At 70.0% G+C, this 57,671-nt stretch carries 47 protein-coding genes and 3 pseudogenes; 42 read left to right on the forward strand and 8 right to left on the reverse strand.

Annotated elements, in window-relative coordinates; genetic code table 11:
- The first annotated feature begins 160 nt into the window (after positions 1-160).
- Entirely contained in the window at positions 161-1,528 is a 1,368-nt protein-coding gene (locus tag ABZ562_RS06835) for a replication-associated recombination protein A (RefSeq protein ID WP_361474989.1), read from the forward strand.
- Between the two features lie 11 nt (positions 1,529-1,539).
- Here the strand turns inward: ABZ562_RS06835 and ABZ562_RS06840 are convergent, their stop codons facing one another.
- Entirely contained in the window at positions 1,540-2,286 is a 747-nt protein-coding gene (locus ABZ562_RS06840; RefSeq protein ID WP_361474991.1) for a DUF2470 domain-containing protein, read from the reverse strand.
- A 193-nt stretch (positions 2,287-2,479) separates the two neighbouring features.
- Between ABZ562_RS06840 and rpsD the strand changes: the two genes are divergently transcribed.
- From rpsD to nusB, 14 genes are all read left to right on the forward strand, one after another.
- A complete protein-coding gene (gene rpsD / locus ABZ562_RS06845; RefSeq protein ID WP_361474993.1) occupies positions 2,480-3,091 on the forward strand; it encodes a 30S ribosomal protein S4 in 612 nt (203 codons plus the stop codon).
- 245 nt (positions 3,092-3,336) lie between these two features.
- Positions 3,337-3,777, forward strand: a complete 441-nt coding sequence (locus tag ABZ562_RS06850) for a DUF948 domain-containing protein (protein ID WP_361474995.1) — start codon at positions 3,337-3,339, stop codon at positions 3,775-3,777.
- An 8-nt stretch (positions 3,778-3,785) separates the two neighbouring features.
- Positions 3,786-4,115 (forward strand): DUF6167 family protein, encoded by a 330-nt coding sequence (locus tag ABZ562_RS06855; protein WP_361474997.1) that lies wholly within the window; start codon positions 3,786-3,788, stop codon positions 4,113-4,115.
- Complete coding sequence (gene alaS / locus ABZ562_RS06860; protein ID WP_361474999.1) at positions 4,115-6,802, forward strand: alanine--tRNA ligase; 2,688 nt, start codon at positions 4,115-4,117, stop codon at positions 6,800-6,802. Before ABZ562_RS06855 ends, alaS begins: the two co-directional genes overlap by 1 nt.
- 2 nt (positions 6,803-6,804) lie before the next feature.
- Positions 6,805-7,269, forward strand: a complete 465-nt coding sequence (gene ruvX, locus ABZ562_RS06865; protein ID WP_055557549.1) for a Holliday junction resolvase RuvX — start codon at positions 6,805-6,807, stop codon at positions 7,267-7,269.
- A gap of 91 nt (positions 7,270-7,360) precedes the next feature.
- Entirely contained in the window at positions 7,361-9,172 is a 1,812-nt protein-coding gene (gene mltG, locus ABZ562_RS06870; RefSeq protein ID WP_361475001.1) for an endolytic transglycosylase MltG, read from the forward strand.
- A 6-nt stretch (positions 9,173-9,178) separates the two neighbouring features.
- Entirely contained in the window at positions 9,179-10,024 is an 846-nt protein-coding gene (locus tag ABZ562_RS06875; RefSeq protein ID WP_361475003.1) for a shikimate dehydrogenase, read from the forward strand.
- A gap of 180 nt (positions 10,025-10,204) precedes the next feature.
- On the forward strand, positions 10,205-11,389 hold the full coding sequence (gene aroC, locus ABZ562_RS06880) for a chorismate synthase (RefSeq protein ID WP_361475005.1): 1,185 nt from the start codon (positions 10,205-10,207) through the stop codon (positions 11,387-11,389).
- Positions 11,390-11,436: 47 nt separating this feature from the next.
- Positions 11,437-11,919, forward strand: a complete 483-nt coding sequence (locus tag ABZ562_RS06885; protein WP_055557595.1) for a shikimate kinase — start codon at positions 11,437-11,439, stop codon at positions 11,917-11,919.
- Positions 11,916-13,022 (forward strand): 3-dehydroquinate synthase, encoded by a 1,107-nt coding sequence (aroB, locus tag ABZ562_RS06890; RefSeq protein WP_361475007.1) that lies wholly within the window; start codon positions 11,916-11,918, stop codon positions 13,020-13,022. Before ABZ562_RS06885 ends, aroB begins: the two co-directional genes overlap by 4 nt.
- 268 nt (positions 13,023-13,290) lie before the next feature.
- A complete protein-coding gene (locus ABZ562_RS06895; protein ID WP_361475009.1) occupies positions 13,291-14,241 on the forward strand; it encodes an AAA family ATPase in 951 nt (316 codons plus the stop codon).
- A gap of 92 nt (positions 14,242-14,333) precedes the next feature.
- Positions 14,334-15,446: an aminopeptidase P family protein gene (locus ABZ562_RS06900; RefSeq protein ID WP_361475011.1), complete on the forward strand. Its 1,113-nt coding sequence runs from the start codon at positions 14,334-14,336 to the stop codon at positions 15,444-15,446.
- Positions 15,447-15,542: 96 nt separating this feature from the next.
- Positions 15,543-16,109 (forward strand): elongation factor P, encoded by a 567-nt coding sequence (gene efp / locus ABZ562_RS06905; RefSeq protein ID WP_179937780.1) that lies wholly within the window; start codon positions 15,543-15,545, stop codon positions 16,107-16,109.
- Between the two features lie 2 nt (positions 16,110-16,111).
- Positions 16,112-16,573, forward strand: coding sequence for a transcription antitermination factor NusB (gene nusB, locus ABZ562_RS06910; RefSeq protein WP_361475014.1), 462 nt, complete (start codon positions 16,112-16,114; stop codon positions 16,571-16,573).
- Between the two features lie 114 nt (positions 16,574-16,687).
- Here the strand turns inward: nusB and bldD are convergent, their stop codons facing one another.
- Positions 16,688-17,188 carry a transcriptional regulator BldD gene (bldD, locus tag ABZ562_RS06915; RefSeq protein ID WP_014056259.1) on the reverse strand — a complete coding sequence of 167 codons (501 nt, stop codon included), beginning with the start codon at positions 17,186-17,188 and terminating at the stop codon, positions 16,688-16,690.
- A gap of 222 nt (positions 17,189-17,410) precedes the next feature.
- On the opposite strand from bldD, the gene pyrR reads away from it, so the two are divergent.
- The 14 genes from pyrR (at position 17,411) to ABZ562_RS06985 (ending at position 34,131) form a co-directional block, all read left to right on the forward strand.
- Positions 17,411-17,995 (forward strand): bifunctional pyr operon transcriptional regulator/uracil phosphoribosyltransferase PyrR, encoded by a 585-nt coding sequence (gene pyrR, locus ABZ562_RS06920; RefSeq protein WP_361475015.1) that lies wholly within the window; start codon positions 17,411-17,413, stop codon positions 17,993-17,995.
- Positions 17,996-18,141: 146 nt separating this feature from the next.
- Positions 18,142-19,122, forward strand: coding sequence for an aspartate carbamoyltransferase catalytic subunit (locus ABZ562_RS06925; RefSeq protein WP_361475017.1), 981 nt, complete (start codon positions 18,142-18,144; stop codon positions 19,120-19,122).
- Between the two features lie 2 nt (positions 19,123-19,124).
- Positions 19,125-20,420, forward strand: coding sequence for a dihydroorotase (locus ABZ562_RS06930; RefSeq protein ID WP_361475019.1), 1,296 nt, complete (start codon positions 19,125-19,127; stop codon positions 20,418-20,420).
- Positions 20,417-21,004, forward strand: coding sequence for a hypothetical protein (locus ABZ562_RS06935; RefSeq protein WP_361475021.1), 588 nt, complete (start codon positions 20,417-20,419; stop codon positions 21,002-21,004). The genes ABZ562_RS06930 and ABZ562_RS06935 overlap by 4 nt, the downstream gene beginning before the upstream one ends.
- On the forward strand, positions 21,001-22,140 hold the full coding sequence (carA, locus tag ABZ562_RS06940; protein WP_361475023.1) for a glutamine-hydrolyzing carbamoyl-phosphate synthase small subunit: 1,140 nt from the start codon (positions 21,001-21,003) through the stop codon (positions 22,138-22,140). The genes ABZ562_RS06935 and carA overlap by 4 nt, the downstream gene beginning before the upstream one ends.
- Positions 22,133-25,444: a carbamoyl-phosphate synthase large subunit gene (gene carB, locus ABZ562_RS06945; protein WP_361475025.1), complete on the forward strand. Its 3,312-nt coding sequence runs from the start codon at positions 22,133-22,135 to the stop codon at positions 25,442-25,444. The genes carA and carB overlap by 8 nt, the downstream gene beginning before the upstream one ends.
- Before the next feature lie 80 nt (positions 25,445-25,524).
- Positions 25,525-26,625 carry a quinone-dependent dihydroorotate dehydrogenase gene (locus ABZ562_RS06950; RefSeq protein WP_361475027.1) on the forward strand — a complete coding sequence of 367 codons (1,101 nt, stop codon included), beginning with the start codon at positions 25,525-25,527 and terminating at the stop codon, positions 26,623-26,625.
- A gap of 103 nt (positions 26,626-26,728) precedes the next feature.
- The gene (pyrF, locus tag ABZ562_RS06955; RefSeq protein WP_361475029.1) at positions 26,729-27,586 is read left to right on the forward strand and encodes an orotidine-5'-phosphate decarboxylase; all 858 of its coding nucleotides are present in this window, start codon (positions 26,729-26,731) and stop codon (positions 27,584-27,586) included.
- 204 nt (positions 27,587-27,790) lie between these two features.
- On the forward strand, positions 27,791-28,114 hold the full coding sequence (locus ABZ562_RS06960; RefSeq protein WP_009713618.1) for an integration host factor: 324 nt from the start codon (positions 27,791-27,793) through the stop codon (positions 28,112-28,114).
- 39 nt (positions 28,115-28,153) lie between these two features.
- Positions 28,154-28,720: a guanylate kinase gene (gmk, locus tag ABZ562_RS06965; RefSeq protein WP_055557532.1), complete on the forward strand. Its 567-nt coding sequence runs from the start codon at positions 28,154-28,156 to the stop codon at positions 28,718-28,720.
- 46 nt (positions 28,721-28,766) lie between these two features.
- Complete coding sequence (gene rpoZ, locus ABZ562_RS06970; RefSeq protein ID WP_009713616.1) at positions 28,767-29,039, forward strand: DNA-directed RNA polymerase subunit omega; 273 nt, start codon at positions 28,767-28,769, stop codon at positions 29,037-29,039.
- A 101-nt stretch (positions 29,040-29,140) separates the two neighbouring features.
- Entirely contained in the window at positions 29,141-30,358 is a 1,218-nt protein-coding gene (gene coaBC, locus ABZ562_RS06975) for a bifunctional phosphopantothenoylcysteine decarboxylase/phosphopantothenate--cysteine ligase CoaBC (protein WP_361475031.1), read from the forward strand.
- Positions 30,359-30,678: 320 nt separating this feature from the next.
- Positions 30,679-31,887, forward strand: a complete 1,209-nt coding sequence (gene metK / locus ABZ562_RS06980; protein ID WP_361475033.1) for a methionine adenosyltransferase — start codon at positions 30,679-30,681, stop codon at positions 31,885-31,887.
- 93 nt (positions 31,888-31,980) lie between these two features.
- A complete protein-coding gene (locus ABZ562_RS06985) occupies positions 31,981-34,131 on the forward strand; it encodes a primosomal protein N' (RefSeq protein ID WP_361475035.1) in 2,151 nt (716 codons plus the stop codon).
- A gap of 172 nt (positions 34,132-34,303) precedes the next feature.
- On the opposite strand, the gene ABZ562_RS06990 is transcribed toward ABZ562_RS06985, so the two are convergent.
- Positions 34,304-34,825 carry a hypothetical protein gene (locus ABZ562_RS06990; protein WP_361475037.1) on the reverse strand — a complete coding sequence of 174 codons (522 nt, stop codon included), beginning with the start codon at positions 34,823-34,825 and terminating at the stop codon, positions 34,304-34,306.
- A gap of 238 nt (positions 34,826-35,063) precedes the next feature.
- On the opposite strand from ABZ562_RS06990, the gene fmt reads away from it, so the two are divergent.
- From fmt to ABZ562_RS07025, 7 genes and pseudogenes are all read left to right on the forward strand, one after another.
- Positions 35,064-35,996, forward strand: coding sequence for a methionyl-tRNA formyltransferase (gene fmt / locus ABZ562_RS06995; RefSeq protein ID WP_361475039.1), 933 nt, complete (start codon positions 35,064-35,066; stop codon positions 35,994-35,996).
- Between the two features lie 137 nt (positions 35,997-36,133).
- Positions 36,134-38,062: an ABC transporter ATP-binding protein gene (locus ABZ562_RS07000; RefSeq protein ID WP_361475041.1), complete on the forward strand. Its 1,929-nt coding sequence runs from the start codon at positions 36,134-36,136 to the stop codon at positions 38,060-38,062.
- A 52-nt stretch (positions 38,063-38,114) separates the two neighbouring features.
- Positions 38,115-39,563 carry a transcription antitermination factor NusB gene (locus ABZ562_RS07005; protein ID WP_361475043.1) on the forward strand — a complete coding sequence of 483 codons (1,449 nt, stop codon included), beginning with the start codon at positions 38,115-38,117 and terminating at the stop codon, positions 39,561-39,563.
- A gap of 221 nt (positions 39,564-39,784) precedes the next feature.
- Positions 39,785-42,838 carry a TnsA-like heteromeric transposase endonuclease subunit gene (locus tag ABZ562_RS07010; protein WP_361475045.1) on the forward strand — a complete coding sequence of 1,018 codons (3,054 nt, stop codon included), beginning with the start codon at positions 39,785-39,787 and terminating at the stop codon, positions 42,836-42,838.
- Positions 42,835-43,983, forward strand: a complete 1,149-nt coding sequence (locus ABZ562_RS07015; RefSeq protein WP_361475047.1) for a TniB family NTP-binding protein — start codon at positions 42,835-42,837, stop codon at positions 43,981-43,983. The genes ABZ562_RS07010 and ABZ562_RS07015 overlap by 4 nt, the downstream gene beginning before the upstream one ends.
- 2 nt (positions 43,984-43,985) lie before the next feature.
- Positions 43,986-44,408: pseudogene (locus ABZ562_RS07020) on the forward strand (TniQ family protein); the annotation flags it as partial.
- 147 nt (positions 44,409-44,555) lie between these two features.
- The gene (locus ABZ562_RS07025; protein WP_361475551.1) at positions 44,556-46,295 is read left to right on the forward strand and encodes a hypothetical protein; all 1,740 of its coding nucleotides are present in this window, start codon (positions 44,556-44,558) and stop codon (positions 46,293-46,295) included.
- A gap of 7 nt (positions 46,296-46,302) precedes the next feature.
- Here the strand turns inward: ABZ562_RS07025 and ABZ562_RS07030 are convergent, their stop codons facing one another.
- Complete coding sequence (locus ABZ562_RS07030) at positions 46,303-46,941, reverse strand: hypothetical protein (RefSeq protein WP_361475049.1); 639 nt, start codon at positions 46,939-46,941, stop codon at positions 46,303-46,305.
- 562 nt (positions 46,942-47,503) lie between these two features.
- Between ABZ562_RS07030 and ABZ562_RS07035 the strand changes: the two genes are divergently transcribed.
- Together ABZ562_RS07035 and ABZ562_RS07040 are read left to right on the forward strand one after the other, a co-directional pair.
- A complete protein-coding gene (locus tag ABZ562_RS07035; protein WP_361475051.1) occupies positions 47,504-47,767 on the forward strand; it encodes a helix-turn-helix transcriptional regulator in 264 nt (87 codons plus the stop codon).
- Between the two features lie 160 nt (positions 47,768-47,927).
- Complete coding sequence (locus ABZ562_RS07040; RefSeq protein WP_361475053.1) at positions 47,928-48,809, forward strand: DUF6083 domain-containing protein; 882 nt, start codon at positions 47,928-47,930, stop codon at positions 48,807-48,809.
- Between the two features lie 150 nt (positions 48,810-48,959).
- On the opposite strand, the gene ABZ562_RS07045 is transcribed toward ABZ562_RS07040, so the two are convergent.
- Positions 48,960-49,262, reverse strand: coding sequence for a hypothetical protein (locus ABZ562_RS07045; protein WP_361475055.1), 303 nt, complete (start codon positions 49,260-49,262; stop codon positions 48,960-48,962).
- A gap of 96 nt (positions 49,263-49,358) precedes the next feature.
- On the opposite strand from ABZ562_RS07045, the gene ABZ562_RS07050 reads away from it, so the two are divergent.
- A complete protein-coding gene (locus tag ABZ562_RS07050) occupies positions 49,359-50,828 on the forward strand; it encodes a UvrD-helicase domain-containing protein (protein ID WP_361475057.1) in 1,470 nt (489 codons plus the stop codon).
- A 93-nt stretch (positions 50,829-50,921) separates the two neighbouring features.
- Here ABZ562_RS07050 and ABZ562_RS07055 read toward each other — a convergent pair.
- Positions 50,922-51,014, reverse strand: a pseudogene (locus tag ABZ562_RS07055) (DNA-binding response regulator); the annotation flags it as partial.
- 243 nt (positions 51,015-51,257) lie between these two features.
- On the opposite strand from ABZ562_RS07055, the gene ABZ562_RS07060 reads away from it, so the two are divergent.
- The 3 genes and pseudogenes from ABZ562_RS07060 to ABZ562_RS07070 all read left to right on the forward strand — a co-directional run.
- The gene (locus ABZ562_RS07060) at positions 51,258-52,019 is read left to right on the forward strand and encodes a hypothetical protein (protein ID WP_361475059.1); all 762 of its coding nucleotides are present in this window, start codon (positions 51,258-51,260) and stop codon (positions 52,017-52,019) included.
- 347 nt (positions 52,020-52,366) lie between these two features.
- The gene (locus ABZ562_RS07065) at positions 52,367-54,988 is read left to right on the forward strand and encodes a DEAD/DEAH box helicase (protein ID WP_361475061.1); all 2,622 of its coding nucleotides are present in this window, start codon (positions 52,367-52,369) and stop codon (positions 54,986-54,988) included.
- A 379-nt stretch (positions 54,989-55,367) separates the two neighbouring features.
- Positions 55,368-55,481 (forward strand): annotated as a pseudogene (locus ABZ562_RS07070) (hypothetical protein); the annotation flags it as partial.
- A 161-nt stretch (positions 55,482-55,642) separates the two neighbouring features.
- Here ABZ562_RS07070 and ABZ562_RS07075 read toward each other — a convergent pair.
- The gene (locus tag ABZ562_RS07075) at positions 55,643-56,950 is read right to left on the reverse strand and encodes a hypothetical protein (RefSeq protein ID WP_361475063.1); all 1,308 of its coding nucleotides are present in this window, start codon (positions 56,948-56,950) and stop codon (positions 55,643-55,645) included.
- A 322-nt stretch (positions 56,951-57,272) separates the two neighbouring features.
- The gene (locus ABZ562_RS07080) at positions 57,273-57,611 is read right to left on the reverse strand and encodes a hypothetical protein (RefSeq protein WP_361475065.1); all 339 of its coding nucleotides are present in this window, start codon (positions 57,609-57,611) and stop codon (positions 57,273-57,275) included.
- Positions 57,612-57,671 lie beyond the last annotated feature (60 nt).

Raw genomic sequence — 57,671 nt, forward strand, 5'->3', positions numbered from 1 at the left:
GCGGCGCTGCGTGCGACGAGCGCGGGGCCGCGAGGTGCCGCCCGCCGCGGCAGCGGCTGATGTCACAGCGGCGTCGGGAGCCCGGCATGATCGGCAAGACACCCCCTGGCCCGAACCCCTGGAAGCCGGTGCTGTCGGTGCGGTGCCATAGGCTTTCGGGGTGGAGCCAGACCTGTTCACCGCCGCCGCCGAGGACCGCCAGGAGAAGGACCCTTCCAGCAGCCCGCTGGCCGTGCGCATGCGCCCGCGCACGCTGGACGAGGTCGTGGGCCAGCAGCATCTGCTGCGCCCCGGATCGCCGTTGCGGAGACTGGTCGGCGAGGGCAGCGGGGGCCCGGCCGGGCCGTCCTCGGTCCTGCTGTGGGGCCCGCCCGGGATCGGGAAGACCACCCTCGCGTACGTGGTCAGCCAGGCCACCCAGAAGCGGTTCGTGGAGCTGTCGGCGATCACCGCGGGGGTCAAGGAGGTGCGGGCCGTCATCGACGGGGCGCGCCGCTCCTCGGGGGCGTACGGCCGGGAGACCGTGCTCTTCCTGGACGAGATCCACCGCTTCAGCAAGGCGCAGCAGGACTCGCTGCTGCCCGCCGTGGAGAACCGCTGGGTCACCCTGATCGCGGCCACCACGGAGAACCCGTACTTCTCGGTGATCTCCCCGCTGCTGTCCCGCTCGCTGCTGCTCACCCTGGAGCCGCTCACCGACGACGATCTGCGCGGGCTGGTGCGCCGCGCGCTGACCGACGAGCGGGGGCTCGGCGGCGCGGTCACCCTCCCCGAGGAGGCCGAGGGGCATCTGCTGCGGATCGCGGGCGGCGACGCCCGGCGGGCGCTCACCGCCCTGGAGGCGGGCGCCGGGTCGGCGCTGGCCAAGGGCGAGGCGGAGATCACGCTGACCACGCTGGAGGAGGCGGTCGACCGGGCCGCGGTCACCTATGACCGGGCCGGTGATCAGCACTATGACGTGGCAAGCGCTCTCATCAAGTCGATCCGCGGCTCGGATGTGGATGCCGCGCTGCACTATCTGGCGCGGATGATCGAGGCGGGGGAGGACCCGCGGTTCATCGCGCGGCGGCTGATGATCTCGGCGAGCGAGGACATCGGGCTGGCGGACCCGACCGCCCTGCCCACCGCCGTGGCGGCGGCGCAGGCGGTCGCGCTGATCGGCTTTCCCGAGGCCGCCCTGACGCTGAGCCACGCCACGATCGCGCTGGCGCTGGCGCCCAAGTCCAACGCGGCCACGACGGCGATCGGGGCGGCGCTGGCGGACGTCCGGGCGGGGCTCGCGGGCCCGGTGCCGCCGCATCTGCGGGACGGGCACTACAAGGGCGCCGAAAAGCTCGGCCACGCCCAGGGGTATCTGTATCCGCACGATCTGCCGGGCGGCATCGCGGCGCAGCAGTACGCGCCGGACAAGATCCACGGAAAGCGCTACTACGAGCCGACGCGGTACGGGGCGGAGGCCCGCTACGCCGATGTGGTCGAGCGGGTCCGGGCGCGGCTGCGCGGCGACCCGCCGCCGGAGTCCTCGTAAGCGGAGACCGCCTAACCGGCGGCCGCCTCGAACAGGATGTGCATCGCGCGGCGCAGTTCGGAGACGCTCCGCACCGGCTCCGGGAAGTCGAAGCGCGCGTCGAACGGCCGGTCGGCGTCGTCCGTGAAGCGGACGCGCAGGCCGAAGCGGTCCAGGGCCACGGGGATCGAGGGGCCGCGGGTGCACACCATGGACGAGCGCTCGCCCAGCAGGGCGCACAGCCCGCGCACCTGGTCGCTGTGGGCGGCGTGCAGGTGCTGCAGCAGCTCGGCCTCGAGCGGGGCCAGCGGGTCGGGGGCGGCCTGCGCGAAGTCGTCCGGCTCGACGCCGTCCGCGCCCCACAGGTCGTCCACGCCCGCCTCGGCGACCTCCAGCCGCAGCGGCGTCCAGGCGGCGGCCCGGCCGCGCGGCCAGGTGGACGGGTCGGGCTGAAGGGCCTCCCCGAGGCCCAGCAGCTCTCCGACCGGATGGTGCTCTGCCAGCAGGGCAGCGCTCGCGGCGCGGTCGCCGCCGCGTACGGGAGTGAGCCAGCCGGCCACCCAGGCGCGGCCGCGGATCCGCTGGGGCACCGCGACCGGGGCGACGTCCGTGATCTCCATCACGCAGGTCAGATCGTCGTCCTGCGCGTGGGCCGCCGCGCGGGCCGCGGGTGAGCCGCCGGGGAGCAGCAACAGCACATCCCCGTCCGGGGTGACGGCGCGAGCGGCCGGTCCGTCCATGCCGAGATCGTCGGGGACCTCGATTCCGGGAATCGTCAACGACGCCGTAGCCTTGTTTTCCACGAGAGTCCGTACACGCTCTGCCGCCGTCGGCCGCAGGGCGTCTTCCTTGGGACGCGGCTGACCCTCCTCAAGACTCTGAGCAGTGCTGGGCAGGGGGATCCCAGGTCGAAACATGCGTTCTCCTCGGCTAAGGTAAGGCTCACCTAACTTACATGGAGGTTCGTTCCACGTGAACCAGTCGCGTCCCAAGGTCAAGAAGTCGAGGGCGCTCGGCATCGCGCTGACGCCGAAGGCCGTCAAGTACTTCGAGGCCCGTCCCTACCCGCCCGGCGAGCACGGCCGTGGCCGCAAGCAGACCAGTGACTACAAGGTCCGGCTGCTGGAGAAGCAGCGTCTGCGCGCTCAGTACGACATCAGCGAGCGTCAGATGGCCCGTGCCTACGACCGCGCTCGGAAGGTCGAAGGCAAGACAGGCGAAGCCCTGATCATCGAGCTTGAGCGCCGTCTGGACGCGCTCGTCCTGCGGTCGGGAATCGCCCGCACGATCTACCAGGCCCGCCAGATGGTGGTCCACGGTCACATCGAGGTCAACGGCCGCAAGGTCGACAAGCCCTCCTTCCGGGTCAGCCCGGACGACGTGGTGATGGTCCGCGAGCGCAGCCGCGAGAAGCACCCCTTCCAGGTGGCCCGCGAGGGTGGCTACGCCCCCGACGGCGAGACCCCGCGTTACCTGCAGGTCAACCTGAAGGCGCTCGCCTTCCGCCTCGACCGGGACCCGAACCGCAAGGAGGTCCCGGTGATCTGCGACGAGCAGCTCGTCGTCGAGTACTACGCCCGCTGACCCAGCGGACCGTACGCGCTCATCAGCCCGCGGGTTCCCCATCGACCGGTGTGTGTCGGGGGGAACCCGCGGGCTGTTTGGCCGAGCGGAATGCGTTTCAGCCGGGCCTGTCCGGCGCGATAGGGTCGTTACCTGCCGCCCGCGCCCGGACGACCCGCTCGAGACCGGCGGGCGACGGACGACTGGGACAACGGACGACCTGAACGACGACGACCGACGTGATCGGCAGCAGGGAGCGGTGCAACGTGTCCGGTGGAGAGGTGGCCGGGATCCTCGTGGCCGTCTTCTGGGCCATCCTGGTGTCCTTCCTCGCCCTCGCCCTGGTGAGACTCGCCCAGACGCTCAAGGCGGCCACCCGGCTGGTGGCGGAGGTCACCGAGCAGGCGGTGCCGCTGCTCAGCGAGGCGTCGGCGACCGTGCGCGAGGCGAACACCCAGCTCGCGCGCGTGGACTCGATCGCCTCCGACGTCCAGGAGGTCACCTCGAACGCCTCCGCGCTGTCCTCGACCGTCTCCTCCGCCTTCGGCGGACCGCTGGTCAAGGTGGCGGCGTTCGGCTACGGCGTCCGGCGCGCGATCGGCCGCAAGGGCCGGCCCGAGAGCGAGCCCGCGCCCACCGTCGTCATCGGCAAGACCTTGCCGTCCGCCCGCCGGGGCGGCCGCCGCAACCGTGGATCGAAGGGCTGAGAGACCGGATGTTCCGCCGCACTTTCTGGTTCACCACCGGCGTCGCAGCCGGTGTGTGGGCCACCACCAAGGTCCAGCGCAAGCTCAACCAGCTCACCCCCGAGAGCCTGGCGGCGCAGGCCGCCGACCGGGCGGTGCTCGCCGGACGGCGGATCAAGGTCTTCGCGCTCGATGTGCGCGACGGCATGGCCGACCGCGAGGCGGCCCTCAAGGACGCACTGGGCCTGACCTCGGCGCCCGCCAACGACCTCACCCAGCTGCCGGCCCAGCGCGGCCGGGCCCAGCTCACGCACACGTCCCCCTACCCCAACCCGAACGCCCGAAATGAGGACCACTGATGGAGTCGGCTGAAATCCGCCGCCGCTGGCTGCGCTTCTTCGAGGAGCGCGGGCACACCGTCGTGCCGTCGGCGTCGCTCATCGCGGACGACCCGACCCTGCTGCTCGTCAACGCGGGCATGGTCCCCTTCAAGCCGTTCTTCCTGGGTGAGGTCCAGCCGCCCTACAAGCGCGCCGTGAGCGTGCAGAAGTGCGTGCGCACGCCGGACATCGAAGAGGTCGGCAAGACCACCCGGCACGGCACGTTCTTCCAGATGTGCGGCAACTTCTCGTTCGGCGACTACTTCAAGGAAGGCGCCATCACCTACGCCTGGGAGCTGCTCACCGGCTCCGTGGCGGACGGTGGCTACGGTCTCGACCCCCAGCGCCTTTGGATCACCGTCTACGAGCAGGACGACGAGGCCGAGCGCATCTGGCGCGACGTCGTCGGCGTCCCCGCGGAGCGCATCCAGCGCCTGGGCATGGGCCCCAACTACTGGTCCATGGGCGTCCCCGGCCCCTGCGGCCCCTGCTCCGAGATCAACTACGACCGTGGTCCGGAGTTCGGCGTGGAGGGCGGCCCGGCCGTCAACGACGAGCGCTACGTGGAGATCTGGAACCTGGTCTTCATGCAGTACGAGCGCGGCCCGGGCGAGGGCAAGGAGAACTTCCCCATCCTCGGCGAGCTGCCCAGCAAGAACATCGACACCGGTCTCGGCCTCGAACGCCTCGCGATGATCCTGCAGGGCGTGCAGAACATGTACGAGACCGACACCCTGCGCGTCGTGATCGACAAGGCCACCGAGCTGACCGGGGTCGCCTACGGCGCCGCCCATGACTCCGACGTATCGCTGCGCGTGGTCGCCGACCACATGCGCACCTCCGTCATGCTCATCGGCGACGGCGTCACCCCCGGCAACGAGGGCCGCGGCTATGTGCTGCGCCGCATCATGCGCCGCGCCATCCGCAACATGCGCATCCTCGGCGCCGCCGAGCCGGTCGTCGCCGAGCTGGTGGACACCGTCCTCACGACCATGGGCGAGCAGTACCCGGAGCTGCTGACCGACCGCAAGCGCATCGAGACCGTCGCGCTCGCCGAGGAGTCGGCCTTCCTGAAGACCCTCAAGGCCGGCACCAACATCCTCGATACCGCCGTCACCGACACCAAGGCCGCGGGCTCCACCGTCCTCCCCGGCGACAAGGCGTTCCTGCTCCACGACACCTGGGGTTTCCCGATCGACCTCACCCTGGAGATGGCCGCCGAACAGGGCCTCTCGGTGGACGAGGACGGCTTCCGCCGCCTGATGCGGGAGCAGCGGGAGCGCGCCAAGGCCGACGCCAAGGCCAAGAAGACCGGCCACGCCGACCTGTCCGCCTACCGCGAGGTCGCCGACACCTCCGGCTCGACCGTCTTCACCGGATACAGCGACACCTCCGGTGAGTCCACCGTCGTCGGCCTGCTGGTCGACGGGGTCTCCTCGCCCGCCGCCTCCGAGGGCGACGACGTCGAGGTCGTCCTGGACCGCACCCCGTTCTACGCCGAGGGCGGCGGCCAGCTCGCCGACACCGGCAAGATCAAGCTGGCCTCCGGCGCCGTCGTCGAGGTGCGGGACGTCCAGCAGCCGGTGCCCGGCGTCAGCGTGCACAAGGGCGTCGTCCAGGTCGGCGAGGTGACGGTCGGCTCCGCCGCGTACGCCGAGATCGACGTCAGGCGCCGCCGGGCCATCGCCCGCGCCCACAGCGCCACCCACCTCACCCACCAGGCGCTGCGCGACGCGCTCGGCCCGACCGCCGCCCAGGCCGGTTCGGAGAACTCGCCCGGCCGCTTCCGCTTCGACTTCGGCTCGCCGACCGCCGTCCCCGGCACGGTGCTCACCGACGTCGAGCAGAAGATCAACGAGGTGCTCTCCCGCGAACTCGACGTCACCGCCGAGGTGATGAGCATGGACGACGCCAAGAAGCAGGGCGCCATCGCCGAGTTCGGCGAGAAGTACGGCGACCGGGTGCGCGTGGTGACCATCGGCGACTTCTCCAAGGAGCTGTGCGGCGGTACGCACGTCCACAACACCGCCCAGCTGGGTCTGGTGAAGCTGCTCGGCGAGTCCTCCATCGGCTCCGGCGTGCGCCGCGTGGAGGCCCTGGTGGGCGTGGACGCCTACAACTTCCTCGCCCGTGAGCACACGGTCGTCTCCCAGCTCACCGACCTGGTCAAGGGGCGCCCCGAGGAGCTTCCGGAGAAGATCTCCGGAATGATCACCAAGCTCCGGGACGCGGAGAAGGAGATCGAGCGGTTCCGCGCCGAGAAGGTGCTGCAGGCCGCCGCCGGGCTCGCCGAGGGCGCCAAGGACGTCCGGGGCGTCACCCTGGCCACCGGCCGGGTGCCGGACGGCACGACCGCCGACGACCTGCGCAAGCTGGTGCTGGACGTGCGCGGACGGCTGGACCAGAAGGCGGGGGCCCTCGACCGGCCCGCCGTCGTCGCCCTGTTCACCGTGGCGAACGGCCGCCCGCTGACCGTCATCGCCACCAACGAGACGGCGCGCGAGCGCGGACTCAAGGCCGGTGACCTGGTCCGTACCGCCGCCAAGACGCTCGGCGGCGGAGGCGGCGGCAAGCCGGACGTCGCCCAGGGCGGCGGCCAGAACCCGGACGCCGTCGGCGACGCCATCGAGGCCGTCGAGCGGCTCGTCGCGGAAGCGGGCCAGTAGCCGTGCGACGTGGCCGGCGCATCGCCATCGACGTCGGGGACGCCCGGATCGGGGTCGCCTCGTGCGACCCCGACGGGATCCTCGCCACCCCCGTGGAGACCGTGCCGGGACGTGACATCCCGGCCGCCCACAAGCGGCTGGCGGCCCTCGTCGAGGAGTACGAGCCCATCGAGGTGGTGATCGGCCTCCCGCGCTCGCTCAACGGGCGCGAGGGGCCGGCCGCGGCCAAGGTGCGCACCTTCGCGCGGGAGCTGGCGCGGCGGGTCCAGCCGGTGTCCGTACGGCTGGTCGACGAGCGTATGACGACCGTCACAGCGGCGCACGGCCTCCGGGCTTCCGGGGTGTCGTCCAAGAAGGGCCGTTCGGTCGTTGACCAGGCAGCCGCGGTGGTCATCCTGCAGAGCGCGCTGGAGACAGAGCGGGCCTCCGGCCGGGCGCCGGGCGAGGCCGTCGAAGTGGTCATCTGATCGCGATACGGTAACGTTCCGCGCGACATGGCAGCCGTCTCTTGTGCCGCGAGCGCACTCGGTGGCTGCCACCGCCATCGCTAGGGGTTCGATGACTGAGTACGGCCGGGGACCCGGCTCCCAACCGTGGCATCCCGAGGACCCGTTGTACGGGGACCAGGGATGGGGCGGGCATCAGGCGGTGACCGGGCAGGAGCCGTACCCGCAGGACCCGAACGACCCCTACGGACAGGGCCCCTACGCGCAGGACGGTTACCCGCACGACGCCTACGCGCAGGACGTCTACGCCCAGGGCGCCCACGGCCAGGACGTCTACGCGCAGGACCCCTACGGACACCAGCAGTACCCGCATGGATACCCGCAGGACGCCCAGCCGTTCCCGCAGCAGCAACAGCAGCCGCCGTGGGAGCAGTACGGGCAGCAGGGGCACGACACCAGCGGCAACGGCGGCTGGGACGGTTCCTACGGCGGCGGGATGGACCCGAACGACCCCTACGCCTACGCGGCCCAGGGCGGCGCCCAGGAGGGCTTCCCGCAGCAGGCGGCGCACGAGCCGCAGCAACACCACCAGCCGCAGGAACACCACGAGCCGCAGCAACAGCACGAGCCGCGGCAGCAGGACGCGCAGGCGCCGGGGGAGACCCAGCAGATGCCCCAGGTGCCGCAGGAGGCACAGGAGCCCGAGCCCCAGGCGTCCCGGCAGGACGCTCCGAAGGATGACCACCCGTTCTTCGCCTCGGACGACGACGCCGGGGACGACGCCGACGACTCCGAGGGCCGCTCCCGGAAGGGCAAGAAGTCCAAGAAGGCGCAAGGGAAGGCCGGGGCCAAGCGCCGCAGCGGGGTCGCCTGCCTCTTCGTCACCGTCGTCCTGGTGGGTGCCGTCGGCGGAGGCGGCTACTTCGCCTACGACTTCTGGCAGACCCGCTTCGGCCCGGCGCCGGACTACGAGGGCCAGGGCTCCGGGCAGGTCGAGGTGGAGGTGCCCGACGGCTCGGGCAACGCCGAGATCGGCAGCATCCTCGCCGAGAAGGGCGTGATCAAGAGCAGCGGCGCCTTCGTGGAAGCCGTCGAGGACAGCGGCAAGTTCGTCCAGCCGGGCACCTACACCCTCCGTAAGGAAATGTCCGGCGCGGCCGCGGTGAAGCTGATGCTCAGCCCCGCCAGCAGCAACGCCCTGATCGTCACCGAGGGCATGCGCGACGCGGCGGTCTACGCGGCGATCGACAAGAAGACCGGCGTCAAGGCGGGCACCACCGCGGGCATCGCCAAGAAGGAGGCCAAGAACCTCGGCCTGCCGTCCTGGGCGAACGACAATGCCAAGATCAAGGACCCGCTGGAAGGATTCCTCTACCCCTCCCGCTACAGCGTGGGCAAGAACGCCAAACCGACGGACGTCCTGCGCAAGATGGTCGCCGAGGCCAAGCGGAACTACGCGCGGCAGGATCTGGAGGGCCAGGCCAAGGAGCTGGGCCTCAAGAGCCCGCTGCAACTCATCACCGTGGCGAGCCTGGTCCAGGCGGAGGGCGTGACCCACGATGACTTCCGCAAGATGGCCGAAGTGGTCTACAACCGGCTCAAGCCCGGCAACAGCCAGACCAACGGCAAGCTGGAATTCGACTCGACGTACAACTACATCAAGAACCAGAGCAAGCTCGACATCTCGGTCAGCGAGATCAAGGGCTACGACAACCCGTACAACACCTACTTCTACCAAGGCCTGCCGCCGGGCCCGATCGGGAACCCCGGCGCGGACGCGCTCAAGGCGTCGATGAACCCGACCAGCGACGGCTGGTACTACTTCGTGGCGATCGGCAACAAGAGCCAGTTCTCCAAGACCTACGCGGAACACCAGAAGTGGGTCGACAAGTTCAACAAGCAGCAGCGCGAGAACAACGGCTGAGGAAAGATGTCGCACAACCGCAAGGCAGCCGTGCTCGGCTCGCCGGTCTCCCACTCCCTCTCCCCGGCCCTGCACAACGCCGCGTACCGGAAGCTGGGGCTCGACGACTGGCACTACGGCACCGTCGAACTGGACGAGGCCGCGCTGCCGGGCTTCTTCGAGCGGCTGGGCGGACCGTACGACCCGGGCTGGGCGGGGTTCTCCGTCACGATGCCGCTCAAGCGCGCGGTCATCCCGCTGCTGGACCGCGTCAGCGACACGGCGGCCTCGGTGGAGGCGGTCAACACGGTCGTCCTGACCGACGACGGCCGACGGCTGGGCGACAACTCCGACATCCCCGGCATGGTGGCGGCGCTCGCCGAGCGCGGCGTCCAGCGGGTGGAGCGGGCCGCCGTCCTGGGCGCCGGGGCCACCGCCTCCTCCGCGCTGGCCGCGCTGGCCCGCGTCTGCGACGGCGAGGTCACCGCGTACGTCCGCAGCGACGCCCGGGCGGCCGAGATGCGGCAGTGGGGCGAGCGGCTGGGCGTGCCGGTGCGCACGGCGGACTGGGGAGATGCGGCCGCGGCGTTCGACGCCCCGCTGGTGATCGCCACCACCCCCGCCGGGACGACCGACGCGCTCGCGGCGTCCGTCCCCGAGCACCCCGGCACGCTCTTCGACGTCCTCTACGACCCCTGGCCGACCGCGCTGGCCGGCGCCTGGTCGGCGCGCGGCGGTGCCGTGGTCAGCGGTCTCGACCTGCTCGTCCACCAGGCCGTGCCGCAGGTCGAGCAGATGACCGGGCGGGCCCCGGCGCCGCTCGCCGCGATGCGCGAGGCGGGCGAGGCGGCCCTCGCCGCCCGCTCCCGCTGACGTCCCTCCGCGTCCCCCCCGGCGTCGCCCCACCGCGCCCCCGATGTCTCACACCCAGGTCCGTCTGGTGGACCACCGCCCCGGGCCCTCCACCGGACGTGGGAGGATCGGAAGGAGGCGGGCCAGGGCCGCACCAGGTCCCGCCACGAGACGTCGAGGGGCGAGCATGAGGGAGCACCGTTGAGCAGGTTGCGCTGGCTGACCGCGGGGGAGTCGCACGGCCCCGCGCTTGTGGCGACGCTGGAAGGACTGCCCGCAGGGGTGCCGATCACCACCGAGATGGTGGCGGACGCCCTCGCGCGGCGTCGGCTCGGTTACGGCCGCGGGGCGCGGATGAAGTTCGAGCGCGACGAGGTCACCTTCATCGGCGGCGTCCGCCACGGCCTGACCCTCGGCTCCCCGGTCGCGATCATGGTCGGCAACACCGAGTGGCCCAAGTGGGAACAGGTCATGGCCGCCGACCCGGTCGACCCCGAGATCCTGGACGGGCTGGCCCGTAACGCGCCGCTGACCCGCCCCCGCCCCGGCCACGCCGACCTCGCCGGGATGCAGAAGTACGGGTTCGACGAGGCCCGCCCCATCCTGGAGCGCGCCAGCGCCCGCGAGACCGCCGCCCGCGTCGCCCTCGGCACCGTCGCCCGCTCCTACCTCAAGGAGACCGCCGGGATCGAGATCGTCTCCCATGTGACCGAGCTGGCCTCGGCCAAGGCCCCGTACGGGGTCTACCCCGAGCCGTCCGACGTCGAGCGGCTCGACGCCGACCCGGTGCGCTGCCTGGATGCCGACGCGAGCAAGGCGATGGTGGCCGAGATCGACCAGGCCCACAAGGACGGCGACACCCTCGGCGGCGTCGTCGAGGTGCTGGCGTACGGCGTGCCGGTGGGCCTCGGCTCGCACGTGCACTGGGACCGCCGGCTGGACGCGCGGCTGGCCGCCGCGCTGATGGGCATCCAGGCCATCAAGGGCGTCGAGGTCGGCGACGGCTTCGACCTCGCCCGGGTGCCCGGTTCCCAGGCGCACGACGAGATCGTGTCGACCGACGAGGGCATCAGGCGCTCCTCCGGCCGCTCCGGCGGCACCGAGGGCGGACTGACCACGGGCGAGCTGTTGCGGGTACGGGCCGCGATGAAGCCGATCGCGACCGTGCCCCGGGCGCTGGCCACCGTCGACGTCACCACCGGCGAGGCCACCAAGGCCCACCACCAGCGCTCGGACGTGTGCGCGGTACCGGCCGCCGGTATCGTCGCCGAGGCCATGGTCGCCCTGGTCCTGGCCGAAGCGGTCGCCGAGAAGTTCGGCGGCGACTCGGTCACCGAGACCCGCCGCAACGTCCGGGGCTTCCTCGACAGCCTGGCCATCCGGTGACCGCCCCCAGCGCACCGGAGGGGCCGGCCGTGGTGCTGGTCGGGCCCATGGGCGTCGGCAAGAGCACCGTCGGACGGGTGCTCGCCGAGCGGCTGGACACCACGTTCCGCGACACCGACACCGACATCGTGGCGACCGCGGGCAAGGAGATCTCCGAGATCTTCATCGACGAGGGCGAGCCCCACTTCCGCGAGCTGGAGCGGCAGGCCGTACGGGCCGCCGTCACCGGACACCCGGGCGTGCTGGCGCTCGGCGGCGGCGCGATCCTCGACCCGGACACCCGCGCCCTGCTCACCGGCCTGCCGGTGGTCTTCCTGGAGATGGGCGTCGCCGAGGCGGTCAAGCGCACCGGCCTGGACGCCCCCCGCCCGCTGCTCGCCGTCAACCCGCGCCAGCGCTGGCGCGAGCTGATGGAGCAGCGCCGCCCGCTGTACACCGAAGTCGCCCGAGCCGTCGTGACGACCGAGGGCCGCACCCCCGACGAGGTCGCCGACGCCGTCATGGACGCACTGGAGCTGAAGAAGGCATGAGCACCGACACCCCCACGCGCATCCAGGTCGGCGGCACCGCGGGCACCGCGCCGTACGAGGTCCTGGTCGGCCGGCAGCTCCTCGGCGAGCTGCCCGGGCTGATCGGGGACGCCAAGCGCGTCGCCGTCCTGCACCCCGAGGCGCTGGCCGAGACCGGTGAGGCGATCCGCCAGGACCTCGCCGACCAGGGGTACGAGGCCATCGCGATCCAGCTGCCGAACGCCGAAGAGGCCAAGACCGCCGAGGTCGCCGCGTACTGCTGGAAGGCGCTCGGCCAGACCGGCTTCACCCGCAGCGATGTCATCGTCGGCGTCGGCGGCGGCGCGACCACCGACCTCGCGGGCTTCGTCGCCGCGACCTGGCTGCGCGGGGTGCGCTGGATCGCCGTCCCGACGACCGTGCTCGGCATGGTCGACGCGGCGGTCGGCGGCAAGACCGGGATCAACACCGCCGAGGGCAAGAACCTCGTCGGGGCCTTCCACCCCCCGGCCGGGGTGCTGTGCGACCTGGCCGCGCTGGACTCGCTGCCCGTCAACGACTACATCAGCGGCCTCGCCGAGATCATCAAGGCCGGATTCATCGCCGACCCGGCCATCCTGGAGCTGATCGAGCAGGACCCGGCCGCGGCCCGCACCCCCGGCGGCGCGCACACCGCCGAGCTGATCGAGCGGTCCATCCGGGTCAAGGCCGAGGTCGTCTCCAGCGACCTCAGGGAAGCCGGGCTGCGCGAGATCCTGAACTACGGGCACACCCTCGCGCACGCCATCGAGAAGAACGAGCGCTACAACTGGCGGCACGGCGCCGCCGTCTCCGTCGGCATGGTCTTCGCCGCCGAACTGGGCCGCCTCGCGGGCCGTCTGGACGACGCCACCGCCGACCGGCACCGCGCCGTCCTTCAGTCCGTCGGCCTGCCGCTCACCTACCGCGGCGACCAGTGGCCCAAGCTGCTGGAGACCATGAAGGTCGACAAGAAGTCCCGCGGCGACCTGCTGCGCTTCATCGTGCTGGACGGCATCGCCAAGCCGACCGTGCTGGAAGGGCCGGACCCGGCGGTGCTGCTCGCCGCGTACGGCGAGGTCTCCAAGGAGACCTCCCGGAGCTGACCGGATTCGGTCACGACTGTGTCATCGCCATCGAAGCCCGCGGCCCCGCCGCGGGCTTTCGAACACCGCGGAGTTTGCCCGCAGTTGCGCGCCCCCGCGGACGAATTGCCTGGCTGACGCGTCGAGACGGGCACTCATCGGGTTTCCTGGGCGTTCACACAGCGGCGGACGGGGCAGGTACCGTTCGGTAGGAGCGGCCTCAGCGCCGCGTCACCACGCGACAGTTGTCCGCCACGACTGCCGCCCGTACGAGACGGAGTGCCACCGGATGCAGCACGCAGTGGGAGCTCCGCTGCCACCGTCCCACCGGCCGGCGGGGCAGGGGCCCGGGCCGCAGGGCGCAGGCTGGGCCCAGAGCGCGAGTCAGCCCCCCGGTTCCCAGCAGCACCCCCCGGCCCCGCCCGTACCCCCGGCGCCCGCTCCACCCACCCCGCCCGCGCACCCCGCGGCGCCCATGCCGCCGGGATTCGTGCCCCCGGTGCCCGCACCGCCCGCGCCCCCGGTGGCGGGCCATCCGCAGACCGCCGGGCACCCCACCCCGCAGCCGCCCCCCGGGCCGCCCGCCGACCACCCCGGCACCACCGGCCACATCCAGCTCCCGCCCGGCGGGCCCGTCCCGCTGCCCCACCCGCCCGCGGACCCGGCGATGGCCGACGCCTCGCAGGCCGCCGTCGCCGTGCTGCTCATCGGACCGGCCGGGGCGGGCAAGACCACCGTCGCCCGCTACTGGGCCGACCGCCGCCGGGTGCCCACCGCCCACATCAGCCTCGACGACGTCCGCGAATGGGTCAGGTCGGGCTTCGCCAACCCCCAGTCGGGCTGGAACGAGAACTCCGAGGCGCAGTACCGTCTCGCCCGCCGCACCTGCGGCTTCGCGGCCCGTAACTTCCTGGCCAACGGCATCTCCTGCATCCTCGACGACGCCGTCTTCCCCGACCGCCCCGTCGTCGGCCTCGGCGGCTGGAAGCGGCACGTCGGCCCGGGCCTGCTGCCCGTGGTGGTGCTGCCCGGCCTCGAAATCGTCCTGGAGCGGAACGCGGCCCGCAGCGGCAACCGCCGCCTCAGCGACGAGGAGGTCGCCCGCATCCACGGCCGGATGGCCGGCTGGTACGGCTCGGGCCTGCCGATCATCGACAACTCGACGTACGACGTGGAGACCACCGCCCGCATGCTGGACGAGGTGGTGGCCCGCTCCATCGCCAGCCCGCCCGCCTTCTGACGACAGCCCGGGTCATCCCGGGTAACCGGGCCGGGACCCCATCCGGACCCTTCCGGACGGCCGGGGTGGGGCGGAGTGCGTACGCTCGGGGCATGTCCCAGGTGTACGCGGCCCGACGTGCCCGCCTGCACGACCAGTACGCGGCGGCCGGGAGCGAGGCCGCCCTGGTCTCCCGGCCCGCCAACGTGCGCTATCTGTGCGGCGAGGCGCCCCCGGGCGCCGCACTGCTCCTCGGGCCCGTCCAGGACGTCCTGGTGGCGCCCGAGGCGTCCTCGTGGGGGCCGGTGCCGGGGCCGCATCCGGAGGATCTGCGGGTCCTCGTGCTGTCCGGGGCCGGGGCGGACGGCGACCCGGCCGTGGCCGCGGCCGACCTGGCGGCGGCCGACGGCGCCGAGTCGCTGGCCGTCGAGGAGCACGATCTGACCGTGGCCCGCCACCGGGCGGTCGGCTCCGCCGTGCCGCGGCTGCGCCTCGCCGACCTGGGGCGGGCCGTCGAGCAGCTGCGGATCGTCAAGGACGACGAGGAGATCTCGTGCATGCGGATCGCCGGGGAGCTGGCCGACCAGGCCCTCGGCGAGCTGCTGGAATCGATCCTGGTGGGCCGCACCGAGCGCCATCTCGCGCTGGAGCTGGAGCGGCGGCTGGTGGATCACGGCGCGGACGGACCGGCGTTCCCCACCGTGGTCGCCGCGGGGCCGCACGCGGGCCGGGCCGGTCATCTGCCCACCGACCGCCGGGTGGAGGAGGGCGATTTCCTCACCATCTGCCTGGGCGCCGACTACCGGGGATACCGCTGCCAGGTGGGCCGTACGTTCGTCGTCGGCCCCTCGCCCGCGGACTGGCAGGTCGAGCTGTACGACATCGTCTTCGCCGCTCAGCGGGCCGGACGGGAGGCGCTGCTGCCGGGCATGGCGTACCGGGAGGTGGACCGGGCGACCCGTCAGGTGCTGGACGCCGCGGGGTACGGGGAGGGGCTCGAGGCGCGTACCGGACACGGTGTGGGCCTGGAAATCGACGAGGACCCTCGGCTGTCGCCGTCGGCCATGGGTAAACTGGACGCTTGTGTGCCGGTCACCGTCGAACCGGGGGTCCACCTCCCGGGACGGGGCGGCGTCCGGATCGACGACACGCTCGTCGTCCGCCCCGAGGCGGACGGCGGACCCGAGCTACTCACCATCACGACCAAAGAGCTGCTCGCGCTGTAGTTCTGGCTGACAGTTTTCCGCTGGCGGCCCTGGCTGATAACGGCGCGTCGCGGCCTTTTGGTCTCCACCAGCTGCAGTCCAGGAGATCCCGCAACCGTGGCATCCACGAACGACCTCAAGAACGGCATGGTGCTCAAGCTCGAAGGCGGCCAGCTCTGGTCCGTCGTCGAGTTCCAGCACGTCAAGCCCGGCAAGGGCCCTGCTTTCGTGCGCACCAAGCTCAAGAACGTGCTGTCCGGCAAGGTGGTCGACAAGACCTTCAACGCCGGCGTGAAGGTCGAGACGGCCAATGTCGACAAGCGCGGCATGCAGTTCTCGTACAAGGACGGCGAGAGCTTCGTGTTCATGGACATGGACACGTTCGACCAGATCTATGTCACCCCCGAGGTCGTCGGCGACAACGCCCGGTATCTGCTCGAGGGTTTCGAGGCGGTCGTGGCGATGTACGAGGGCAACCCTCTGTATGTCGAGCTGCCCGCCGCCGTCGAGCTGGTGATCGAGTACACCGAGCCCGGCGTCCAGGGTGACCGCTCGACCGGTGGCTCCAAGCCCGCCAAGCTCGAGACCGGCTACGAGATCGGCGTCCCGCTCTTCATCACCACCGGTGAGAAGATCAAGGTCGACACCCGTTCCGGTGAGTACCTCGGTCGGGTGAACAACTAACCGTGGCTGCCCGCAACAAGGCCCGTAAGCGTGCCTTTCAGATCCTTTTCGAGGCCGATCAGCGTGGCAGCTCCGTGCAGACCGTCCTCGCGGACTGGATACGGCACGCCCGGACCGACGATCGGCAGCCGCCGGTCAGCGAATACACGATGCAGCTCGTCGAGGGGTACGCGGAGCACACCGCCCGGATCGACGAGCTGCTCGCCACCTACGCGGTGGGCTGGACGCTGGACCGGATGCCGGTCGTCGACCGGAACATCCTGCGGCTCGGCGCCTATGAGCTGGTGTGGGAGGACGCGACTCCGGACGCGGTGGTGATCGACGAGGCGGTGCAGCTCGCCAAGGAGTTCTCCACCGACGACTCGCCGTCCTTCGTCAACGGTCTGCTGGGCCGGCTCAAGGAGCTGAAGCCGGGACTGCGCCGCGACTCGGAGACCCAGGCCTCGGGAGAGGCCCAGGGGTAAGGCAGCAGGACGTCACAAAGCCGCCGGGGGTGGTGGAGGCCATACGGCACTTCCACCGCCCCCGGCGGCACGTTTCTGCTGGTGGAGAGGGTGCGAGAGCGCTAAGGGCGCGCGTCACACATCCTCGTGCTGGACCGCGCGGCGCGCGTCGGCGCCCAGCACTCCCCAGCTGATCAGCTGTTCGGTCAGCACGGACGGCGACTGGTCGTAGATCACGGCGAGGGTGCGCAGATCGTCCTGGCGGATCGAGAGCACCTTGCCGTTGTAGTCGCCGCGCTGGCTCTGGATTGTAGCGGCGTACCGCTGGAGCGGGCCCGCCTTCTCGACCGGCACATGGGCCAGCCGCTCCAGGTCCAGCACCAGCTTCGGCGGCGGCTCGGCCGCCCCGGCCGGGCTGGTGCCCGGCAGCAGCTCCTGCACCGGGACGCCGTAGAAGTCGGCCAGTTCGGCGAGACGCTGGACGGTCACGGCGCGGTCCCCGCGCTCGTACGATCCCACCACCACGGCCTTCCACCGGCCCTGGGACTTCTCCTCGACGCCGTGAAGGGAGAGGCCCTGCTGGGTGCGGATGGCGCGGAGCTTGGCCCCGAGCTGTTTGGCGTATTCGCTGGACATAAAGCTCCCCGGACACTGAATCGACGTGCGGCTCCGCCGCGCGGCTGGTAACTCACTGTGAAGGTTACGTAGCGTAATCTCCATTCGTCAAGCCGAATGGAGCGGAGGGGCTCTCGCCAGGGGTGTTGACGAACGCCCCATGCGCCCCTGCTACTGTGAATGGCGCAAATCCGACGTCCTTTAAGGTCCGTCCCGTGAGGCGGAGAAGGAGGTCCGTATCCCATGGACGCTCGTACCTCGGACGCCGCGCGCTCCGTGCTGGAAGCACCGGACATCGCGCGCGTCCTGACCCGCATCGCCCACGAGATCGTCGAGCGCGCCAAGGGCGCCGACGACGTGGTGCTGCTCGGCATCCCCACCCGCGGTGTCTTCCTCGCCCGGCGGCTGGCCGCCCGGCTGGAGGAGATCACCGGCAGGTCGCCCGGTGAGCTGCCGGTCGGCTCGCTCGACATCACGATGTACCGCGACGACCTGCGCCTGCGGCCCGCCCGCGCGCTGGCCCGCACCGACATCCCCGGCGACGGCGTCGACGGCCGTCTGGTCGTCCTCGTCGACGACGTGCTCTTCTCCGGCCGCACCATCCGCGCCGCGCTCGACGCCCTCGGTGACATCGGCCGGCCGCGCGCCGTCCAGCTCGCGGTCCTCGTCGACCGCGGCCACCGGGAACTGCCGATCCGGGCCGACTACGTCGGCAAGAACCTCCCCACGTCGCTGCGGGAGACGGTCAAGGTCCAGCTCACCGAGGAGGACGGGCGCGACAGCGTGCTCCTCGGCCTGCGCGGGACCACCTCCGCGGACGGACAGTAGCGCCCCGGAACCGACGGCGACGACTCCCGGCGATCCCGGGTACCCGGCCCGTCGGACGACCGGTGCGAGGGCCCCACGGCCCGGCACCGGACCAGGCGCCAGCCCGCCCGCACGCCCGCACACCTCCTCACCCACGGAGCACCCGGATGAAGCGTCACCTCATCTCGGCCGCCGACCTCTCGCGCGACGACGCCGTCCTGATCCTCGACACCGCCGAGGAGCTGGCCCGGCTCGCCGACCGGCCGATCAAGAAGCTGCCGACCCTGCGCGGCCGCACCGTCGTGAACCTCTTCTTCGAGGACTCGACCCGCACCCGCATCTCCTTCGAGGCGGCCGCCAAGCGGCTGTCCGCCGACGTCATCAACTTCTCCGCCAAGGGCTCCTCGGTCTCCAAGGGCGAGTCCCTGAAGGACACCGCGCTCACCCTGGAGGCGATGGGCGCCGACGCCGTCGTCATCCGGCACCACTCCTCCGGCGCCCCGCACCGGCTCGCCACCTCCGGCTGGATCAAGGGCTCCGTCGTCAACGCGGGCGACGGCACCCATGAGCACCCCACCCAGGCGCTGCTCGACGCGTTCACCATGCGCCGCCGGCTGGCCTCCGGGGCCGCGGGCGTGGGCCAGGACCTGGCCGGCCGCCGGATCACCATCGTCGGCGACGTGCTGCACAGCCGGGTCGCCCGCTCCAACGTCCACCTGCTGTCCACCCTCGGCGCCGACGTCACCCTGGTCGCCCCGCCCACCCTCGTCCCCTTCGGCATCGAGAGCTGGCCCTGTGACGTCTCGTACGACCTGGACGCGGTGGTGGGCAAGTCCGACGCCGTGATGATGCTGCGGGTCCAGCGCGAGCGCATGAACGCCGCCTTCTTCCCCACCGAGCGCGAGTACGCGCGCCGCTACGGCCTGGACGCCGACCGCATGGCCCGGATGCCCGAGCACGCCATCGTGATGCACCCCGGCCCCATGAACCGCGGCATGGAGATCACCGCCGAGGTCGCCGACTCCGACCGCTGCACCGCCGTCGAGCAGGTCGCCAACGGCGTCTCGATCCGCATGGCAGTCCTGTACCTGCTGCTCGGCGGCAACGAGCCCGCCGCTCCCCCCGCCCGCACCGAGGAGAACCAGTAACCATGAGCGACACGAACAAGACGCTGCTGCGCGGCGCGCAGGTGCTCGGCGGCGAGCCGCGGGACGTGCTGATCGAGGGCGAGCGCGTCGCCGCCGTCGGCACCGGCCTCGACGCGGACGGCGCCACCGTGATCGACGCCGCCGGGCAGATCCTGCTGCCGGGCCTGGTCGACCTCCACACCCATCTGCGCGAGCCCGGCCGCGAGGACTCCGAGACCGTCCTCACCGGCACCAAGGCCGCCGCGGTCGGCGGCTTCACCGCCGTCCACGCCATGGCCAACACCTTCCCCGTCGCCGACACCGCGGGCGTCGTGGAGCAGGTGTGGCGGCTCGGCAGGGAGTCCGGCTACTGCGACGTGCAGCCCGTCGGCGCCGTCACCGTCGGCCTGGAGGGCAAGAAGCTCGCCGAGCTGGGCGCCATGCACGAGTCCGCCGCCGGGGTCCGGGTCTTCTCCGACGACGGCAAGTGCGTCGACGACGCCGTGATCATGCGCCGCGCCCTGGAGTACGTGAAGGCGTTCGACGGCGTCATCGCCCAGCACGCCCAGGAGCCGCGGCTCACCGAGGGCGCCCAGATGAACGAGGGCATCGTCTCCGCCGAACTGGGCCTGGGCGGCTGGCCGGCCGTCGCCGAGGAGTCGATCATCGCCCGCGACGTGCTGCTCGCCGCGCACGTCGGCTCCCGCGTGCACATCTGCCATCTGTCCACCGCGGGCTCGGTCGAGATCGTCCGCTGGGCCAAGTCCAAGGGCTGGAACGTCACCGCCGAGGTCACCCCGCACCACCTGCTGCTCACCGACGAGCTGGTCCGCTCCTACAACCCCGTCTACAAGGTGAACCCGCCGCTGCGCACCGAGGCCGACGTCATGGCGCTGCGCGAGGCGCTGGCCGACGGCACCATCGACTGCGTCGCCACCGACCACGCCCCGCACCCGCACGAGGACAAGGACTGCGAGTGGGGCGCCGCGGCCATGGGCATGGTCGGCCTGGAGACCGCGCTGTCCGTCGTCCAGCACACCATGGTCGACACCGGGCTGCTGGACTGGGCGGGCGTCGCCGACCGGATGTCCACCCGCCCCTCCGCCATCGGCCGGCTCACCGGCCAGGGCCGCCCCATCGCCGCCGGGGAGCCCGCCAACCTCACCCTGCTGGACTCCGCATACCGTGGTGAGGTGAACCCCGCGGGCTTCGCCTCCCGCAGCCGCAACACCCCCTACGAGGGCCGGGAACTGCCGGGCCGGGTGACGCACACCTTCCTGCGGGGCCGGGCGACGGTCGTGGACGGGAAACTGGCGTGATATCTCTGACCCATCTGGCAGCTGAGCAGCGGTCCCAGGACGTCACCGACTGGGCCGCCCGCATCGGCTGGGTCGTCGGCCTGCTGCTCGTCATCGCGCTGGTCTACTGGCTGATGCGCGAGGGCTGGAAGTGGCGCGGCACCCTCCAGGGCGATCTGCCCGAGCTGCCCGAGGCTCCGGCCGAACCGGGCCCCGCGAAGCTGGCGCTCACCGGCCGCTACCACGGCTCCACCACCGCCGGACAGTGGCTCGACCGCATCGTGGCCCACGGCCTTGGCACCCGCAGCCGCGTCGAGCTGACCCTCACCGAGGAGGGCGTGAGCGTCGTACGGCCCGGCGCCCAGGACTTCTTCATCCCGGCGGCGAGCCTCCGCGGCGCCCGGCTCGACAAGGGCATCGCGGGCAAGGTCCTCGCCGAGGGCGGGCTGCTGATCATCACCTGGAGCCACGGCGACCGGCGGATCGACTCCGGTTTCCGCTCCGACCACGCCGCCGAGCACGCGGCCTGGGTCGAAGCCCTCGACGCCCCCGGCGTCACCGAAGACGTCAAGCACACCGAGCACAACCAGGAAGGCGCACGATGACGACCTCCACCAGGGGGGCCCAGGCCCCCGCCGTTCTCGTCCTGGAGGACGGCCGCACCTTCCGTGGCCGCGCCTACGGGGCCGTGGGGGAGACCTTCGGCGAGGCCGTGTTCTCCACCGGGATGACCGGCTACCAGGAGACCCTGACCGACCCGTCCTACCACCGCCAGGTCGTCGTCATGACCGCCCCGCACATCGGCAACACGGGCGTCAACGACGAGGACCCCGAGTCCGGCCGCATCTGGGTCTCCGGCTACGTGGTGCGCGACCCGGCCCGTACGCCGTCCAACTGGCGCTCCCGCCGCTCGCTGGACGAGGAGCTGACCGCCCAGGGCGTCGTCGGCATCAGCGGCGTCGACACCCGCGCCCTCACCCGCCACCTGCGCGAGCGCGGCGCCATGCGCGTCGGCATCTTCTCCGGAGAGGCGATCGCGGATGACGCCGCGCTGCTCGCCCGGGTGCAGGCCGCCCCGCAGATGAAGGGCGCCGACCTGAGCGGCGAGGTGGCGACGCGGGAGACGTACGTCGTCCCCGCGATCGGCACCAAGCGGTTCACCGTCGCCGCCGTCGACCTCGGCATCAAGGGCATGACCCCGCACCGGATGGCCGAGCGCGGCATCGAGGTGCACGTCCTGCCCGCCACCGCCACCGTGGACGACCTCTACGCGGTCGACCCCGACGGCGTGTTCTTCTCCAACGGACCGGGCGACCCGGCCACCGCCGAGCACCCCGTCTCCCTCATGCGCGCCGTCCTGGAGCGGTCCACCCCGCTGTTCGGCATCTGCTTCGGCAACCAGATCCTGGGCCGCGCGCTCGGCTTCGGCACCTTCAAGCTGAAGTACGGCCACCGCGGCATCAACCAGCCGGTGCAGGACCGCACCACCGGAAAGGTGGAGGTCACCGCGCACAACCACGGCTTCGCCGTGGACGCCCCGCTCGACGCGCCCAGCGACACCCCCTACGGGCGGGCCGAGGTCTCCCACGTCTGCCTCAACGACAACGTGGTCGAGGGGCTGCGCCTGCTCGACCGCCCAGCGTTCAGCGTCCAGTACCACCCCGAAGCCGCCGCGGGCCCGCACGACGCCGGGTACCTGTTCGACCGCTTCGTCACCCTGATGGAGGGCCAGCGTGCCTAAGCGCACCGACATCCAGTCCGTCCTGGTCATCGGCTCCGGCCCGATCGTCATCGGCCAGGCCGCCGAGTTCGACTACTCCGGCACCCAGGCCTGCCGGGTGCTGAAGGCCGAGGGCCTGCGGGTCATCCTGGTCAACTCCAACCCGGCCACGATCATGACCGACCCGGAGATCGCCGACGCCACGTACGTCGAGCCGATCACCCCGGAGTACGTCGAGAAGATCATCGCCAAGGAGCGCCCCGACGCGCTGCTGCCCACCCTCGGCGGCCAGACCGCCCTGAACACCGCCATCTCCCTGCACGAGGCGGGCACCCTCGACGAGTACGGCGTCGAGCTGATCGGCGCCAACGTCGAGGCGATCCACAAGGGCGAGGACCGCGACCAGTTCAAGGAGGTCGTCGAGGCCGTCAACGCCAAGATCGGCCACGGCGAGTCCGCCCGCTCGTACATCTGCCACTCCATGGACGACGTCCTCGCGGGCGTCGAGCACCTCGGCGGCTACCCCGTCGTCGTCCGCCCGTCCTTCACCATGGGCGGCGCCGGCTCCGGCTTCGCCCACGACGAGGAGGAGCTGCGCCGCATCGCGGGCACGGGCCTGACGCTCTCCCCGACCACCGAGGTGCTGCTGGAGGAGTCGATCCTGGGCTGGAAGGAGTACGAGCTGGAGCTGATGCGCGACAAGCACGACAACGTCGTGGTCGTCTGCTCCATCGAGAACTTCGACCCCATGGGCGTCCACACCGGCGACTCGATCACCGTCGCCCCGGCGATGACGCTGACCGACCGCGAGTACCAGGTGCTGCGGGACATCGGTATCGCCGTCATCCGCGAGGTCGGCGTCGACACCGGCGGCTGCAACATCCAGTTCGCGGTCAACCCCGAGGACGGCCGGGTCATCGTCATCGAGATGAACCCGCGCGTCTCCCGCTCCTCCGCGCTGGCCTCCAAGGCCACCGGCTTCCCGATCGCGAAGATCGCCGCCCGGCTGGCCGTCGGCTACACGCTGGACGAGATCCCCAACGACATCACCGAGAAGACCCCGGCGTCCTTCGAGCCCACGCTCGACTACGTCGTGGTCAAGGTGCCGCGGTTCGCGTTCGAGAAGTTCCCCGCCGCCGACGCCCGCCTCACCACCACCATGAAGTCGGTGGGCGAGGCCATGGCCATCGGCCGCAACTTCACCGAGGCGCTGCAGAAGGCGCTGCGCTCGATGGAGAAGAAGGGCAGCCAGTTCGACTTCACCGGCGACCCCGGAGAGAAGTCCGCGCTGCTGGAGCGGGCCGACGTCCCCACCGACGGCCGGATCAACACCGTCATGGCCGCCATCCGCGCCGGGGCCACCCCGCAGGAGGTCTTCGACGCCACGAAGATCGACCCCTGGTTCGTGGACCAGCTGTTCCTGATCAAGGAGATCGCGGACGAGCTGGCGGCCGCCGACAAGCTCGGCCCCGAGCTGCTCGCCGAGGCCAAGCGGCACGGCTTCTCCGACGCCCAGATCGCCGGGATCCGCTCGCTGCGCGAGGACGTGGTCCGCGAGGTGCGGCACGCGCTCGGCATCCGGCCCGTCTACAAGACGGTCGACACCTGCGCCGCCGAGTTCGCCGCCAGGACCCCGTACTTCTACTCCTCCTACGACGAGGAGAGCGAGGTCGCGCCGCGCGAGACCCCGGCCGTGATCATCCTCGGCTCCGGGCCCAACCGCATCGGCCAGGGCATCGAGTTCGACTACTCGTGCGTCCACGCCTCCTTCGCGCTGCACGACGCGGGCTACGAGACCGTCATGGTCAACTGCAACCCGGAGACCGTCTCCACCGACTACGACACCTCCGACCGGCTCTACTTCGAGCCGCTCACCCTGGAGGACGTCCTGGAGATCGTCCACGCCGAACAGCAGGCGGGCCCGGTCGCGGGCGTCGTCGTCCAGCTCGGCGGCCAGACCCCGCTCGGCCTCGCCCAGGCCCTCAAGGACAACGGCGTGCCCATCGTCGGCACCTCGCCCGAGGCGATCAACCTCGCCGAGGAGCGCGGCGCCTTCGGCCGGGTGCTGACCGAGGCCGGACTGCCCGCCCCCAAGTACGGCACCGCCTTCTCCTTCGAGCAGGCCAAGGGCATCGCCGCCGAGATCGGCTACCCGGTCATGGTCCGCCCCTCGTACGTCCTGGGCGGCCGCGGCATGGAGATCGTCTACGACGAGCCCTCGCTCGCCGAGTACCTGGAGCGCCACGCCGGCCTCATCTCCGAGCACCCGGTGCTGATCGACCGCTTCCTCGACGACGCGATCGAGATCGACGTCGACGCGCTCTACGACGGCCAGGAGCTGTACCTCGGCGGCGTCATGGAGCACATCGAGGAGGCCGGGATCCACTCCGGCGACTCGGCCTGCGCGCTGCCCCCGATCACCCTCGGCGGCTTCGACATCAAGCGGCTGCGCGCCTCCACCGAGGCCATCGCGCGCGGCGTCGGCGTCCGCGGACTGATCAACATCCAGTTCGCGATGGCCGGGGACATCCTGTACGTCCTGGAGGCGAACCCGCGCGCCTCGCGTACGGTCCCCTTCACCTCCAAGGCCACCGCCGTACCGCTGGCCAAGGCCGCCGCCCGGATCTCGCTGGGCGCGACCATCGCCGAGCTGCGCGCCGAGGGCCTGCTGCCCGCGACCGGCGACGGCGGGACCCTGCCGCTGGACGCGCCGATCTCCGTCAAGGAGGCCGTGATGCCCTGGTCGCGGTTCCGCGACGCCTCGGGGCGCGGGGTGGACACCATCCTCGGCCCGGAGATGCGCTCGACCGGTGAGGTCATGGGCATCGACTCGGTCTTCGGCGCGGCGTACGCCAAGTCGCAGGCCGGGGCGTACGGCGCGCTGCCCACCAAGGGGCGCGCCTTCGTCTCCGTCGCCAACCGCGACAAGCGCTCGATGATCTTCCCGGCCCGGGAGCTGGTCGGCCTCGGCTTCGAGCTGCTGGCCACCTCGGGCACGGCGGAGGTACTCAAGCGCAACGGCATCAACGCCACCGTCGTCCGCAAGCACAGCGAGGGGGAGGGGCCGGACGGTACGAAGACCATCGTCCAGCTCATCCACGACGGCCAGGTCGACCTGATCGTCAACACCCCGTACGGCACCGGCGGCCGGCTCGACGGCTACGACATCCGTACGGCGGCCGTCGCCCGTGGCGTCCCGTGCCTGACCACCGTCCAGGCCCTCGCCGCCGCCGTCCAGGGCATCGAGTCCCTGGGCCGGGGCACGGTCGGCGTCCGGTCGCTCCAGGAACACGCGGAACATCTGACCGCCGCCCGCGAGGAGTGAGGCGAGGGAGGGGGACACCGGCCGGTGTCCCCCTCTTCGCGAGCCCCCTTTCCCCGCTCCCCGCGCGCAGAAAGCCCCTCATGTACTCGCTGCTCTTCAACCTGATCTTCCGGCGCATGGACCCGGAGAAGGCCCACCACCTGGCCTTCGGCTGGATCCGGCTGGCCGCCCGCGTCCCCGTCCTGCGCACCTTCCTCGCGGCCGTCCTCGCCCCCCGCCACACGGCGCTGCGCACCGAGGCGCTGGGCCTGCGGATGCACGGGCCGTTCGGGCTCGCCGCCGGGTTCGACAAGAACGCCGCCGGGATCGACGGCATGGCCATGCTCGGCTTCGACCATGTCGAGATCGGCACCGTCACCGGCGAGCCGCAGCCCGGCAACCCCAGGAAGCGGCTCTTCCGGCTGGTCGGCGACCGTGCGCTGATCAACCGCATGGGCTTCAACAACGACGGCTCGGCCGCCGTCGCCGGCCGTCTCGCGGCCCGCCGCGCCGCCTTCCGTACGACGGTCGGCGTCAACATCGGCAAGACCAAGGTCGTCCCGGAGGCGGAAGCGGTCGCCGACTATGTGACCTCGACCGAGCGACTGGCCGCCCACGCGGATTACCTCGTCGTCAACGTCTCCTCGCCCAACACCCCCGGACTGCGGAACCTCCAGGCCGTCGACCAGCTGCGGCCGCTGCTGACCGCGGTCCGCGAGGCCGCCGACCGCACGGTCACCGGGCGGCGGGTGCCGCTGCTGGTGAAGATCGCGCCGGATCTGGCCGACGCGGACGTGGACGCGGTCGCCGACCTCGCCGTCGAGCTGGGCCTGGACGGCATCATCGCCACGAACACGACGATCGCGCGGGAGGGGCTGGGCCTCACCTCCCCGGCGCGGCTCACCGCCGAGACCGGCGGCCTGTCCGGCGCCCCCCTCAAGGCGCGCTCGCTGGAGGTCCTGCGCCGCCTGTACGCCCGGGTGGGGGACCGGCTCACGCTCGTGGGCGTAGGCGGGATCGAGACGGCCGACGACGCGTGGGAGCGGATCCTCGCGGGGGCGACGCTGGTGCAGGGCTACAGCGCGTTCATCTACCGCGGGCCGTTCTGGGCCCGCGAGATCCATCGCGGGCTGGCCGCCCGGCTCGCCGCGTCCCCGTACGAGACCCTGGCCGACGCGGTCGGTGCCGACGCCGCCGCGTAGTGGGTGGGGGCTCCGCCCCCACACCCCCGCCGGGGCGCCGCCCCGGACCCCGCTCCTCAACCGCCGGAGGGGCTGGGAGTGCCCCTTCTTCGAGGAGAGAACCATGACCCCGCCCACCCCCTTCGGTACGCGCCTGCGACGGGCCATGGACGAGCGCGGGCCGCTGTGCGTCGGCATCGACCCGCACGCCTCCCTGCTCGCCGACTGGGGCCTCGGCGACGATGTCGCGGGGCTCGAGCGGTTCACGCGGACCGTCGTGGACGCGCTCGCCGGGCGCGTCGCCGTCCTCAAGCCGCAGTCGGCCTTCTTCGAGCGCTTCGGCTCGCGCGGCATCGCCGTGCTGGAGCGGGCCGTGGCGGACGCCCGGGACGCTGGGGCGCTGGTCCTGATGGACGCCAAGCGCGGCGACATCGGGTCCACGATGGCCGCGTACGCCGCCGCCTACCTCGACCCCGGCAGCCCGCTGTTCTCGGACGCGGTCACCGTCAGCCCCTACCTCGGCTTCGGCTCGCTGCGCCCCGCGCTGGACACCGCGCGGGCGAGCGGCGCGGGGGTCTTCGTGCTGGCGCTGACGTCCAACCCGGAGGGCGCCGAGGTGCAGCACGCGGCGGGGCCCGACGGGACGGCCGTCGCTGCCTCGGTGCTGGCCCACCTGAAGGCCGAGAACGCCGATGAGGCCGAGCGGGGCGCGCTCGGCTCGTACGGCGCGGTCGTCGGGGCGACCCTCGGCGGCACGGCGGACCGGATCGGTGCGGAGCTGGCGATCGACGGGCCGCTGCTGGCTCCCGGCATCGGCGCCCAGGGCGCGACCCCGGCGGACCTTCCCGAGGTCTTCGGCGCGGCGGTCCGGAACGTCGTCCCGAGCGTCAGCCGGGGGGTCCTCAAGCACGGTCCGGACGCCGCCGCGCTGGTCGAGGCGGCGGCCCGAATGGCTGATGACGTGCGTGCCGTGGCCGAATAACCGAGCTATTTTGTCCCTAAATGTCCCAGTCGAGAGAGTCTGACCAGGACTTTTCGTCTGTTCTCGCTGACTGGAGCGGGATCGGCCGCTAGTCTCCGACGAGAGCGAACGCGCTGTTGCGTTGCGCGTTGCTCCGCAGGTGAGGGCCGACTAGGTTCCTCACCGGTCCATATCCGACAGTTCGACATCCGAGGTGACGTAGGCGTGGCTCTTCCGCCCCTTACCCCTGAACAGCGCGCAGCCGCGCTCGAAAAGGCCGCCGCGGCTCGCCGGGAGCGCGCCGAGGTCAAGAATCGGCTCAAGCACTCCGGCGCGTCTCTGCACGAGGTCATCAAGCAGGGCCAGGAGAACGATGTCATCGGCAAGATGAAGGTCTCCGCCCTCCTGGAGTCCCTGCCGGGCGTCGGCAAGGTCCGCGCCAAGCAGATCATGGAGCGGCTCGGCATCTCCGAAAGCCGTCGTGTGCGCGGGCTCGGCTCCAACCAGATCGCATCCCTCGAGCGTGAGTTCGGCGGCGCGGCCGGCTGACGTTTCCCGGCACGCTCGGGAACCTGGATAATCTGCTGCATGGCAGCACATCCAGTACGCCCGCGGCTGACCGTGCTCTCCGGCCCCTCCGGGGTCGGTAAGAGCACGGTCGTCGCGCATATGCGCAAGGCACACCCCCAGGTCTGGCTCTCGGTCTCCGCCACGACCCGCAGGCCCCGCCCCGGTGAGCGGCACGGTGTTCAGTACTTCTTCGTGGACGACGGTGAGTTCGACAAGCTGATCGCCAACGGTGAGCTGCTGGAGTGGGCCGAGTTCGCCGGCAACCGCTACGGCACCCCCCGTGAGGCGGTCATCGACCGGCTCGACGCGGGCGAGCCGGTGCTGCTGGAGATCGACCTGCAGGGCGCGCGGCAGATCCGTGAGTCCATGCCGGAGGCCCAGCTGGTCTTCCTCGCGCCGCCCAGCTGGGAGGAGCTGGTCCGCCGGCTCACCGGCCGGGGGACCGAGGCGCCCGAGGTCATCGAGCGGCGGCTGGAAGCGGCCCGCGTCGAGCTGGCCGCCGAATCCGAGTTCGATACGACCCTGGTCAACACCTCCGTCGAGGACGTGGCGAGTGAGCTGCTAGCCTTGATGCGAGTGGCTTGATCTTCAATTCATTCTTGCCATGAGGCGTAATAAGGAAGGCTAGAGAGTGTCCTCTCCCATGACCGCGCCCGAGGGCATCATCAACCCTCCGATTGATGAGCTGCTCGAGGCGACCGACTCGAAGTACAGCCTCGTGATCTACGCGGCCAAGCGTGCCCGTCAGATCAACGCGTACTACTCGCAGCTCGGCGAGGGGCTGCTCGAGTACGTCGGCCCCCTGGTGGACACCCACGTCCACGAGAAGCCGCTGTCGATCGCGCTCCGCGAGATCAACGCGGGTCTGCTGACCTCCGAGGCCATCGAGGGCCCGGCTCAGTAGGTCCGGCACATCGCTCATCACCGGCCCGGCGGCCTCGCTGCCGGGCTTGTGGTGTGTCATGGGTACGTATCGGTTCGTAAACGGCGGGGAAGAGGCGAGCGATGGCCATGGCGGACAGGCCCCGGGTCGTGCTGGGGGTCAGCGGCGGGATCGCCGCCTACAAGGCGTGCGAGCTGTTGCGGCGGCTGACGGAGTCCGGGCATGACGTGCGCGTCGTGCCGACCGCCTCGGCACTGCACTTCGTCGGCGAGGCCACCTGGTCGGCGCTCTCCGGGAATCCGGCGGGCACCGAGGTGTGGGAGTCCGTCCACGAGGTGCCGCACGTGCGCATCGGCCAGTCCGCGGACCTGGTCGTGGTCGCCCCCGCCACCGCCGATCTGCTCGCCAAGGCCGCCCACGGCCTCGCGGACGATCTGCTCACCAATACGCTGCTGACCGCCCGATGTCCGGTCGTCTTCGCCCCCGCCATGCACACCGAGATGTGGGAGCACCCCGCGACCCAGGAGAACGTGGCGACCCTGCGCCGCCGCGGCGCGGTGGTCATCGAGCCCGCCGTCGGGCGGCTGACCGGGGCGGACACCGGCAAGGGGCGGCTGCCGGACCCGCAGGAGATCTTCGAGGTCTGCCGCCGGGTGCTGGCCCGCGGCCCCGAGGCGATCCGCGCCGACCTGGCCGGACGCCATGTGGTGATCAGCGCCGGAGGCACCCGCGAGCCGCTGGACCCGGTGCGCTACCTGGGCAACCGCTCCACCGGCAAGCAGGGGTACGCCCTGGCCCGCGCCGCCGTGGCCCGGGGCGCCCGGGTGACTCTTGTCTCGGCCAACAGCGAGCTGCCCGCCCCGGCCGGTGCCGATGTGGTGCGGGTGGGGACCGCGGTCCAGCTGCGGGAGGCGGTCCTGAAGGCCGCCGCGGACGCCGACGCGGTGGTGATGGCCGCCGCGGTCGCCGACTTCCGGCCCGCCCACTACGCCCCGGGAAAGATCAAGAAGCGGGACGGGCAGGAGCCCGAACCGGTCGCTCTGGTGCGCAACCCGGACGTTCTCGCGGAAATCTCCGCCGAGCGCGCCCGCCCCGGCCAGGTCGTCGTCGGGTTCGCCGCCGAGACCGACGACGTCCTGGTCAACGGCCGGGCGAAGCTCGCCCGCAAGGGCTGCGATCTGCTCGTGGTGAACGAGGTGGGGGAGCACAAGACCTTCGGTTCGGAGGAGAACGAGGCGGTGGTGCTCGGCGCGGACGGCACCGAGACGCCCGTCCCGTACGGCCCGAAGGACGCCCTGGCCGAGACTGTGTGGGACCTGGTCGCGGCCCGTTTCGGCTGAGCCCGCGACCGTCTTCGCGCGATCTTCACAAGACCTTCGCGTGACCTTGGGCCGTACGTGGGTAGGCATTGCCGCCACCGTGGGTTGATCCGGGGCAGGGAGCGTCCGTTCGGGCCATGACAGTTTTCTGTCATGGGGGCCTTGCTGTATTTCGGCTCGAGGCGAGGTATGTTCCAGGTCATGGCCTGCCCGTCTTGTGAGACGGGAATGCTCGACCGGCAGAAGCGCCGGATAAACTGGCCCAGGTACCGCATCGGGCGCAGCCCCCGGGCGGTCCCGCCCATGATCAGCCAGCAGCCGCTGCAACCCCAGGGAGCGATGTGTCCCGCCGCCTGTTCACCTCGGAATCCGTGACCGAGGGTCACCCCGACAAGATCGCTGACCAGATCAGCGACTCCATCCTCGACGCCCTCCTCAAGGAGGACCCGACCTCCCGGGTCGCCGTCGAGACCCTGATCACCACTGGCCTGGTCCACGTGGCCGGTGAGGTGACCACCAAGGCGTACGCCGATATCGCGACGCTCGTCCGCAACAAGGTCCTCGACATCGGCTACGACTCGTCGAAGAAGGGCTTCGACGGCGCCTCCTGTGGCGTCTCGGTGTCCATCGGCTCGCAGTCCCCCGACATCGCCCAGGGCGTCGACTCCGCCTACGAGCTGCGGGTCGAGGGCGACGAGGACGAGCTGGACAAGCAGGGCGCGGGCGACCAGGGCCTGATGTTCGGCTACGCGTGCGACGAGACGCCCGAGCTGATGCCGCTGCCGATCAACCTGGCGCACCGGCTCTCCCGCCGGCTGTCCGAGGTCCGGAAGAACGGGACCATCCCGTACCTGCGCCCGGACGGCAAGACCCAGGTCACCATCGAGTACGACGGCCACAAGGCGGTCCGCCTGGACACCGTCGTCGTCTCCTCGCAGCACGCCTCCGACATCGACCTGGACTCGCTGCTGGCTCCGGACATCCGGGAGTTCGTGGTCGAGCACGTGCTGAACCAGCTGGTCGAGGACGGCATCAAGCTGGACACCGAGGGCTACCGGCTGCTGGTCAACCCGACCGGCCGCTTCGAGATCGGCGGCCCGATGGGTGACGCCGGCCTCACCGGCCGCAAGATCATCATCGACACCTACGGCGGCATGTCCCGCCACGGTGGCGGCGCCTTCTCCGGCAAGGACCCGTCCAAGGTCGACCGCTCCGCCGCGTACGCGATGCGCTGGGTCGCCAAGAACGTCGTCGCCGCGGGCCTCGCCCAGCGATGCGAGGTCCAGGTCGCCTACGCCATCGGCAAGGCCGAGCCGGTCGGTCTCTTCGTCGAGACCTTCGGCACCGCCACGATCGACGCCGAGAAGATCGAGAAGGCCATCTCCGAGGTCTTCGACCTGCGTCCGGCCGCGATCATCCGCGACCTGGACCTGCTCCGCCCGATCTACGCCCAGACGGCGGCCTACGGTCACTTCGGCCGTGAGGAGTCCGACTTCACCTGGGAGCGCACCGACCGCGTCGACGCCCTCCGCGCGGCGGCCGGTCTGTAAGGACCTGGTCACCACGGCTTGAACCGAAGGCCCGGATGCCCCTCGTGGCGTCCGGGCCTTCGTGTGTCCGAGCCCTCTGCTAAGACTTGATCTGTGAGCAGGGACGACGAGCGGCGCGAGGCCCCGGAGGGGGAGCCGCAGGGGGGTGAGCAGCTCGCGCTCATCCGGGACAGCGTGCGCAAGGCCAAGGTGCCGCGGGCCAAGCCGCGGACCTGGCGGGGGGCCGCGCTGGCCAAGGAGCGGCCGGTGGCCAAGGTGCTGGTGGACAAGGGCCCGGTGCACCTCGACAAGCTGTGGGACTACGCGGTCCCGGCCGAGATGGACGCCGAGGCCCGGCCCGGGGTGCGGGTGCGGGTGCGGTTCGGGGCCGGGACCGGCAAGGTGCGCGAGGGGCGGCGCGAGGGTGGCGGGCTGCTGGACGGGTACATCGTCGAGCGGGTCGCCGAATCCGACTACCGCGGTCCGCTGGCGGCCATCGCCCAGGTCGTCTCGCCCGAGCCGGTGCTCGGGCCGGGGCTGCTCGCGCTGTGCCGGGCCGTCGCCGACCGGTACGCGGGATCGCTCGCCGACGTCCTGCAGCTGGCCCTGCCCAAGCGCAACGTCCGCGCCGAGTCCGAGGCGTCCCCGCCGCCGCTGCCCCCGCCCGGGCCGCCCGCGCCCGGCGCTTGGGCCCGCTACCCGGCCGGGCCCGGGTTCCTGGACGCGCTCGCGGGCGGCGGCACGCCCCGGGCCGTATGGACCGCCCTGCCCGGTCCGCACTGGCCGGACGAGTGGGCCGCCGCGGTCGCCGCCACCCTCGCCTCCGGCCGTGGTGCGCTCGTCGTCGTCCCCGACGGGCGCACCGCCGCCCGGGTCGACGCGGCGCTCACCCGGGCGCTCGGCGGTCCGGGGCGGCATGTGCTGCTCACCGCGGACCTCGGCCCCGAGGAGCGCTACCGGCGGTGGCTGGCCGTCAGCCGTGGCTCGGTGCGGGCCGTGGTCGGCACCCGGGCGGCCATGTTCGCGCCGGTCCGCGACCTCGGCCTGGTGGGCATCTGGGACGACGGCGACCAGAGCCACAGCGACGACCACGCCCCGCAGCCGCACGCCCGCGACGTCCTGCTGCTGCGCGCCGTGCACGAGAGGACGGGCTTCCTGCTGGGCGACCTCGGCCGCACCGTGGAAGCCGCCCAGCTGGTGGAGAACGGCTGGGCCCGGCCCCTGGAGGCCGACCGCGAGCAGGTCCGGGCGGCGGCTCCGCTGATCCGTACCGTGGACGAGGGCGAGGTGGCCCGGGACGCCGAGGCCCGCGCCGCCCGGCTGCCCACGCTCGCCTGGCAGACCGTGCGGGAGGCGCTGACCCGCGGCCCGGTGCTGGTGCAGGTGCCGCGCCGGGGCTACGTACCCCGGCTGGCCTGTGAGCGCTGCCGGGAGCCCGCCCGCTGCCGGCACTGCGCGGGCCCCCTGGAGGCGCGCGACGCGGACCGGCTGGCCTGCGGCTGGTGCGGGCGGGCCGAGACCGCCTGGAACTGCGCCGAGTGCGGGGGCGTGCGGCTGCGGGCGAGCGTGGTCGGCGCCCGGCGCACCGCGGAGGAGCTGGGCCGCGCGTTCCCCGCCGTCCCGGTCCGCACCTCGGGCCGGGACCACGTCCTGGACACCGTGCCGGACCGCCCGTCGCTCGTCGTCAGCACCCCGGGCGCCGAACCGGTCGCCGAGGGCGGCTACGCGGCGGCCCTGCTGCTCGACGGCTGGGCCCTGCTCGGCCGCCCCGACCTGCGCGCGGGCGAGGACGCGCTGCGCCGCTGGCTGGAAGCGGCCGCGCTGGTGCGGGGGCACGAGGACGGCGGCCTGGTCGTGGTGACCGCGGAACCGACGCAGCGGCCCGTCCAGGCGCTGGTGCGCTGGGACCCGGCCGGTTACGCGGCGCGCGAACTCGCCGAGCGGTCCCAGCTGGGCTTCCCGCCGGTCTCCCGGATGGCGGCGGTGGCCGGGCCGGGGGAGGCGGTGGCCGAGCTGATCGCCTCGGCGTCGCTGCCGGAGGGGACCGAGACCCTGGGCCCCGTCCCGCTGCCCCCCACCCCGCCGGGCCGCCCGCGGCGCCCCGGCGACCCGCCGCCCGGCGAGCAGTGGGAGCGCGCCCTGCTGCGGGTGCCCCCGGGCCAGGGCCGCGCCCTGGCCGCGGCCGTCAAGGAGGCCAAGGCCCTGCGGCTGGCCCGCGGCGACAAGGACCCGACGGTCCGCGTCGACCCCCTGGACATCGGCTGACGGGCGAGTGAGCCGAAGGGGCGCGCCGGTGCCGAAAGGGAGAGCGCGCGCAGGCCGCGAGGGCTCGTACCCATATGCGGCTCCGCCGCGCGAGGGGCCGAGCACGGTCGACCGTCGACACCGGCTGAGGCGCCCCGGAGGCGAGCCGAGCCCCCCAAAAAAGGGGCTTCTCTCAGCCGTTGCGGGGGCCGGGGAAGGCGCTGGGGCGGGGGTCCTCACGCAGCGGCGGGGCGGCCTGCGGGGGGACGGAGCGGGCGGCCGGTACGGACGGGACCGGCGGCACCGCGGCGGGCTCGGGGCTGTGCGCCGCCGGGGGTTCGCCGCCCTCCGGGGTGCTCGCCGCGGCGGCGCGGCGGGAGCCGTAGCGGCGGTGCACCGCCTGCTTGGTGACGCCGAGCGCGGAGCCCACCGCGTCCCACGAGAAGCCGAGCGAGCGGTCGAAGTCGACCGCCGCGGTGACCAGGGTCTCGACGCTGTCCCGCAGCTCCTGGGCGAGCCGCACGGTGGGCGCCGGGGCGCGGCCGTAGACGACGAAGCCCGCGGACGGTCCGGTGCGCCGCGGCCGGTAGACGTTGCCGAGCTGGGCGGTGAGGGTGCGCAGCGCGTCCACCTGCCGGCGGACCCGCTCGATGTCCCGGACCAGGAGGTGCAGGCTGGCCCGTGCCTGGGCGTCGTGAGTTGCGTGGTCGGCCATGAACAAGCCTCTCGAACCGGCGGTGAAGGGGGTGGGCGGGGACGGGGCCCGGGCCGCGGTGGCGGCCCGGCGAGGTCAATCTCTCTTGACCAACGCGGCACCCCGCCCGTCGGTCACGGTCCGGGGCGTGCGGGAGTCGGCCCGTACGCCCCCCCCGCGATCGCCGGACCATAGACTGAGGCGGCGTTTCCGCCGTTCTCCGCCCTGTACGCCCTGAATGAGAGGTAGTTCGCCACCCATGAGGCTCGTCTTCGCCGGTACCCCCGAGGTCGCCCTGCCCGCGCTGGACGCACTGATCGCGTCCGACCGGCACGAGGTGGTGGCCGTCGTGACCCGTCCCGACGCGCCCGCCGGGCGCGGCCGCCGGCTGGTGGCCAGCCCGGTCGCGGAGCGGGCCGAGGAGGCGGGCATCGAGGTGCTGAAGCCGGCCAAGCCGCGGGACGCCGATTTCCTCGCCCGGCTCACCGAGATCGCCCCGGACTGCTGCCCGGTGGTGGCCTACGGCGCGCTGCTGCCCAAGGCGGCGCTGGAGATCCCGGCGCACGGCTGGGTCAATCTGCACTTCTCGCTGCTGCCCGCGTGGCGCGGTGCGGCCCCGGTGCAGCACGCGGTGCTCGCGGGCGACGAGGTGACCGGGGCGTCGACGTTCCAGATCGAGGAGGGGCTGGACTCCGGGCCGGTGTACGGGGTGGTGACCGAGGACGTACGGCCCACCGACACCAGCGGCGATCTGCTGACCCGGCTGGCCTTCGCCGGGGCCGGGCTGCTGGCGGCGACGATGGACGGCATCGAGGACGGTTCGCTGCGGGCGGTGCCGCAGCCCGCCGAGGGCGTCTCGCTCGCCCCGAAGATCAACGTCGAGGACGCGGAGATCGACTGGTCGTCCCCCGCCCTGCGGGTCGACCGGCTGGTGCGGGGGTGCGCCCCGGCGCCGGGCGCGTGGACGACGTTCCGCGGGGAGCGGCTGAAGGTGGTCTCGGCGGCGCCGGTGGCGGACCGTACGGATCTGGCACCCGGCGCGCTCGCCGCGACCAAGAAGGCGGTCTACGTGGGCACGGGCAGCCATGCCGTGGAGCTGACCTGGGTCCGGCCGCAGGGCAAGAAGCCGATGCGCGCGGCGGACTGGGCCCGTGGGGTGCGGATCGCGGAGGGCGAGCGGCTCGGCGGCTGACACGACACGGCGCGCGGGAGCGGTCGGTCGTTGACTTGAACCTTGGTTCAAGTCCTACCGTCCTTGACACGTGCCGCCGGTCCGGACCCACCGGCGTAATCACCGTGGCGGCACCCCGAACCCTTCGGAGGTGCGCGATGAGCATGGAAGTCACCGCGTGGCATTCCCTGTACCAGGCCACACACGCCAGCGACGACCGGCGGCCCTTCTCCCGGGCGACCCTGCGCCGCATCGGGGCCTTCGCCCGCCCCCATCGCCGTCCGCTGCTGCTGTTCGTCGCCCTGAGCACGGTGGTGGCGGTGACCGCCGTCGCCACCCCGCTCCTCGCGGGCCGGGTGGTGAACGCGATCGACCGCCACGCACACCAGTCCACGGTGCTCGGTCTTGCCGGGCTGATCGCCGCGATCGCCGTGGCCGAGGCGGCGCTGGGGCTGCTGACCCGGCGGCTGTCCGCGAACATCGGGGAGGGGCTGATCCTCGATCTGCGCACCGCCGTCTTCGACCATGTGCAGCGGATGCCGGTCGCCTTCTTCACCCGCACCCGCACCGGTGCGCTGGTCAGCCGCCTGAACAACGATGTGATCGGCGCGCAGCGGGCGTTCAGCGACACCCTCTCGGGGGTGGTGAGCAACGCGGTGACGCTGCTGCTCACCTTCGTCGTGATGGTCGGCATCTCCTGGCAGATCACGCTGCTGGCACTGGTGATCCTGCCGGTCTTCCTGCTGCCCGCCCGCCGGGTCGGCCGCCGGCTCGCCAGGCTGCGGCGCGAGGCGGCGGCGCACAACGCCGCGATGGGCACCCAGATGACCGAGCGGTTCTCCGCGCCCGGCGCGACGCTGGTGAAGCTCTTCGGCCGCCCGGCCGAGGAGTCCGCCGAATTCGCCGCGCGGGCCCGCCGGGTGCGGGACATCGGCGTCCGCACGGCGATGGTCCAGGTCTCGTTCGTCACCGCGCTGACCCTCGTCTCCGCCCTGGCCCTCGCCCTCGTCTACGGCCTCGGCGGCTACTACGCGCTGCGCGGCAGCCTCGACCCCGGTGCCGTCGTCTCCCTCGCGCTGCTGCTCACCCGGCTCTACGCCCCGCTGACCGCGCTGGCCGGGGCGCGGGTGGAGGTGATGAGCGCGCTCGTCAGCTTCGAGCGGGTCTTCGAGGTGCTGGACCTGAAGCCGCTGATCACCGAGAAGCCGGACGCCCGGCGGGTCCCGGACGGGCCGGTGTCGGTGGAGTTCGACCACGTCGACTTCGGCTACCCGTCCGCCGACAAGGTGTCGCTGGCCTCCCTGGAGGAGGTCGCCCAGCTGGACACCCGCGGCGGCGTCCAGGTGCTGCACCAGGTGTCCTTCCGCGCCGAACCAGGCCAGATGGTCGCCCTGGTGGGCTCCTCGGGGGCGGGCAAGTCGACCATCGCGCAGCTGCTGCCGCGCCTGTACGACACCGACGCGGGCGCCGTCCGGATGTCCGGCGTGGACGTCCGCGACCTGACCGCCGCCTCGCTGCGCGAAACCCTCGGCATGGTCACCCAGGACGGCCACCTCTTCCACGACACCATCCGCGCCAACCTGCTGCTGGCCCGCCCCGAGGCGACCGAGGACGAGCTGTGGGAGGTGCTGCGCCGGGCCCGTCTCGACGGGCTGATCGCGTCGCTCGCGGACGGTCTCGACACCGTCGTCGGCGAACGCGGCTACCGCCTCTCCGGCGGTGAGCGCCAGCGGCTGACCATCGCCCGGCTGCTGCTGGCCCGCCCCCGGGTGGTGATCCTCGACGAGGCCACCGCCCATCTGGACTCCACCTCCGAGGCCGCCGTGCAGGAGGCGCTGGCCGAGGCGCTGGACGGGCGGACCGCGGTGGTGATCGCCCACCGGCTGTCCACCGTGCGGGCGGCCGACCTCATCCTCGTCGTGGAGGACGGCCGGATCGTGGAGCGCGGCACCCACCACGCGCTGCTCGCCGCCGAGGGGCGCTACGCGGAGCTGTACCGCACCCAGTTCGAAACCCAGGAGCCCGCGGGCCCCGGCGAGCCCGGAGACCCCGAGGAGCCGAGGGAGACGGCGGGGGTGCTCGGCTGAGCCGCGTACGCTGGGGGGCTGATCACCCCAGACCTTCCGGAGCACATTTCCCGTGAGTCCCCAGTCCGGCCCTCCCCGTCACAGCCGCCCCGGCAAGCCCTACCGCCGACCGAAGAAGGACCCCGTGCGGATCCTCGCCTTCGAGGCGCTGCGGGCCGTCGACGAACGGGACGCGTACGCCAACCTCGTCCTCCCGCCCCTGCTCCGCAAGGCGCGGGAGGACGGCGGATTCGACGCCCGGGACGCGGCGCTCGCCACCGAGCTGGTCTACGGCACCCTGCGCCACCAGGGCACCTACGACGCGATCATCGCCGAATGCGTGGACCGCCCGCTGCGCGAGGTGGACCCGCCCGTCCTCGACGTGCTGACCCTCGGTGCCCACCAGTTGCTGGGCACCCGCATCCCCACCCACGCCGCCGTCTCCGCGAGCGTCGAACTGGCCCGGGTGGTGCTCGGGGACGGGCGCGCCAAGTTCGTCAACGCCGTGCTGCGCAAGATCGCCGCCGCCGACCTCGACACCTGGCTGGAACGGGTCGCCCCGCCGTACGACGAGGACCCCGAGGACCATCTCGGCGTCGTCCACGCGCATCCGCGCTGGATCGTCTCGGCGCTGTGGGACGCGCTCGGCGGCGGCCGGGCCGGGATCGAGGACCTGCTGGAGGCCGACAACGAACGGCCCGAGGTCACCCTCGTCGCCCGCCCCGGCCGGTCCGACCCGGGCGAACTGGTCGCCGCCGTCGGCGAGGAGTCCGCGCTGCCGGGCCGCTGGTCCCCGTACGCCGTGCGGCTCACCGAGGGCGGCGAACCCGGGGCGCTGGACGCGGTCCGGGAGGGGCGCGCCGGGGTGCAGGACGAGGGCAGCCAGCTCGTCGCCCTCGCGCTGGCGAACGCCCCGCTGGACGGCCCCGACCGGCGCTGGCTGGACGGCTGCGCGGGCCCCGGCGGCAAGGCCGCGCTGCTCGGCGCGCTCGCCGCGGGGCGCGGCGCGGCCCTGCTGGCCGCCGAGAAGCAGCCGCACCGGGCCCGGCTGGTGGAGCGGGCCCTCGCCGGGAACCCCGGCCCGTACCAGGTGATCGCCGCCGACGGGACCCGCCCGCCGTGGCGGCCGGAGAGCTTCGACCGGGTGCTGGTCGACGTGCCGTGCACCGGCCTCGGCGCGCTGCGCCGCCGCCCCGAGGCGCGCTGGCGCCGCCGCCCCGAGGACCTGGCCGGGTTCGCCCCGCTCCAGCGCGGCCTGCTGCGCGAGGCCCTGGCCGCCTCACGCGTCGGCGGCGTCGTCGGCTACGCGACCTGCTCCCCGCACCCGGCCGAGACCCGCGCCGTGGTCGAGGACGTGCTGGGGGAGGCGCGCAGGGGCGAGGGGGCGACGGCCGAGTGGATCGACGCCCGCCCCCTGATGCCGGACGTCCCCGCGCTCGGCGAGGGCCCCGACGTCCAGCTGTGGCCGCATCTGCACGGCACCGACGCCATGTACCTGGCCCTGCTGCGCCGCACCGGCTGAAGGAGCTGTAGGTTCTCAAAGTGAGTGACCAATTCTCATTCCAGTTGGCCACTGTCTGGCCAACTGGCCAATGAAATGAGACGGACATTCGTTCGAGGCATCGCTCATGAGTATGAACCCTGTGGCCGCCTCTGTGTGTCTGCGTGCTCCCATGTAACCGTCAGAGGGACGGCCTGACGGCATCATGCTATGAGGCCAGCACATGAGTTGCTGGGGGACATGTGAGCATTGCGGTCGACTCTGTCTCGTTGACGGTACGCCGGAGTGACGGTGAGCTTGCGGCGGCGCCATGGCCGTATACGGACATTGAAAAAATGGAATCGTTGATTCCGTGGCGCACGTTCCGTTGGTATTACGGCCAAAAGCATTACTCGGGTTTCTACTGGTCCTCGACCATGCGTGCTCACGTGGTTTATGAATCGCGGCTGGAGCTGACGCGCCTGATCTATGCAGATTTTGCGCCCGAAGTTAGGTCGATTCATGCTCAGCCATTTTTGATTACGGCGGAGATCGACAGGGCTCAGCGACGCCATGTGCCTGACTTCTTGCTGCTTCGCGATGACTCGGTGCCTATGGTGGTGGATGTCAAACCGCGTGAGCTACTGACCCGACCGAAAGTATCCTTTTCGCTTGGGTGGGCTCGAGAGGTGGTCGAGTCCTGGGGTTGGGAGTATCAAGTATGGTGCGAACCGCCGCACGATGAGCGGGCTAATCTGCGATTCTTGGCCGGATATAGGCGCGACTGGCTGTTCCATGCGGAACTGCTGCAAGAAATGCGTAGTGCGGACCTAGATGGAGCGACCCTGGGTGATGCATTTCGATCATTCTCAAACTGGCCCAAAGAGCTTGTGCGCGCGAGCATCTTTCACCTCCTTTGGTCGCAATATATCTCCACTGACCTCAATGGGATCTTGTCCGAACGGAATTTACTGAGCAGGAAAGCGGCAACTGTTGTAGGTGCAGGGGTGAGTGTGATGCCTGATCCAATCGACGATCTAGAAGAGGATGACCGGGAAGCTGCCGTGTCCAACCACATCGATGGCTTGTGTGGCAAACGGAGAAGTGGACAGGGCGCGGCACGTGTAGGAGTGGGGGCACGGTTTCACTACGACGGTGAAGTCGTAACGGTAGTGGAGATGTTTGGCTCTTCCAGCGGAAACGAGATCCTCGTCAAGGACGGGCGCGGTCGCAGGTTCCGGCTCTCCCTAAGGGAGGTGCTGTCCTCGGGTCGTGCCCGTGTTATCGCGGAAAACCCGGGGCCCTCCCCAGAAGATCCGGGCGAAACAGCCTCGGTAACTCTTGCCTTGCTCGAGGATTCCGAGCTGGAGGTAATTCGCGAGCGGGCCGCGCACCTCAACGAGGTGCTCTACGGCTACCGCTCCGGAACGCCGGAGTTGGCGGCTCCGGAGGAACCACGGCCCCAGTACATGCCGGGTACGCCCAAGATGGACCGTTACCGAGTCAAGGCGGAGGAACTCGGAGTTAGCATGCGCACGCTCAGGCGCTGGGTCGCTGCCTTCCAAGCGGAACGTGAAGCCGCATTGGCGCGTGACTTGCCTGAGCGGTCCACCGACTCGGCGGGGGTGGGGCGGGCTGATCCCCGGTTGGTGGAAATGGCCTTGGAGATCATGGCGGAGCACGAAGATGACGCGACGCCAACCCAATCGAAGGTCATCCGAAGCATAGGCCCCCGCCTCGAAGCCCGCTACGGGAAGGGAGAGGTACCGCTTCCTAGCAGGGCGACGGCGTATCGATGGATTTCTGAGCTCGAGAAACGCCGGCCGACTTTCCGCCTCAGTGCACTGAGGAACCGTGACGTTGCTTCCCGGCCAGCTGGCGTATACGGAAAGCTGCGGCCGACGCGACCGGGTGAGTTCCTGTTGCTGGACACGAATCGGCTGGATGTCTTCGCGCTCGACCCGTTGACACTGAAGTGGGTGCAGCCGGAGTTGACCGCAGCCATGGACTGGTACGACCGCTGTATCACTGGACTGCGGCTGACTCCCGCGTCTACCAAGTCCGTTGACGTAGCCGCGACACTTTTTGAAACCTACCGTCCCCGCCCGGCGGGCAAGGATTGGCCGCGTCACGCAGTTTGGCCTGACCACGGCATTCCTCGGACAGTCCTGCTGGATCGGGATGCCATCGAGGGTCCCATGGCGGATGCCGCTGCCCGCGTCACAGGGCAGGGTTCGGCGGGGCCGGGCCTGGTTCCTGAGACGATCGTGGTGGACCACGGCAAGCCCTACGTGTCCGAGCACGTCACCAGTGTCTGCCAACGGCTGGGCATCTCCATCCAGCCGGCCCGTCTGCGTACAGGACGGGACAAGGGCCCTCTTGAGCGGTTCTTCCGGACAATTCGCGAGGGGCTGCTTGAGAACCTTCCCGGATACAAGGGACCAGACATCCACGGGAGGGGGGTGAATCCGGAAGGCGAGGCCTTCTTCTTCCTCAACGAACTGGAGGCGATCATCCGGGAGTGGGTGGCCTTGGTCTACCACCACCGTCCCCACGACGGCCTGGTCGATCCCCGGATCCCAGGACTGGAGTTGTCCCCGGCCGCAATGTTCGATCATGGGATCGCCCGCGCTGGCTACATCGAGGTCCCGCGCGATCCGGACCTCGGATTCGAGTTCCTCAAGACCGACTGGAGGTCAATCCAGCACTACGGCGTCGAAATCCGCGGCTGCCGCTACAACGGGCCGGGACTGAATGGCCTCCGCAACCAGACGAGCCCTTACACCTCACCCCGCGCCAAAGGACGCTGGCCTATTCACGTCGACCCAGACGACATCACCCGCGTCTACTTCCGCCGCCCTGATACCCGTAAGTGGTACCCGCTGGACTGGGAGCATGCTCCGGCCATGAACTTCCCGGTGAGTGAGGATGCCTTGGAGCTCGCCCGGAAGATGGCTCGGCACAAGTATCGCTATCCAGATGACGAGAACGCGCTGGCGCAGCTGCTGGAGCGCTGGAATCTCGGGCTGGGCCTGACCAGGTCCGAGCGGCGCGTTGCATTGCGTATGGCGCGTGAGCAGTCGGCTATCGACTTGCCCGCTACCGACAGCGAGGTCGCCACGCTGCCCTCCGTGGCAAAGGTAACGGCCGCGAACGTGGAAACAGCGCGGGACGAAGAGGAGCCAGAGCCCGAACCGTACGAAGGCGCCCAGCCGGGCGATGACGACGAGGACGACGAACTGGATGTTCTTGTCTGCCCGTCGGACGGCTCTGACGGCGAGGACGACTACTATGCGGATGCTCTGGAGGACGCATGACCGACGGACCGCCGCATGAAGTGCGCCTGCCGCTGGACAACCTGACGCTGTCCCGGAAGGAAGGGTTTCGCCAGCTGGCCGAGGCGCCGAAACGTATCCAGCCCGACCCGATGACTGTTCGGCAGCTCGCTCTGCTCGATGAGCCGGCACGCGCCGCTCACAACCGACTGCGGCGAGATTGGCACGCCAATCTCGGGCCGATCAAGACCCCGCAACTCGTTGCACTGCGAGACGATTTGTGGGACATCATCGACAGTAACGTACAGGATGGTGACAAGCCCAAGGGGGCAGTCGCGGTCGACGCGTTCCCAGGTCTCGGGAAGACCACCGCCGTCTTGCATTTTGCTCAGAAGTTCCATCGTCGGGAAATCGCGGAACTAGGGCGGCTGACCCAGGATGGCAATGAGCGGTGGCCGGTGTGTCGGGTGGGTCTCACCAGCAACATTGGCATGAAGGATTTCAATCGTTCCATCTTGGAGTTCTTTGCCCACCCGGCCCGTTTCCGGGGTACCTCAGCGCAGTTCCTGCAGCGGGCCCTTGACTGCGTCCTGGACTGCGAGACGCGAATTCTGATCATTGACGACCTTCATTTCCTGAAGTGGTCTGATCGGAACGGTCGAGAGGTCAGTAATCACTTCAAGCACATCGCCAATGAGTTTCCCGTAACCTTGATTTTCGTGGGTGTTGAACTGGAGGCGCGAGGTCTGTACTCGGAGATGGATGTGGGCGGGGACGTGACCCTAGCTCAGACCGCTCGTCGCACCACGCCCCTGACGATGGCGCCGTTCTCGGTGAACGACGATCAGTCTCGGAAGCAATGGCGGGGCCTGCTGCTCTGGCTGGAGAAACGCTTGGTTCTCGCGAACAAGTTTCCGGGCATGCTGGCCGATGAGCTGTCGGACTACATCTATGCCCGCACGACCGGGCACATCGGCTCGCTCATGACGCTGATCAACGGCGGTTGCCAGCGGGCAGTCCGGACCGGGGCGGAGCGGCTGGATGCCGACCTGCTCAACAGTGTCAAGATTGATGCCGCGTCAGAGCAGGCACGAAAGCAGCTTGAGGCAGGACTACGAGCCCGCAGTTGGACCTCAAAGGTCACCCTGGTCCCGTCCGCCACTGCCAAGAAGCAGGCAAGCCGTTGAATGTGGCGCGTACACTGCCGCTCCGGGTTCAGCCCGTGGATGGTGAGGCACTCGACAGTTGGCTTGAGGCGATCGCCCGCCGCAGCAGAGCACCCTTGACGCACATCACCGAGGCCCTGGGCCTCAGCGGACCGGAGAGTCGGCACTCCGCAGTGAGGCCGCCGTGGACCGTTGCACTGGCCGATGGGGAGGCGGAGCACCTCGTGATGGCCTCCGAAATAGACCGGGACATGCTGTTGAGCATGACGCTGGCTCGATGGCACGGGAGGGCACTCTTCATCGATTGGGATCGCCGTCGCGTCGACAAGAGACGGCTCTGGGGCCGCGCATGCGGTTCCCGCTACTGCCCGGAGTGTCTGAGGGAATCTGGTGGACGCTGGCAGTTGTCGTGGCGCCTGAGCTTCACTTTCGCCTGTACGCGCCATCACCTGCTGCTCGTGGATGCCTGCCCCTCTTGCGGAGAGATTCCGCGCAGCAGAAACATCTACTCCGGCACCGCGCCTGTACCAGGAGTCTGTCCGAGTAAATTGAGGAACGCCCCATCAGTACGATGCGGATACAACCTAGGTGAGGTGGCTACCCCTCAACTGGAGGCTGATGGGCTGATTCTTCTAGCACAGCAGAAACTCACCGGACTCGTCGAGGGAGAAGCACCAAATACGACGGACTTCGCAGGCGTCTATGGCCGCAACCCTGTCCCAATCGCGCGTGTATTGGCAGATTTGAGAACGCTTGCCTCCCGTGTGCTGGCGCTTGCGCAGGACGATGATTTGGCCCGTTGGGGTCCCACCGACCTTGTGCGCCGCTGCAATTTCTACCGTGAAGCCCCGCTGACTACTTACCGCGGCCGCAGGGAAGCACACACTCGCGGATCGTGGGTAGCGCCCACTGATGCCGCGGCAACCGGCCTGGCGCTGACGGCAGCGCTCGACAGTCTGAATGGTCCTGAGCCTGACACTGTCATCGACCGGATCGCCTGGCTCACTGATCGACTGCAGGAGCGGGGGGAGAGCGCTGCGCACTGCGACATTGATAAATGGAGTGCGGAAATCTCCCCGGACCTTGTCACCATTGTTCTGGGCGCCGTGCACCGTAGTCAGGGGCGCAGGGCGGTACGACTGCACTACCGGACGACGACAGGCCGGCCGCAGCGACCATCGAAGGGACTCGCCGTGCCGCGCGCACGTGCACAGAAGATGCCCGCCAGCCTGTGGGACAACTGGGCGTTGCAGATGATGCCCCTCAACGCTGGCGGAAACCTCCGTTGGGCCACCGTTCAGCAAGCCCTCGCGGTCAGTGTTCTCCAGGTCGGGACGTGGATTAACCTGCCGCAGGCCCAGCAGTTACTCGGTACTGATCTCAGCCGCAAGACTCTGTCCCGCACACTGGAAACCCTTCATGCCCACGAGGCCAGCGTGGAAATCCTGCGGGCCGTGACCATGCTGGCCGACGTCCTCGATCAATCAGGGTCCCCGATCGACTACGCACGTCGACGCGAAGTCTTCGGACGGCGGAGGGAGTTCATCGATCCTGAAGAATGGGCTGGGATCCGGAGACATGCCGGGCCCGTGCACGATGGGCAGGCCTATGTTCAGCAGGCGAATCGATGGATTTATCAACGCCTCACCGGAAATCCCATCCGGCAGTTTCCTCCGCCGTCCTGCCTCGATCCACTTGACACAGCAAAGAAATACCCACAATTCCTATTTGGACTGGATCCAGTCGAAATCGATGGGCTGGCCAAGATCGGCCGACAAGTGTTGTCCGCCGAAAGGATTGTAGAGCCTTTTGCCTGGGAGCCAGACATCCCGCATGCTGTGGCCGTTGACGTCAGACTACCCGGCGTCGTACGTGAAAGTATCCATCATTCAAAAGTTCACGATGTGATACTTGAAGGAGCCTTGAGTGCATCGGCGGTGGCCAGAAAGCTGAAAACGATCCCAGCCCATGTGCGATGCATCCTGGAAAGGCAACCGCTCAACAGGAGAAGCCCATTCGTGCAGCGCAACGAGAAATGGCGTCAATTGTATCTCGACGGACTCTCCGCAACTCAAATCAGTCAGGTGGCGGGCGGAAGCAGCACGAGCATCCTCAAGGAGCTAAGGCGTATGGGGGTAGAGATCCGTTCCAGGGCTCCGGAACGTGTGTATGGGCACCTGATTCAGGAGGTAATCCATCGGTACAGCCACCTCGGCGAGTCCCTTCAAGATATCGCCGATACGACAGGAATGTGCCGTGCCACAGTACGCAACATCCTGATGCGCGAAGGCGTACCACGTCGGCCGTGTGGCCGACGCCCTCAGGCGACTTGATGCATATTCACAAAATCTCGCTACCAGAGTGGTGATAGCAGCCGTTTGGTCCGATGTGCCAGCTCAGCTCTCCATCTTCCCGTACCGCCTGCCAGGTGGTGAGAACCCTGGCAGTTACCAGCTGATTCAGCAGAGGTGGAAGCGCGGCGATGGGAGACCCGCACTCCCGCGCCATCTGGTCCATCTCCGTTGTTCCCTGTCCGGTTCCTCGGTCGGTCCAGGCGATGGCGAAAAGGGCGGCGAGTTGAAGCGGCGGGGTCGATCCGGTGCGAGCAGGGCAGAGGCCGCGCATTGCCCAGTCAGCGGCACGGAGCCGGTCGGGTCGCGCGGGGTGCTGTGTGAGTAGACCCGCGTCGAGGATCTGAACCACCACCGCGCGCTCATCGGACGGCAGTGTGCGGATCAGCCCCGCGCCGCGCAGTTCACACCATGCGCCCGCAGCCGTTTCGAGGCGCAGGCTGCGCAGCACCCCGAAGCTGAGCCTGGCTTGAGCCGAGATATTCATGCGCAGTGCGCACTGGAGGGCGAGCATTCGTGCACCGGCACTCGTCTCGGCAGGCAGCGCAGCGGCGAAGTAGTTGAGCATCTCGCGGACCCGGGTCTGGCTGTCGGGTTCTTTCGGGTGTCGCCTGCGCCGCACGTTCACGTGTCCAGGGGACGCCGCGGCGGCGCCCAGGACCGTATCGGGAACGACGGCGGACTGGGAAGTGGACGCCGCACACGCGGTGCAAGCGTCGGTCAGGCGCCACAAGCGTCCACCCTGCTCCCGGACCAGAAGGAGCCGGATCGGGCCGTGGCAACCGCGGTGGCGGGGATGCCAGCTGCAGCCCCGCTCGTGACATTGGCAGATCCGCAGATGGGCAGGGAGCGGGTCTCGGCGAGCGTGCAGGGCCAAATGGGCCAATAGCTCTGTTCGAGCCGCGGAGCCGGCGAGTTGTCCCCCGTTGTGCGTGCACTGATGGCATACGAGGACCGGTCCGCCGGGCTCCGGTCGCAGTTCAACCGTCCAGGTCCGCCGGACTCCGGAACGCGCAAGACAGAGCCTCATGGCGGGCGTCTACCTCCCGTTATTCGCTGTGCCGCCCTCTGTCGGGCTGGAGCGCGCACACGCTAGTGCAGAGCTCTGCCCTTGAGTATGGGATGCCGCAGGCGAAATGGGGCAGAGGTCTGCACTGACAGGGCAGGTGTCTGCACCGTCGGATGGTCAGGTGACGATCTTCCCGCCCGACCCCGACTTCGAGGCCTTGCGTCTGGAACTCTCGCGGCTGCGGGCGGAGCATGGGTGGACGTATGACGAGCTGGCGGACCGCAGCGGCCTGGCCAGACGGACACTCATCGAGATCGAGCAAGGGCGCACAATCGGCACCCTCAAGACGTGGCATGCCCTCGCTCATGCGCTGAGCACTCCGCTTGACCAGCTGTTCGGCACCCTGTGTGGCGACCACGAGCCTCCCGGGCGGAACAAGGCCTGAGAGCCCACCCAGGCTCTACGGGGCGATCACCCAAACCGGCGACGGCATACGAAGGCATGAGCGGCCAATCGAATGTGCGTCGTAGCGATTGCGGCCATCCGGGGGATCAGCCCCGCCCGGCCGCAGGCCGTGCGGCGTGTCGCCTGACACCTTCGGGCGCATGCACTCCTCTCCACCGTTTCGTCGTTATGGGGACGGCAGCCCCATCATCAGCCGCCGCTCCCGTCCGCTGTGCGTCGCTCCCGACAGCCCGTCCCGGCTCCTCCGCTGCGCCCAGCGAAGCCGCTGCCGTGAATGCGGCAACCCCGTCGAGTGGTACCACCGGGTTGACGACCGCTCTGTCCGCCTGCATCCACACGAGCTGCCAGTGGCTGACGTGCCCGTCGGCTATCACTGGCACGTCAGCTCCGGCTTGGCGCATCACGCCGGGGATGGCAGCCCCTGGTGTCGGCTGGCCCATGGTGTGGTGTGCCCCGCTCACGCGGCCGATGCCGCCAATGCCCCCGAACTGACCAGGCTGCGTCGGGTGCTAGCGGTGAACACGCGTCGTCTGACCGAGGCCGGCGTGTTCACGCCGAATGCACCGACACGTGCGACGCAACAGCCGGACGATGCCTGTCGGCCTGCCAGACCCGTCGTCCAACTCCTCTACGTCCGCTACCTCGCCGCACGCCCTGTGGACGAGATCCAGTGCGTGGCCCAGACACTGCGCCGTGACCGATGCACCCACACGGTGCTCACGTCGGACCGCCTGGCGGGGCTCTGGAAGCTGGTTCCGGCAACGTCCGCCCGCGGCCAACTGGCTGTGTCCGCTGATGTGATGGCGTTGTACGACCTGTCCTTTCTCCCTTACGCCGAGCAGTTGCGCTGGCGCAGGCAGCTGCCCTCAGCACGCGGCCGCGCCGACCGCAGCGGACCCGGCCCTGACCGAGCGGGTACCCTTCGATCCGCTCATCCACCACGCGCACGCGCACCCTCGTCTTCCCACTCACATTCGTCGGCCACACGATGGCGGCCATCCGCGGAAGCGCCACAGCGGTGAGAAGGCAACATGCTGTAGAGATCATCCTGGTCAGGCCGGTCACCAGGGCAGAGCTTCACAGAGCCTGCCGAGCCGTATTGCTCGCGGCCAACGCCGATCGCACCTGCCTCAACCGTGCGGCGGGCCAAGTCACCGAGACATGCACTGCGGTCACTTCGCCGGGAACTCGATCGGCTGCTTCCCATCGATGTCCTGACGACCCACTACCCAGATACGTCGGACCACACCCTGCTCAACGTAGCCCTCCCTCCGGCCGTACGCTCGGCAATCGGCCAGGCCGCAGCAGCTCACGGGCAGGCTCCCCACGACTTCCTGGCTCGGACTGTCGTAGCCGCCGTTGAACGGGACGAACCGTTGCGTGCTCGGCAATTGACCGAGCAACTCCAACGTCTCCTTGCCGACAACGCGTTTGAAGAGGTACTTGCCTGCGCGGCCCGTCTCTTGCTCAACCATCGGCGCTCGGCTCCACCTGCTTCGCACAACGCGGATCGTCAGCGTCCAAATCCCGGCGACACGACCCCCTGATCCCTCCCCACATCGGAGTCTTTGTTGCACACGCCCACAGACGAACAGGCCCACGCCATCGACACCTTCCGTGACGGCCACCATTTGGTGTTGCAGGCCGGCGCAGGGACTGGCAAGACGAGCACATTGGGCATGCTTGCCGCGAGTACCGCACGCCATGGCCGCTACCTCGCGTTCAACAAGGACATCGCCAACGACGCTGCCAGCCGATTCCCACGCTCGGTCCTGTGCAAGACCGCGCATGCCACGGCCTATGCGGCGATCGGCTACCGCTTCGCTCACCGTCTCAACAGTCCTCGACGGCCTGCCTGGCGGATCGGGCAGGCTCTCGGCATCACATCCTCTGTCCGTATCGGTGATCACGAGATCAGCCCCAGGGTTCAGTCCCAGACCGTGTTGAGCACGCTCGCCCGCTTCTGCCAGTCCGCTGACAGGTTCCCGGCATCGCACCATGTTCCGATGCTGCGGAGGCTCGGAACACCGGACGAACGAGCTCAACTTGCCGAGACTGTCCTGCCGTTCGTCGAGAAGGCATGGAAAGACCTGCAGAATCCCGAGGACGGCGCGGTCCGTTTCGATCACGACCACTACCTGAAGCTATGGGCCCTGACCGAACCGAAGATCGAGGCCGACTTCCTTCTCCTCGACGAGGCCCAGGACACCAACCCCGTCCTTGAACAGGTGTTCGCCGCTCAACGCGGCCATGCTCAGCTGGTGATGGTCGGTGACTCCGCCCAGGCCATCTACGGGTGGCGAGGTGCCCGGGACGTGATGACGGGCTTCGACGCCACCCACCTCACTCTGACGCGTTCCTTCCGATTCGGCCCCCTCCTCGCCGAACAGGCCAACCAGTGGCTTGCGCTTACGGACGCGCCGATCCGGCTGACTGGTACCGACACGATTCCCACGAAAGTCGGTCTGGTCACTTCTCCGGATGCGGTGCTGTGCCGGACCAACATCGGCGCCATGACCGAAGTCATGCGGCAGCTGGGTGCCGGACGTCGGGTGGCTCTGACCCGAGGCGGGCAGACGCTGAGCACACTGGCGCTCGCCGCCCGCGACCTTAAGGAGGGCCGACGTACGGGCCACCCTGAACTCGTGCTCTTCGCTTCCTGGGGTGAGCTGCAGGACTATGCGGAGCACGATCCCGCAGGACGAGACCTCCAGCCGTTCGTGCAGCTTGTCGACACTCACGGACCCGAAGCCATCGTTGCCGCCGTCGACGCACTGATCGACGAAACTAAGGCCGAGGTCACTGTTTCCACCGCCCACAAGGCAAAAGGTAGGGAGTGGCCCAAGGTCAGAATCGCAGACGACTTCCCCCCACCGCCGGACAGCGACCAGCAGGACGACAGCGGTCGCCCGATTCCGGAACCCGTGAGCGATACGGACGCCCGGCTCGCCTATGTGGCCGTCACTCGCGCCCGGCGCCACCTGGACCTCGGCGGCCTCGAATGGATCGAGGCCTATCCGACTGCTGCCAATGGCGTGTGACCAGGCCGATCACCTCGAAGCACGCACGACCGACGACTTGATAATCGCTCTGCGTGCGGCGGGGGCGGCGAGCAGATTCTTGCTGCACATGGGTCAGCCGTGAGGGTGCGGCTTGACCAGGCCGCTCCAGTACGCGATGACGACGAGCTGGGCGCAGCCGCGGGCGTTCAGTTTGGTCATGGCGCGGTCGGAAGCGCGCGAGTTCGCGGATTCTGGTATGGGCCAACCGCTGAACTCGCGCGTCCTCGCCGGGTTGAAGACAGGAACGAGGGCGGGTTCGTCTATGCCTGCAGGGGATGGGTCTCCTGCGAGAGCCGTGGAGATCGGCGGCGTGCGGCGGCGGTGGCTGTTCAGGGTGCAATGCGTGCGGCGGCCACGGGGAGCCGCTGCACCTGGAGGCGGAGCGCCAGAGTTCGGCATGATGTGCCGGTGGACATGTGGAGGTACTTCGAGAAGAACCCCGAGATAGCCGCTGCCCTGGTGGCGGCCATCGCCGTCATCGCTGGCGTGGTCGGTGCGAAGATACAGGCGAATGGCGGTAGGGCTCAGGCGGCAGCAGCTCGTGAGGCGGCGGAGATCGCGGCGGAGGCTCAGCGTGTGGCGGCGCTGTGGACCGTCCGTCAGAAGCAGGTCGCCGAGTTGATGCGGAGCGCCAACAGCCTGTATCAGAAGTGCAGCCGCCTATGGAACGTTGAAAACGAGGAGCTAGCGGATCAAATAGGTGAGACCTCCGAGGAGATGTCCTTGCTGTGGGCGGAGGTGCGTCTCATCGTCACGAAGGACGTCGCTGAGGCAGCGGGCGAGCTGACGCACGCTGCGACCAACTTTGAAGTTACGACTCACCATTACGCCCCCGTCCTGCATGCCAGGCAGGCACTGGCTCGGCTCACCATCGATGGTGACGACCGAGCAGCCGAGATAGCCCGGATCCTTGGATGGGGTGAAGGAGACCCAAGCCGGTCGGAGGCGCTCAGTAATCTCGTGCCAGGGCTGTCTGACGAGCACGCCTATTACCTGGTTGCCAACCATGACAAGTCGGATGACTACATCCGAAACCTGCGGTCCAGTGACATGCGGAAGTTCTACACAGCTCTGAATACACTGGTTCACGAGGCTCGCACCATGCTGCGGTCCGAGGACGACGTCACCCCGGTCCCCCCTCAGTGTCGCTGGTGGCGGCGAGCGGCGTAGTCCCGCCCGGAGCCTCGCGCGTTCGGCATGATGTGCCGTTACCGTCGCCCGCGAAATGCGGAGGGCCGAGGACGGCATCGCCCCGGCAGCTCCAGCGCCCCCGCAGCGCCACCGATGGCGGCTGGAGTACTAGCCGGACTTCGCTGCTGCGACGAGCGAGTAGCGGGACATGCCAGGGCCGGTGGAAGCACCGCCAGCCGCCTCGCTGGTGCTGGCCTCAATTTGGCCCATGTTGGGCTGAAGCACGGGCACTCGCCGGTGTGCTGCGAGATACTCCAACTCCCCTGGTCGCAGGCGAGTTCTACGCGTTCAGGCCCACTTACCTAATCGGAAGGATCGGAGACTTCGTGGCATTTCAGCGCCGGAGTGGCAGCGGCCCAGTCACCCAAGCTGATGACCCTGAGCAGCTGTATCGGCTGCTGGCCCGGTCAAATAACGGACCGGACTCGGTTTGGGGCCACCAGTCAAAAGTCCTGGAGAGGTGGCACGCCGAGCACTACTCCGAAGCGGATGTGGCAATTGAGCTTCCAACAGGCGCGGGGAAGACGCTGGTCGGAGGGATGATCGGTGAGTTCCTCCGGCGCAGGGAGGGAAGCCGGGTCGCCTACCTTTGCCCCACCAAGCAGCTTGCCCGGCAAACAGCCAGCAGGCTCGCTGACTACGGAATCCCGCAGGTTCTGCTCACCGGACGGGTTGCGACTTGGAATCAGGCCGACCGAGCCCACTTTGACTCCGGGCGTGCCGTCGCGGTCAGCGTCTACAGCCACGTCTTCAACTCCAACCCAGCGTTGTCGGGTGCAGACCTGTTGGTCTTGGATGATGCCCACGCCGCGGAGGGCTACGTTGCTGGGCCGTGGAGCCTGGAGATCTCCCGTTTCCATCACGAGAGCGCCTACAAAGACGTGCTGTCGACACTCTCGTCAGCGCTGGACCCTTTGGTCTACAAGCGGCTCGTTACCCCCACGCCGGACAGCCAGTACCTGTCCAGTGTCTACCTCGCTTCGCCGCTCGGCGTTGCCGCCCAGTCCGCCGAACTCGAAACGGCGCTGAGCAACGCTGTAGCGATGGGAAAGGTCAGCGAGGACGCAGCCCATGCATGGCGGTTCATCGAGGGCAGGGCGGCCAGGTGCATGGTCTATATCTCGTACAACCACGTCCTGATCCGACCATTGATCGCGCCCACCTTCCAGCACCCCGCGTTCAGCGAACCCAGCCGAAGGCTCTACATGAGCGCGACTCTGGGCGCCGGCGGTGAACTGGAGCGCAGCTTCGGCCGGCGGAAGATCAAGCGGATCCCCGTCCCGGCAGGATGGGACAAAGAAGGTACTGGCCGTCGGTTCTTCGCCTTCCCTGAGCTGGCCGAAGACCTCGCCTCAGACAACCAGAAGCTCGCCCCCTTTGTCGCTGGCGTCATCGCCAAGGCAGGCCGCGCCGTCGTCTTGACGCCGGACAGCCGCACCGCCGACACCTTCCGGGAACGCTTCCTCCCGGCCGACTACCTCACCCTCAATGCCAAAGAGGTTGAGGACGACCTGACTCGGTTCACCGCCCAGCCGGCCGCAGCCCTCGTATTGAACAACCGCTACGACGGCATTGACCTCCCCGATGATCAATGCCGACTGGTCGTCCTGGTCGGGTTGCCCGCCAAGGGAGATCTCCAAGAGCGTTTCCTCCATGGCTCTTTGGGTGCCGTGGAAGTCCTCCAAGAACGAATGCGAGCCCGGATCCAGCAAGGCAGCGGTCGAGCAACGCGGAACCTTCGTGACCACGCCGCCGTGCTGATACTGGGGAGGGATCTGACCTCGTACCTGACACGCCGTGAGACTCAGGCGGCCATGCACCCCGAGATCCATGCAGAACTCGAATTCGGGGTCGACACCAGTCTGGGCTTCTCTTCGACCGCGATGCTGGAGAATCTCGGCGTTTTCACCGAGCACGCGGAAGCATGGGCGGCCGTGGACGACGACATCGTCGCCGCTCGCGAAATATACAGTCGCGCCGAGGCTCCCGGCGTAGCTGATCTGCAGCGGGCAGTGCGACACGAGATCGTTGCCGCCGAAGCCATCTGGTCAGGCGATCAGTACTTCGCGCTCGATGCCATCAGGAGCGTCCTGGACAAGCTCCGCGGCGACCGCACGCCGAAACGATACGGGGCGCTGTGGAGCTACCTGGGGTTCAGCATCGCTCGCCAGCTCGCGGACAAGACCGGCGATCCCAGCTTCCGAGAATCGGCGGACATCTACCACCGGGAGACCTGGAAGAACAGCCAGGGCACTACCTGGCTGTCGCACCTTGCGGCCCCGGCCGAGCGCGACGCCGCGCCCCAGCCACCCGCACTCGCCCTCACGGACGAAGTCGCCATGCGTAATGTCCGTGCAGCCACGGATCTGGCTCGCGTCGAAGCCTTCGAGGACGTCCTCAGCGCGCGGGTCGGGCTGGAAGGCACCGAATACACGGCGTACGAAGCAGGACTTGTTCACCTCGGCAGGCTGGCCGGCGCGCAGCCCAGCTACGGCAACGAAGGCGACGAAGGCGACGCCCTCCCGGATGCTGTGTGGATCTTCAACGAGGCCCAGTGGGTTGTATGGGAGGCTAAGAGCCAGGCGAAGAACACCGGGCAGATTGGTGCTGACCAGGTCCGGCAAGCCGGCGCGCACCTGCGAACAGCAGAGAAAGAACAAGAAAAGGCCGCGCCAGGCGACTCGGTGTGTCTGCTCGCATCGCCCAAGAACAAGGTACATTCCAGCGCGTACGCGGTCGCCGAGGAGAACGTCTACTGGGTTCGCCCGCCTGAAGTCCTAGACCTTTTCGACCGCCTAACCCGTGCCTGGCAGACAGCTCGCGCACGGGGATTGGCGACGCTCTCAATTCCCGAGCTGGCATCCATTTTCAAAGCCGAGCAGGCCCTGCCTTCCCAGTGGCTGCCTGCACTGAGAAGTCACCCGCTTTGGAAGGGCCCCGCGTCATGAAACCATTCGTGTTCCAGCATGCACAGAATATGTGGCGCGAGGGCGAGACCTTGCTCCACGTCTACATCTGCCATCGCGAGCAAGACCGCGAGCTGACCGCGCTCGTCACGCGCGCGCACGACACGTTGAAGGACTTCCCGATCACGCCGGTTGCGCTTCCCTGGCTGCACATCACTGTCGACCAGATCACCGACAGCGTCGGAGCGGACATCTCACCGGCCGAACGCGACGTTTTGGTCGCAGTGTTGGGTAAGCGCCTCGCGAACATCGAGCCGTTCGACATCATGATCGGCTCGCTCATGTCGTACGCGACCGGAGTGATTGCCGGCGTCCACCCGACGAGCCCCTCAACGAACTCCACACCACCGTCCGCGCCCCGATCCAGGCCGTACGCGGGCCCGCTGCGACGGGCTACCCCACCAAAGTCCCGCACCTCACGCTCGCGTACGCGGCCGACGAATGCGACTCCGACCAGGTCCAGAGGAAGCTGCGCAACGGAGTACGCCCGGGACACGCCCCCATGAGGGTCGCCGCCGTTCACCTCGTGGACGTCACCGCGGACGCCCAGGCCAAGACGATCACATGGGACCACGTCGCGACGATCCCGCTCGGTGCGGGAAGCTGAGGTCGCCGTTCAGTTCGCCGGGTGTGTGCCTACCGGTCGCGCGGCGACGTCGGCCGCGTAAGCCGCCCAGTCCCCGCCACTGGAATCCTGCCACTGCACGGCAACCGAGCGGTGGATGCCCAGCATGCGTGCCAGGATCGCCGCCGGGACCTGAGGGGCCAGCGTGAACAGGGCAGTGCCCCGGTCCTGGCGCGGGTTGATGCCCAGTGCCCGGAGTCGCACGACGAGTTGGTCACTGCTGAGCGGCTGGCCGGACAGCCGACCGGGAAAGAGCCAGGTCCCTGTGCATCCACGAGCGTGTGACCGCGCCGACCGGCGATCAGTTTCTCCATCAAGCCGTCGAGAGGCTCGGGCAGGACGATCGGGCGGTCCCCGAGCAGGATCTTCGGCTTGTCGCCGTCGCGCTGGACATGGTCGACGGTGAGGTGGCGAATGGTGTTGACGTGCTGGGCGTAGAGCAGCAGAAGCAGGCCGGCGACCCAGTCAGCGGTCGGCGCGTCACCCTCGTGCAGGAGCCGGCGCGCGACCTCCCACCGTCGGTCCTCATCGTGCGGCCCGCTGGGGCCCGCCCACCGGGTGGCGGGAGAGGTGAGGTCGTGGGCGTGGCGGTGAGCCACGGCCCGGCGCACGAAGTGCGCTGTACGCGAGGGGTAAGTGGCGCGGTGGGCCATGAAGTCGTCCACGTCGCTCTGAGTGCACGCGTCCAGCAGGACGCCGCGCCCCGCCAGGTCGTCGAGGAATTGGATGGTGGCGTTGATGTGGATGCGGAGGTTCTGGTCCTGGTCGACCGTCAGCTGTCGTCCGCGCACGCGCTGCCGTAGCCGGCGAAGGTGGTGCCAGATCGCGTATCCGTGCAGGACCCGCCGCTCCGGGAGGTCCCTACGCCCGGCCAGTTTCTGGTTGATCCAGCTCTCCAGGTTGGCAAGACGCTGATCGCGGGTAGGGAGCGCACCGGTGGCCATCAGAAGGCCGCGCAGGTAGTTGAGGGTCTTGCCCGCCGGTAGGTCGTCGAGCAGAGCGTGGGTGACCGGGCGCGGGTCCTTGCCCAGCGCCGTCAACAGCTCATGGACCTTCGGCTTCGTCAGCCAGACCATGGCGTGGTCGGGGCGCTCCACGGCCACCAGGGCGCGCCGGAACGGCTCAAGTTCTTCCGCGACGGCGGCGCCGCCTCCGAGCAGCTCGGCGAGTTTCAGGTCGCCCCGGCACCACTGGCAGGGCTCGGTGCCGAACTGCCATGTCTTCTCGCAGCGAGGACAGCGGTCCCAGAAGTCAGGATCCGGGTTCAGATACTGAGCGCAGAGCGGGGCATCGAGCGTTCCTCCCTTGAGCGGCGCCACCGTCTCGCACGATGTGCACCGAATGTGCCGGACTCGGCAGTTGCAGCACCACGGCTTCCCGGTCGCCCGCGAGGTAGCGCACCAGGTGAGCTGCCCGCAGACGCTGCACTCCTGGTCCTCCCGCGGGCTGTACCTCTCGCACCACGGTCCCTCTGCCGTACGGGCTTTGATCTTCCGGCGGCGACGGCAGCCCGTACACGGCTCGTGGCTGGCGGGGTCGGCCCTCCAGCAGTCGGTGCATACCGGTCGGCCGTCGTCCTCCCGGCTGCTCACCTTGCGGTGCTTGCCGCAGCGCGAGCAGTCCTCGGCACGGGCCTCCTCCTCACAGCGCCAGCAGACCCGCTGGCCGTCCCTGCCTCGCACGCAGACTCTCGGTCGCGCCGCAACGGGCACAGCCCGGCCGCATCACCGCAGTGGCACCGGCATCCACGAGGGCGTTGATGAACGTGAGCACGGACGGCGTGGGCGCCGCGTGCCCGGCGCCGGTGAGCAGCTCGGGCCGGTCGAGGACGGCCCAGGCCACCCGCCAGCGAACGGCGCGCTGCAGTGAGCATGCCGCCAGTGCCCTGGCCACCATGGCCCGGCTCAGGCCGGGATCGGCGCCGACCACCAAGTCGATCAGTTCGTCCGTCGGGTCCTCGTCGAGGGACACCGCTGGCATAGAGGCCGCCCCTTCCGATCCCGGGTCCGGACGTACGCGAGCGTGCCGCAGCCGACGCAC

The sequence above is a fragment of the Streptomyces sp. NPDC019937 genome, from assembly GCF_040631655.1.
Lineage (GTDB): Bacteria > Actinomycetota > Actinomycetes > Streptomycetales > Streptomycetaceae > Streptomyces.

Bases quoted from the DNA above. Each gene is read 5' to 3' on its own strand.
- ABZ562_RS07040 (WP_361475053.1), top strand. From the start codon at position 47,928: ATGCACTCCTCTCCACCGTTTCGTCGTTATGGGGACGGCAGCCCCATC.
- ABZ562_RS06930 (WP_361475019.1), top strand. From the start codon at position 19,125: ATGAGCGACACGAACAAGACGCTGCTGCGCGGCGCGCAGGTGCTCGGC.
- aroB (WP_361475007.1), top strand. From the start codon at position 11,916: ATGAGCACCGACACCCCCACGCGCATCCAGGTCGGCGGCACCGCGGGC.
- ABZ562_RS06855 (WP_361474997.1), top strand. From the start codon at position 3,786: ATGTTCCGCCGCACTTTCTGGTTCACCACCGGCGTCGCAGCCGGTGTG.
- bldD (WP_014056259.1), bottom strand. From the start codon at position 17,188: ATGTCCAGCGAATACGCCAAACAGCTCGGGGCCAAGCTCCGCGCCATC.
- ABZ562_RS06925 (WP_361475017.1), top strand. From the start codon at position 18,142: ATGAAGCGTCACCTCATCTCGGCCGCCGACCTCTCGCGCGACGACGCC.
- coaBC (WP_361475031.1), top strand. From the start codon at position 29,141: ATGGCCATGGCGGACAGGCCCCGGGTCGTGCTGGGGGTCAGCGGCGGG.
- pyrR (WP_361475015.1), top strand. From the start codon at position 17,411: ATGGACGCTCGTACCTCGGACGCCGCGCGCTCCGTGCTGGAAGCACCG.
- gmk (WP_055557532.1), top strand. From the start codon at position 28,154: ATGGCAGCACATCCAGTACGCCCGCGGCTGACCGTGCTCTCCGGCCCC.
- ABZ562_RS06990 (WP_361475037.1), bottom strand. From the start codon at position 34,825: ATGGCCGACCACGCAACTCACGACGCCCAGGCACGGGCCAGCCTGCAC.
- ABZ562_RS07045 (WP_361475055.1), bottom strand. From the start codon at position 49,262: ATGGTTGAGCAAGAGACGGGCCGCGCAGGCAAGTACCTCTTCAAACGC.
- mltG (WP_361475001.1), top strand. From the start codon at position 7,361: ATGACTGAGTACGGCCGGGGACCCGGCTCCCAACCGTGGCATCCCGAG.
- fmt (WP_361475039.1), top strand. From the start codon at position 35,064: ATGAGGCTCGTCTTCGCCGGTACCCCCGAGGTCGCCCTGCCCGCGCTG.
- ABZ562_RS06885 (WP_055557595.1), top strand. From the start codon at position 11,437: ATGGGCGTCGGCAAGAGCACCGTCGGACGGGTGCTCGCCGAGCGGCTG.
- carA (WP_361475023.1), top strand. From the start codon at position 21,001: ATGACGACCTCCACCAGGGGGGCCCAGGCCCCCGCCGTTCTCGTCCTG.
- ABZ562_RS07015 (WP_361475047.1), top strand. From the start codon at position 42,835: ATGACCGACGGACCGCCGCATGAAGTGCGCCTGCCGCTGGACAACCTG.
- ABZ562_RS06950 (WP_361475027.1), top strand. From the start codon at position 25,525: ATGTACTCGCTGCTCTTCAACCTGATCTTCCGGCGCATGGACCCGGAG.
- alaS (WP_361474999.1), top strand. From the start codon at position 4,115: ATGGAGTCGGCTGAAATCCGCCGCCGCTGGCTGCGCTTCTTCGAGGAG.
- ABZ562_RS06900 (WP_361475011.1), top strand. From the start codon at position 14,334: ATGTCCCAGGTGTACGCGGCCCGACGTGCCCGCCTGCACGACCAGTAC.
- ABZ562_RS07000 (WP_361475041.1), top strand. From the start codon at position 36,134: ATGAGCATGGAAGTCACCGCGTGGCATTCCCTGTACCAGGCCACACAC.
- ABZ562_RS06875 (WP_361475003.1), top strand. From the start codon at position 9,179: ATGTCGCACAACCGCAAGGCAGCCGTGCTCGGCTCGCCGGTCTCCCAC.
- pyrF (WP_361475029.1), top strand. From the start codon at position 26,729: ATGACCCCGCCCACCCCCTTCGGTACGCGCCTGCGACGGGCCATGGAC.
- ABZ562_RS07080 (WP_361475065.1), bottom strand. From the start codon at position 57,611: ATGCCAGCGGTGTCCCTCGACGAGGACCCGACGGACGAACTGATCGAC.
- ABZ562_RS06895 (WP_361475009.1), top strand. From the start codon at position 13,291: ATGCAGCACGCAGTGGGAGCTCCGCTGCCACCGTCCCACCGGCCGGCG.